This is a genomic window from Psychrobacillus vulpis (assembly GCF_006861825.1).
GTDB lineage: Bacteria > Bacillota > Bacilli > Bacillales_A > Planococcaceae > Psychrobacillus > Psychrobacillus vulpis.
The window spans coordinates 71,989-129,659 of the sequence record NZ_VDGI01000003.1; the positions used below are offsets into that span (position 1 = coordinate 71,989).

At 35.5% G+C, this 57,671-nt stretch carries 52 protein-coding genes, 2 pseudogenes and 2 riboswitches (1 of these 56 running past the window's edge); of the genes and pseudogenes, 41 read left to right on the plus strand and 13 right to left on the minus strand.

Annotated elements, in window-relative coordinates; genetic code table 11:
* Positions 1 to 569: 569 nt before the first annotated feature.
* Complete coding sequence (locus FG384_RS04335) at positions 570 to 998, minus strand: MarR family winged helix-turn-helix transcriptional regulator (protein WP_142641365.1); 429 nt, start codon at positions 996 to 998, stop codon at positions 570 to 572.
* 123 nt (positions 999 to 1,121) lie between these two features.
* Between FG384_RS04335 and FG384_RS04340 the strand changes: the two genes are divergently transcribed.
* A complete protein-coding gene (locus FG384_RS04340; RefSeq protein ID WP_142641366.1) occupies positions 1,122 to 1,709 on the plus strand; it encodes an NAD(P)H-dependent oxidoreductase in 588 nt (195 codons plus the stop codon).
* Positions 1,710 to 2,010: 301 nt separating this feature from the next.
* Here FG384_RS04340 and FG384_RS04345 read toward each other — a convergent pair whose 3' ends face one another.
* The gene (locus FG384_RS04345; RefSeq protein WP_142641367.1) at positions 2,011 to 3,201 is read right to left on the minus strand and encodes a coenzyme F420-0:L-glutamate ligase; all 1,191 of its coding nucleotides are present in this window, start codon (positions 3,199 to 3,201) and stop codon (positions 2,011 to 2,013) included.
* Positions 3,202 to 3,321: 120 nt separating this feature from the next.
* Between FG384_RS04345 and FG384_RS04350 the strand changes: the two genes are divergently transcribed.
* A complete protein-coding gene (locus FG384_RS04350) occupies positions 3,322 to 4,212 on the plus strand; it encodes a LysR family transcriptional regulator (protein WP_142641368.1) in 891 nt (296 codons plus the stop codon).
* A gap of 83 nt (positions 4,213 to 4,295) precedes the next feature.
* On the opposite strand, the gene FG384_RS19715 is transcribed toward FG384_RS04350, so the two are convergent.
* The 3 genes from FG384_RS19715 to FG384_RS04360 all read right to left on the minus strand — a co-directional run bounded on the left by FG384_RS19715 (position 4,296) and on the right by FG384_RS04360 (position 6,560).
* Complete coding sequence (locus FG384_RS19715; protein WP_166462379.1) at positions 4,296 to 4,439, minus strand: polysaccharide deacetylase family protein; 144 nt, start codon at positions 4,437 to 4,439, stop codon at positions 4,296 to 4,298.
* A gap of 102 nt (positions 4,440 to 4,541) precedes the next feature.
* Positions 4,542 to 5,783 carry a polysaccharide deacetylase family protein gene (locus tag FG384_RS04355; RefSeq protein WP_142641369.1) on the minus strand — a complete coding sequence of 414 codons (1,242 nt, stop codon included), beginning with the start codon at positions 5,781 to 5,783 and terminating at the stop codon, positions 4,542 to 4,544.
* A 42-nt stretch (positions 5,784 to 5,825) separates the two neighbouring features.
* A complete protein-coding gene (locus FG384_RS04360) occupies positions 5,826 to 6,560 on the minus strand; it encodes a coiled-coil domain-containing protein (RefSeq protein WP_142641370.1) in 735 nt (244 codons plus the stop codon).
* Between the two features lie 621 nt (positions 6,561 to 7,181).
* On the opposite strand from FG384_RS04360, the gene hprK reads away from it, so the two are divergent.
* The 6 genes from hprK (at position 7,182) to FG384_RS04385 (ending at position 11,206) form a co-directional block, all read left to right on the plus strand.
* Positions 7,182 to 8,111, plus strand: coding sequence for an HPr(Ser) kinase/phosphatase (hprK, locus tag FG384_RS04365; protein WP_142641371.1), 930 nt, complete (start codon positions 7,182 to 7,184; stop codon positions 8,109 to 8,111).
* A gap of 240 nt (positions 8,112 to 8,351) precedes the next feature.
* On the plus strand, positions 8,352 to 8,795 hold the full coding sequence (psiE, locus tag FG384_RS04370; protein ID WP_240793341.1) for a phosphate-starvation-inducible protein PsiE: 444 nt from the start codon (positions 8,352 to 8,354) through the stop codon (positions 8,793 to 8,795).
* 224 nt (positions 8,796 to 9,019) lie between these two features.
* The gene (locus tag FG384_RS19720) at positions 9,020 to 9,184 is read left to right on the plus strand and encodes a hypothetical protein (RefSeq protein ID WP_166462380.1); all 165 of its coding nucleotides are present in this window, start codon (positions 9,020 to 9,022) and stop codon (positions 9,182 to 9,184) included.
* A gap of 123 nt (positions 9,185 to 9,307) precedes the next feature.
* A complete protein-coding gene (locus FG384_RS04375) occupies positions 9,308 to 9,910 on the plus strand; it encodes a nitroreductase family protein (RefSeq protein ID WP_142641372.1) in 603 nt (200 codons plus the stop codon).
* Positions 9,911 to 10,229: 319 nt separating this feature from the next.
* Positions 10,230 to 10,688 carry a helix-turn-helix transcriptional regulator gene (locus tag FG384_RS04380; RefSeq protein WP_142641373.1) on the plus strand — a complete coding sequence of 153 codons (459 nt, stop codon included), beginning with the start codon at positions 10,230 to 10,232 and terminating at the stop codon, positions 10,686 to 10,688.
* Between the two features lie 50 nt (positions 10,689 to 10,738).
* Positions 10,739 to 11,206 carry a hypothetical protein gene (locus FG384_RS04385; protein WP_142641374.1) on the plus strand — a complete coding sequence of 156 codons (468 nt, stop codon included), beginning with the start codon at positions 10,739 to 10,741 and terminating at the stop codon, positions 11,204 to 11,206.
* Positions 11,207 to 11,571: 365 nt separating this feature from the next.
* Here the strand turns inward: FG384_RS04385 and FG384_RS04390 are convergent, their stop codons facing one another.
* Both FG384_RS04390 and FG384_RS04395 read right to left on the minus strand, forming a co-directional pair.
* Positions 11,572 to 12,915, minus strand: coding sequence for a TldD/PmbA family protein (locus tag FG384_RS04390; RefSeq protein WP_142641375.1), 1,344 nt, complete (start codon positions 12,913 to 12,915; stop codon positions 11,572 to 11,574).
* Between the two features lie 3 nt (positions 12,916 to 12,918).
* Positions 12,919 to 14,307, minus strand: coding sequence for a TldD/PmbA family protein (locus FG384_RS04395; protein WP_142641376.1), 1,389 nt, complete (start codon positions 14,305 to 14,307; stop codon positions 12,919 to 12,921).
* A 264-nt stretch (positions 14,308 to 14,571) separates the two neighbouring features.
* Between FG384_RS04395 and FG384_RS04400 the strand changes: the two genes are divergently transcribed.
* The 9 genes from FG384_RS04400 to thiE all read left to right on the plus strand — a co-directional run bounded on the left by FG384_RS04400 (position 14,572) and on the right by thiE (position 21,482).
* Entirely contained in the window at positions 14,572 to 15,525 is a 954-nt protein-coding gene (locus FG384_RS04400) for an MBL fold metallo-hydrolase (RefSeq protein WP_142641377.1), read from the plus strand.
* Between the two features lie 79 nt (positions 15,526 to 15,604).
* A complete protein-coding gene (locus FG384_RS04405) occupies positions 15,605 to 16,399 on the plus strand; it encodes an alpha/beta fold hydrolase (RefSeq protein ID WP_142641378.1) in 795 nt (264 codons plus the stop codon).
* Positions 16,400 to 16,435: 36 nt separating this feature from the next.
* Positions 16,436 to 16,702 (plus strand): zinc ribbon domain-containing protein, encoded by a 267-nt coding sequence (locus tag FG384_RS04410; protein WP_142641379.1) that lies wholly within the window; start codon positions 16,436 to 16,438, stop codon positions 16,700 to 16,702.
* A gap of 56 nt (positions 16,703 to 16,758) precedes the next feature.
* On the plus strand, positions 16,759 to 17,310 hold the full coding sequence (locus tag FG384_RS04415; protein ID WP_142641380.1) for a hypothetical protein: 552 nt from the start codon (positions 16,759 to 16,761) through the stop codon (positions 17,308 to 17,310).
* A gap of 116 nt (positions 17,311 to 17,426) precedes the next feature.
* Positions 17,427 to 17,621: a hypothetical protein gene (locus FG384_RS04420; RefSeq protein ID WP_142641381.1), complete on the plus strand. Its 195-nt coding sequence runs from the start codon at positions 17,427 to 17,429 to the stop codon at positions 17,619 to 17,621.
* Between the two features lie 82 nt (positions 17,622 to 17,703).
* Positions 17,704 to 17,801: riboswitch (TPP riboswitch) on the plus strand.
* 64 nt (positions 17,802 to 17,865) lie between these two features.
* Positions 17,866 to 17,964, plus strand: a riboswitch (TPP riboswitch).
* A gap of 102 nt (positions 17,965 to 18,066) precedes the next feature.
* On the plus strand, positions 18,067 to 19,266 hold the full coding sequence (gene cytX, locus FG384_RS04425) for a putative hydroxymethylpyrimidine transporter CytX (protein ID WP_205961742.1): 1,200 nt from the start codon (positions 18,067 to 18,069) through the stop codon (positions 19,264 to 19,266).
* Positions 19,263 to 20,036 carry a hydroxyethylthiazole kinase gene (thiM, locus tag FG384_RS04430; protein WP_142641382.1) on the plus strand — a complete coding sequence of 258 codons (774 nt, stop codon included), beginning with the start codon at positions 19,263 to 19,265 and terminating at the stop codon, positions 20,034 to 20,036. The genes cytX and thiM overlap by 4 nt, the downstream gene beginning before the upstream one ends.
* Positions 20,024 to 20,860 carry a bifunctional hydroxymethylpyrimidine kinase/phosphomethylpyrimidine kinase gene (gene thiD, locus FG384_RS04435; RefSeq protein ID WP_142641383.1) on the plus strand — a complete coding sequence of 279 codons (837 nt, stop codon included), beginning with the start codon at positions 20,024 to 20,026 and terminating at the stop codon, positions 20,858 to 20,860. The genes thiM and thiD overlap by 13 nt, the downstream gene beginning before the upstream one ends.
* Positions 20,850 to 21,482, plus strand: coding sequence for a thiamine phosphate synthase (gene thiE / locus FG384_RS04440; RefSeq protein ID WP_142641384.1), 633 nt, complete (start codon positions 20,850 to 20,852; stop codon positions 21,480 to 21,482). Before thiD ends, thiE begins: the two co-directional genes overlap by 11 nt.
* Before the next feature lie 156 nt (positions 21,483 to 21,638).
* Here the strand turns inward: thiE and FG384_RS04445 are convergent, their stop codons facing one another.
* Positions 21,639 to 21,911: an alpha/beta-type small acid-soluble spore protein gene (locus FG384_RS04445; protein ID WP_142641385.1), complete on the minus strand. Its 273-nt coding sequence runs from the start codon at positions 21,909 to 21,911 to the stop codon at positions 21,639 to 21,641.
* 253 nt (positions 21,912 to 22,164) lie between these two features.
* Here FG384_RS04445 and FG384_RS04450 point away from each other — a divergent pair, with 253 nt between their 5' ends.
* Together FG384_RS04450 and FG384_RS04455 are read left to right on the plus strand one after the other, a co-directional pair.
* Positions 22,165 to 22,650 (plus strand): NUDIX hydrolase, encoded by a 486-nt coding sequence (locus FG384_RS04450; RefSeq protein ID WP_142641386.1) that lies wholly within the window; start codon positions 22,165 to 22,167, stop codon positions 22,648 to 22,650.
* Between the two features lie 501 nt (positions 22,651 to 23,151).
* A pseudogene (locus FG384_RS04455) lies at positions 23,152 to 23,802 on the plus strand (transposase); the annotation flags it as partial.
* A gap of 40 nt (positions 23,803 to 23,842) precedes the next feature.
* Here FG384_RS04455 and FG384_RS04460 read toward each other — a convergent pair.
* Entirely contained in the window at positions 23,843 to 24,145 is a 303-nt protein-coding gene (locus tag FG384_RS04460; protein WP_142641387.1) for a YciI family protein, read from the minus strand.
* Between the two features lie 284 nt (positions 24,146 to 24,429).
* Between FG384_RS04460 and FG384_RS04465 the strand changes: the two genes are divergently transcribed.
* Complete coding sequence (locus FG384_RS04465; protein ID WP_142641388.1) at positions 24,430 to 25,332, plus strand: LysR family transcriptional regulator; 903 nt, start codon at positions 24,430 to 24,432, stop codon at positions 25,330 to 25,332.
* Positions 25,333 to 25,410: 78 nt separating this feature from the next.
* Positions 25,411 to 26,274: a YitT family protein gene (locus tag FG384_RS04470; protein ID WP_142641389.1), complete on the plus strand. Its 864-nt coding sequence runs from the start codon at positions 25,411 to 25,413 to the stop codon at positions 26,272 to 26,274.
* A gap of 169 nt (positions 26,275 to 26,443) precedes the next feature.
* Here FG384_RS04470 and FG384_RS04475 read toward each other — a convergent pair whose 3' ends face one another.
* Positions 26,444 to 27,388 carry a YgaP-like transmembrane domain gene (locus FG384_RS04475; RefSeq protein ID WP_142641390.1) on the minus strand — a complete coding sequence of 315 codons (945 nt, stop codon included), beginning with the start codon at positions 27,386 to 27,388 and terminating at the stop codon, positions 26,444 to 26,446.
* Positions 27,389 to 27,734: 346 nt separating this feature from the next.
* Between FG384_RS04475 and FG384_RS04480 the strand changes: the two genes are divergently transcribed.
* The 3 genes from FG384_RS04480 (at position 27,735) to FG384_RS04490 (ending at position 31,470) form a co-directional block, all read left to right on the plus strand.
* Complete coding sequence (locus FG384_RS04480; RefSeq protein WP_142641391.1) at positions 27,735 to 28,673, plus strand: Gfo/Idh/MocA family protein; 939 nt, start codon at positions 27,735 to 27,737, stop codon at positions 28,671 to 28,673.
* Between the two features lie 113 nt (positions 28,674 to 28,786).
* Positions 28,787 to 29,173, plus strand: a complete 387-nt coding sequence (locus FG384_RS04485) for a hypothetical protein (protein ID WP_142641392.1) — start codon at positions 28,787 to 28,789, stop codon at positions 29,171 to 29,173.
* Positions 29,174 to 29,394: 221 nt separating this feature from the next.
* Entirely contained in the window at positions 29,395 to 31,470 is a 2,076-nt protein-coding gene (locus tag FG384_RS04490) for an ATP-binding protein (protein WP_142641393.1), read from the plus strand.
* A 569-nt stretch (positions 31,471 to 32,039) separates the two neighbouring features.
* Here FG384_RS04490 and FG384_RS04495 read toward each other — a convergent pair.
* Positions 32,040 to 33,230 (minus strand): annotated as a pseudogene (locus tag FG384_RS04495) (M14 family metallopeptidase).
* Positions 33,231 to 33,523: 293 nt separating this feature from the next.
* On the opposite strand from FG384_RS04495, the gene FG384_RS04500 reads away from it, so the two are divergent.
* The gene (locus FG384_RS04500) at positions 33,524 to 33,937 is read left to right on the plus strand and encodes a hypothetical protein (RefSeq protein WP_142641394.1); all 414 of its coding nucleotides are present in this window, start codon (positions 33,524 to 33,526) and stop codon (positions 33,935 to 33,937) included.
* Between the two features lie 327 nt (positions 33,938 to 34,264).
* Here the strand turns inward: FG384_RS04500 and FG384_RS04505 are convergent, their stop codons facing one another.
* Complete coding sequence (locus FG384_RS04505; protein WP_142641395.1) at positions 34,265 to 36,187, minus strand: M28 family metallopeptidase; 1,923 nt, start codon at positions 36,185 to 36,187, stop codon at positions 34,265 to 34,267.
* 536 nt (positions 36,188 to 36,723) lie between these two features.
* Between FG384_RS04505 and FG384_RS04510 the strand changes: the two genes are divergently transcribed.
* From FG384_RS04510 to ltaS, 7 genes are all read left to right on the plus strand, one after another.
* On the plus strand, positions 36,724 to 37,293 hold the full coding sequence (locus FG384_RS04510; protein ID WP_142641396.1) for a hypothetical protein: 570 nt from the start codon (positions 36,724 to 36,726) through the stop codon (positions 37,291 to 37,293).
* A gap of 103 nt (positions 37,294 to 37,396) precedes the next feature.
* Positions 37,397 to 37,573, plus strand: a complete 177-nt coding sequence (locus FG384_RS04515) for a T7SS effector LXG polymorphic toxin (RefSeq protein WP_240793342.1) — start codon at positions 37,397 to 37,399, stop codon at positions 37,571 to 37,573.
* Positions 37,574 to 37,763: 190 nt separating this feature from the next.
* Positions 37,764 to 39,221 carry a D-alanyl-D-alanine carboxypeptidase/D-alanyl-D-alanine endopeptidase gene (dacB, locus tag FG384_RS04520; protein WP_142641398.1) on the plus strand — a complete coding sequence of 486 codons (1,458 nt, stop codon included), beginning with the start codon at positions 37,764 to 37,766 and terminating at the stop codon, positions 39,219 to 39,221.
* A 485-nt stretch (positions 39,222 to 39,706) separates the two neighbouring features.
* On the plus strand, positions 39,707 to 41,509 hold the full coding sequence (locus FG384_RS04525) for a ribonuclease YeeF family protein (protein ID WP_166462381.1): 1,803 nt from the start codon (positions 39,707 to 39,709) through the stop codon (positions 41,507 to 41,509).
* A 13-nt stretch (positions 41,510 to 41,522) separates the two neighbouring features.
* Positions 41,523 to 41,741, plus strand: coding sequence for a hypothetical protein (locus tag FG384_RS04530; RefSeq protein ID WP_142641400.1), 219 nt, complete (start codon positions 41,523 to 41,525; stop codon positions 41,739 to 41,741).
* Positions 41,742 to 41,843: 102 nt separating this feature from the next.
* On the plus strand, positions 41,844 to 42,620 hold the full coding sequence (locus FG384_RS04535) for an enhanced serine sensitivity protein SseB (RefSeq protein ID WP_166462382.1): 777 nt from the start codon (positions 41,844 to 41,846) through the stop codon (positions 42,618 to 42,620).
* 595 nt (positions 42,621 to 43,215) lie between these two features.
* Entirely contained in the window at positions 43,216 to 45,192 is a 1,977-nt protein-coding gene (ltaS, locus tag FG384_RS04540) for a lipoteichoic acid synthase (protein WP_142641402.1), read from the plus strand.
* Between the two features lie 540 nt (positions 45,193 to 45,732).
* Here the strand turns inward: ltaS and FG384_RS04545 are convergent.
* Positions 45,733 to 47,418: an Rqc2 family fibronectin-binding protein gene (locus tag FG384_RS04545; protein WP_142641403.1), complete on the minus strand. Its 1,686-nt coding sequence runs from the start codon at positions 47,416 to 47,418 to the stop codon at positions 45,733 to 45,735.
* Between the two features lie 551 nt (positions 47,419 to 47,969).
* Here FG384_RS04545 and gmk point away from each other — a divergent pair.
* The 9 genes from gmk to pknB all read left to right on the plus strand — a co-directional run.
* Positions 47,970 to 48,590 carry a guanylate kinase gene (gmk, locus tag FG384_RS04550; RefSeq protein ID WP_142641622.1) on the plus strand — a complete coding sequence of 207 codons (621 nt, stop codon included), beginning with the start codon at positions 47,970 to 47,972 and terminating at the stop codon, positions 48,588 to 48,590.
* Complete coding sequence (gene rpoZ, locus FG384_RS04555; protein WP_142641404.1) at positions 48,591 to 48,815, plus strand: DNA-directed RNA polymerase subunit omega; 225 nt, start codon at positions 48,591 to 48,593, stop codon at positions 48,813 to 48,815.
* Positions 48,816 to 49,022: 207 nt separating this feature from the next.
* Positions 49,023 to 50,231 carry a bifunctional phosphopantothenoylcysteine decarboxylase/phosphopantothenate--cysteine ligase CoaBC gene (gene coaBC, locus FG384_RS04560; protein ID WP_142641405.1) on the plus strand — a complete coding sequence of 403 codons (1,209 nt, stop codon included), beginning with the start codon at positions 49,023 to 49,025 and terminating at the stop codon, positions 50,229 to 50,231.
* Positions 50,228 to 52,639 (plus strand): primosomal protein N', encoded by a 2,412-nt coding sequence (gene priA, locus FG384_RS04565; RefSeq protein WP_142641406.1) that lies wholly within the window; start codon positions 50,228 to 50,230, stop codon positions 52,637 to 52,639. The genes coaBC and priA overlap by 4 nt, the downstream gene beginning before the upstream one ends.
* A gap of 23 nt (positions 52,640 to 52,662) precedes the next feature.
* The gene (def, locus tag FG384_RS04570; RefSeq protein WP_142641407.1) at positions 52,663 to 53,154 is read left to right on the plus strand and encodes a peptide deformylase; all 492 of its coding nucleotides are present in this window, start codon (positions 52,663 to 52,665) and stop codon (positions 53,152 to 53,154) included.
* Complete coding sequence (gene fmt / locus FG384_RS04575) at positions 53,151 to 54,092, plus strand: methionyl-tRNA formyltransferase (protein ID WP_142641408.1); 942 nt, start codon at positions 53,151 to 53,153, stop codon at positions 54,090 to 54,092. Before def ends, fmt begins: the two co-directional genes overlap by 4 nt.
* Positions 54,089 to 55,465: a 16S rRNA (cytosine(967)-C(5))-methyltransferase RsmB gene (gene rsmB, locus FG384_RS04580; RefSeq protein WP_142641409.1), complete on the plus strand. Its 1,377-nt coding sequence runs from the start codon at positions 54,089 to 54,091 to the stop codon at positions 55,463 to 55,465. Before fmt ends, rsmB begins: the two co-directional genes overlap by 4 nt.
* Before the next feature lie 284 nt (positions 55,466 to 55,749).
* Positions 55,750 to 56,487: a Stp1/IreP family PP2C-type Ser/Thr phosphatase gene (locus tag FG384_RS04585; RefSeq protein ID WP_142641410.1), complete on the plus strand. Its 738-nt coding sequence runs from the start codon at positions 55,750 to 55,752 to the stop codon at positions 56,485 to 56,487.
* A 2-nt stretch (positions 56,488 to 56,489) separates the two neighbouring features.
* A protein-coding gene (gene pknB, locus FG384_RS04590; RefSeq protein ID WP_142641411.1) for a Stk1 family PASTA domain-containing Ser/Thr kinase crosses the window boundary here: on the plus strand, positions 56,490 to 57,671 show its 5' portion. Its footprint extends 774 nt past the window's final position; 1,182 of the gene's 1,956 nt are visible here — the first part of the coding sequence; it begins with the start codon at positions 56,490 to 56,492; its stop codon lies beyond the right edge, outside the window.

Here is a 57,671-nt window from a genome sequence, read left to right on the forward strand (position 1 = left end):
CCATAATTATGGAGCGAGAAATTAGAGATAATTACATGCCGAGGTTTATTTTTAAATAGGATGGCTTTGGTTTTCTGAAGCTTACCGCTCGCTTTCCGCGGGCGAGCGCCGAGCCGCTTCGTCGCTATGCTCCTGCAGGGTCTCGTCTGTCTCGCTTTCCCGCAGGAGTCGATCGGACGCTTCTCCAAACCAATAAAATAGTAACTTCTACTTTGAAAGAAAATGATATGAGAAACCATAATTATGGAGCGAGAAATTAGAGATAATTACATGCCGAGGTTTATTTTTAAATAGGATGGCTTTGGTTTTCTGAAGCTTACCGCTCGCTTTCCGCGGGCGAGCGCCGAGCCGCTTCGTCGCTACGCTCCCGCAGGGTCTCGTCTGTCTCGCTTTCCCGCAGGAGTCGATCGGACGCTTCTCCAAACCTATAAAGTAGTAACTTCTAATTTGATAGAAAATGATGATGAGAGACCATAATTATGAGTGAAAATAAAGAAAAATTTTAAAGGAAGTTGAAATGATTACATTTCAACTTCCTTTTGTCTTCAACCTGAGTCCATCGAATTCGATTAATAAAACAATTTTGTTTGTAGAATATCTAGTGCTCGGTCAATTTCTTGTAAATCTTCTTTGGAAGCATTTTGTATTCGATCTTGAAAACGTGATTCAATAGTGGTAAATGCTTCTTTCATCAGTATTTCCCCATCTTTCGAAAGACGAATGTATTGTTTTCGACGATCTTCTGTATCACTTAATTTTTCGATTAATTTTTTTTCACTTAACTTTTTCAATTCACGGCTTGTATTTGGCATGGACATATTTTGGCAATCACTGATTTCACTAGGGGTAACAGGTTGACTAACAGTTATATACTCAAGAATTTTATATTGAACTGGTGTAATAGAATCTGATTTAGCGTTTTGTGTTAATTCGTGTGTTACACGATGAACAGAAGTTAATAATGCTATACATTTGTTAAAAAGGTCTTTATTGTCCATTATTCTCACCTCTTACTTGATAACATAACAAAAGTGTTATCAAAAAACAATTATCAATTGACAACTAAAAATAATGAATGCTATGATTTAGTTATCAAATGATAATTAAAAGAGGGTGCTAGAATGAATACGCTAGTTATTTACACATATCCAAATCATAAAAGTTTAAATTATGCTTTTTTACAAAAAGTAATTGAAGGAAGTAAGGAGAATCCTAATATAAAAGAGTTACAAGTTTTAGATTTATATGAAGAGGGCTTTAATCCTGTTCTCGAATTTAATGAACAAAAACGAAGACGTGATATGTACCGTGATCCAGCCCTTGAAAAATATAGGAAGCAAATTACTTGGGCTGACAAAATCGTTTTTGTATATCCAATCTGGTGGGGAAGACCTCCTGCAATGCTTTTGGGGTACATTGACCAATTGTTTGCTGCAAATTTTGCTTATAAAGATAAGAAGGGACTACTACCGGATGGGTTATTAAAAGGAAAGTCGGTTGTATGTGTATCAACGATGAAGGGGCCAACAAATTATCTACTTTTTTGGTTGAATAATGCACATAAAATTTTAATGAAACGAGCTTTATTCAGTTTTGTTGGAATCAAAAAGGTGAAGTTTTTTGAATTTGGTAACATGGAAAATACAAATGGAAAACAAACTAAAAAACTAGAAAAAATTTATCGATATTTTAAAGAAGTAAACAGCTAGATTAAGAAAAATTCACTATGAAGCTAGTCATCGTTTGCTAGTTTAAACATGGTAAGAATAACAATTTAATCTTTACATGCAGACAAAAGGATGTTGGTATGAATGCGTTACATCAGGATGAGGCCCCTTAGCCTTCCTTACACTAACACGTTCCTGCAGGGGCTGGTCTGTCTCGCCATCCCGCTGGAGTCGAGTGGACGCTCCTCCAAACCAATATAATACTACTTTCATCTTTTTGTGAAGCATAAAAAAATAAGCAATGCTAGTAAAGGCTAGCATTGCATATTTATTAATTTACTTCTTATTTCGTATAGTTATCAAAATATCCTTGAATAAAGATAATTGGTGTACCTTTATCACCGCTACCTGAAGTTAGATCAGATAGAGAACCTATAAGATCCGTAAGTTTTCTAGGTGTCGTTCCTTGGGCTTCCATCGCTCCTACAAGATCTTCATTTTTATCTTTAATAAATTGAGAAATAGCCTGTTTAAGTTCTTCGCCTCTTAGATCTGCAAAGTTATTATCAGCAAGATATTTTAATTTAATTTCATTAGGTGTACCATCAAGACCTGATGTGTAAGCAGGAGAAACAACTGGGTCAGCAAGTTCCCATATCTTACCTACTGGATCTTTAAATGCTCCATCTCCATAAACCATAACTTCTACATTTTTTCCAGTCTTTTCTTTTAGCATAAGCTGGATTTTATCAACAATTGGTTGGCAATTACGAGGGAAAAGTTTAACACTATCTTCCGTTGATTTGTTTGAACCAAGTAGACCGTAAGCTTCATTGCAACCACTGCCATCGATTGACTCTGATAATATATTATCAAGGCTATATATTTTTTCGCCACCATTAGCTTTTAAAATTCTTTTTGTTCTGAATCTAGTATGTATATCACAAGTTAGAACATTTTTTGTGTAATCTAAAATTGTTTTTGGATTATTTGAGAATATAACTTCACATTCAACACCGTATTCTTCTACTAATGATTTATAGTAATCAATGTAGTCTACTCCAGTAAAGGTATGTTTATTGTATCCAAAATGATCACGGAATTGATTTTCAGTTAATACGTCAGTCCAAGGATTAACTCCCTTCTCATCCAACATATCAATATCTACTAAATGGTTCCCAACTTCGTCAGATGGATAACTAAGCATTAGTACAATTTTTTTAGCGCCTTTTGCAATACCACGTAGACAGATTGCAAAACGATTACGGCTTAAAATAGGGAAAATTACTCCAACTGTATCATCTCCGAATTTTGCACGAACATCTTTCGCAATATGATCAATAGTTGCGTAGTTACCTTGAGCACGAGCAACAATTGACTCAGTTACAGTAACAATATCTTTATCATTAATGTTGAAGCCTTCTACTTCTGAAGCCTTTAACACACTATCTACAACGATTTCTTCTATATTGTCTCCTTGATTTATTATTGGGCAACGAAGACCTCTTACAACTGTTCCAACTACTCTTTCCAAAATAATCGCTCCTTATAAGCATCAAAGTTTATTTAAATTCCTTACCTACTTGTACTATACATTGACTTAGTGGTATAAGTAAAATGAATATATCGAATGATAGGTATAAGGAGTGCTTATATGGTAAGTAAATTAGACTTATATAAAGTATTTTGTCAGGTAGGAAAGAGTGAAAGTTTCTCTAAGGCAGCAAAAGATCTCTATATGACTCAATCCGCTGTTAGTCAAGCAATTATGCAATTAGAAAGAGAATTAGCTATACGTCTATTTATTAGAACTCCAAGAGGGGTTTCTTTAACAAATGAGGGGAGTCTTCTATTCGAGTATGTTAAGTCGGCTATAAACTTAATCGATGTTGGAGAAGAAAAGATATTAGAATTCAAGAATTTAACGACAGGGGAATTAAAGATTGGAGTAGGTGATACTATATCAAGATATTTTCTACTTCCTTATTTAGAAGCTTTTCATACTAACTACCCAAATATTAAGTTTAAGATTGTGAATGGTACAACATTAGAGCTTTGTTCTGTTTTGAAGTCGGGGGGAATTGATATTGCAATTTGTAATTTTCCTCTGGATGATCCTACATTAGAATTAATTCCATGTATTGATATTCAAGATATTTTTGTTTGTGGGGAAAAATATAAGAATCTAGTATCTAAACCATTAGCCCTCGATGAAATAATAGAACTGCCATTAATATTGCTTGAACCGAATTCAAATTCCAGAAAATATGTTGAGGATTACATGATTTCTAAAGGTATAAAGATTTCTCCAGAATTTGAATTAGGCTCTCATGATTTATTGTTGGAGTTTGCTAAAATAAATTTAGGAATAGCATGTGTGACAAAAGAATTTTCCCAGGAGTATATAAATAGAGGATTATTATATGAAGTACCTCTAATTGAAGAAATACCAAAGAGAAATATAGGAGTTTGTTTTTTAAAGAGTGTGTCTCTTTCACCAGCTTCGACAAAATTTGTAGAGATAATAGAAAATAAACAGATATAAAGTATCACAGCAATCCATATCTCATTCCAGATGATCATCTAAAACGAGAAACCTCATTTGTTTTATTAACAAATGAGGTTTCTTTAATACAAAGTTACAATTTCTAACTCTTGTTCTTTTAAGAATTCAATTATTTTCGGTAATATATCTACAACTATTTGTGATTCGTGAAGAAGGATAATTGATCCAGATGATTTAGACCCTCTTATATAGTTAAATAATTTCATCTATAAAGTATCACAGCAATCCATATCTCATTCCAGATGATCAGAAACTGCGTTTATCTAAAACGAGAAACCTCATTTGTTTTATTAACAAATGAGGTTTCTTTAATACAAAGTTACAATTTCTAACTCTTGTTCTTTTAAGTATTCAATTATTTCCGGTAATATATCTACAACTATTTGTGATTCGTGAAGAAGGATAATTGATCCAGATGATTTAGACCCTCTTATATAACTAAAAATTTCATCACCATTTTGGCTTTTCCAATCTTCTGTATCGGCATTCCAAAGTACTATCTTATTATTGGTTTCGTTCATTATTTCAATTGTTTCTTCATTCTTAGAACCATAGGGTGGTCTAAATAGAACTACTTCTTCTTGAGTAATTTCCTCAATTAATTGATTGGTATGTATAATTTCATTTTCTTGCGCATGATAGGGTATTTTAGCCAAATCAGGATGTGTCATTGAATGCCCACCAATTGAATAACCATGCGATTTAACATACTTAACAGAGTCAGAATATCTCTTTACATTATTACCGATAAAGAAGAATGTGCCCCCAACCTGATAATTCTTCAAGATGTCTGTAATATCTTTCGTGTACTTGGAAGGGCCATCATCGAAAGTAAGGGCTACTTTGCCTTCAGGAATACTATAGTTTACTATTTCATCTAGTTTTACAAATGGATACATAAGCTCATCGTCTTTCACATCTATAGAAGAAGTGGTTTCATCTACGATATCAGCATTTGTAACTAAATTATCTTTCTTTGCTAGATTCAAAGTTGCTTCTTTTTTTATAGTGCTATCTTTTACTTTTGCATTTCCAGTTGTTTCTTCCTGATTAAGAAAAGCAGTACTAAGTAAAAAAATGAATACAATGCTTAACAACAAGGTACCAGTCTTCCAAGAAAGAAGATTCAAACTATTTCTCTTTGCTGTGGTGTTGTTTTTTTCTAAATATTGAGTAGCTGTTGGACTATCAGGTATGATTGTAAAATTATTCTTCTGTAGTGTTTCTTCGTTGTACTTTAAAGCATGTAATTCATTTACAAAAGCTTCGGAGCATGAAAAATAAACTTTATGACTTTGATCAAGATATGTTTTTGTTAAAAAACTTGTGTATTTGTTTTGTGTGGAATCCCAAGTACTGTGAAAGGATAATCTGTATTTATGAAGTCCATCAAATACTGTAACTGCTTTCAAATTTTCGGCTGTTTCAATGTCGATTTCCCAAAGAAACTCGATTTCTTGCTCAGATAATAATCTTATTCTTAAAAAGGATTGATTAGATGTTATATCAATTGATATTAGTTCTAATAGTTTCCCTAAATAGACTGACATAGTAGTCTCCTTTCTCTATTAGTGAAAAGATAGAGACCTTGTTTATTCTTTGTGAGTTGTAGTTTTGGAAGAAAACGAAAAAGACATTCTCTCTGTAAAATCGTTAATTGTTTGTATTAATTCAGCTTTCTCTTCTAGAACTTTCTCGCATTGTTCCGCATACTTTTGATTTTCTATTTCAAGTTCTCTAATTTTTTCTTCGAGTTCTCTTATGTTTAACATGTTTTGATATTGAATATTGTTAGATTCTTCTTTAAGCATATTGTATTTATTAATCTGTTTTTCTAATTGATTTGAAACTTTTTCAAAATCGTTACTCGAAGTATTTTGATATTCTTTATAATCTTCAAGAAGCTGGTCATATACCATTTGTTTATTTGTAAGATTGCCTTCGAGGATACGGATTTCTTTATTCTTATCCTGAATCATTTGTTCTTTCTTTACCAGATCATGTTTTAAACGACTATTTGTTTCATTTGATTGGTTTAACTGATCTTCAAGACCTTCGTTTTTATAAAGAATAAGTTGTCGGTCATGTAGTAAGTTTTCTAAAGAAACGATTAAATCTAACGATATTTTGTCCTGATTTTCTTTGGATAGTATGTATTTATTACTAGTGTTATCTATCGTACTAGATTCTTCTATTTGAATAAGCTTATTTTCTATAACTGTAATAGCGGGCTCTTCCTCATAGCTGTTCGTGTGATTAAGTTGATTTTGATTAGAACGGACACTTTTAAACCAACTTATAGGCTTACTTTTGTTATCCTTTGTCATAATTCCATCTCCTAAATAATTTTATATGCTACAACTTTTATCGAATGATTACGAGTAAAAAAAATAATACTAAAGTATTTATTTTTTTAGAATAAAAAAGTTTCAATAATACTAGTTCTCTAATTCTATTGTATGATTATGTAGAATAATGTCAACAACATACTGATGAACCTATTTGCTTATTAATAGTCTTAAAATTTATGAAGAATTGTTTACTAGGTTCTTTTGGCATAAACAATTCTAAAAGGAAAGTAGCGAAGCCGAATGAATTTATTATGAACAGGGCTAATGAACAACAAAACCAATTTAACTGCAACGCACCAGGTTTTTACATTCCATATTCTAACAAGTATAATTGATTTACAATATACGGGATATTAATTCGTTAATCTTGTCTCAAGCGATTTCGGTTACACGGTAAAAATAAGCGCTAAGAGATTCTCTGATTTATTGGATAAATCTACTTTTATAACAATCAATATATACTTGCACATGGTGCATTAATAGGGTAGCATTACTAATTATTTAATGTTAGGTAGTCTAAATCTTGATAGAATTATTCGAAATTTAGTAGAAACCAATTCAATTCAATGTGTAATCTAGAAGGCGAGTGGTATAAATATGAAGACAATTACAGTAGAAAATATTGTCCGCAAGTTTTCACTTGAAGTGTTAACGGGACATGACCAATTACATCGTGTATTAAAACAATCTAAAGTTCGTCGTCCAGGTCTGGAGTTCATGGATAAATTTGATTTTATTGCAATTGAGCATGTGCAGATTTTAGGAAAGAATGAAATTAATTATTTGCATACTCTAACAGAGGAAGAATGTAAATTGCGTATTGGAAATATAGTTCAATACGATCCTCCATGCATTGTCATTACATCAAATCAAGAAGAGCCGTTGGGATTAATTCATTATTGTGTGACAGAAAATATCCCAGTATTACGAACAAGTGATTCGACGAGTGAAATTAGTGCAAAACTAGACGCGTATGTTGTAAAAGCGATGGCAGAGGAAATTGCAATTCATGGTGTGTGTGTCAATGTTTCAGGAATTGGTATTTTGTTACGTGGGAAATCAGGTGTTGGAAAGAGTGAAACAGCCCACACGTTAATTGGGCGCGGACATCGTCTTGTGGCGGATGATATAGTTGTGTTGAAAAAGTTAAGTCCTCAAACCCTTCTTGGTTCACATAACGAAAAAAATAAAGAATTTCTCGCATTACGAAGTATTGGATTGCTAAATGTTGTGCGTCTATATGGGAGAGCGGCATTTCAAGAAGAGACACGAATTGCTCTCGACATTGAATTGACGAAATGGGAGCATAATGCACTTAATAACGATTTGGAGCTTGAAACAAAATTTACAGAATATATGGGTGTTCAAATTCCGCATATTCAAATTCAGCTACAACCGGGTCGTGATGTTGCCGGTTTAATTGAAGCGGCAGCAAATAACTGGTATTTGAAGCAACAAGGATATAGTGCGGCGGAAGAATTCGTAAAAAGACTGGAGCAAGAGTTTGATAACTGCAATTCTAATTAATATAAAAATCATCCCTATCTATCCATGTATTTTATGGAGGTGGGGATGATTTTTTCATAGTAAGCTGGATTCTTATTTATCATAATCAACTTAACACTTGGTTTACAAAATGGTTGTATAATAAAAATGACTTCTCATATTTGTTGTTTTTGGAAATAATTAGAGTCACTTGGAGATTTCCATGTATATTATTTTATTAATATTTCGATTGATGTGAGCGAAATTGAATGGGGGAGTTGAATGAAAAAGAAAATGAAAATGAAAATAGTAGAACTATCTATGGTATTAAAAATCATACCTAAAGTACTTCAAATATTTTTGAACTTCTGTCTAGTACTTCTATCGTTAATACTGTCCTTCCTACTCATCAAGGAACTAACTATGTTCTTGAAGATTTTTATGACAGATGGAAGCAGTGACTATAAAATGTTCATCGCTAACATTCTCATTTTCTTTTTGTACTTTGAGTTTATTACAATGATTGTTAAATACTTTAAGGAAGAATACCATTTTCCACTTAGATATTTTATTTATATTGGAATTACTGCTATGATTCGACTTATTATTGTAGAGCACGATCACCCTATAGACACATTAATTTATTCACTAGTTATTCTTATTTTAATTATAGGTTACTTTATTATGAACATTACGCCGCTAGAAAGACCGAATCGACAAAAATAAAGAGTAGACAATTAAAAATAAACTCATTAAACGAGGATTTCTTATTCATTATTTTGAATAACTACTAATTAGAAATCCTGGTTGGTTAATAAAAAAATTATCAAATAGCGGTTGACTTTTAAAATGGTTGTAACTATAATTGTTACATCGAGAGGTGAGGGTAGTTTATTTGGAGTTGTATTTTTTTTATCTATGTTGTAACAGTATGTGTTACAACGGTGGAAATGACAAATGGAAAGGTGTCGGTTCCAACACTAGTGATTGACGATGAAGTTATTCAGGGACTAGCTAGCAAAGAAAAATTAGCAGGAGTCATTGAAAGAGTGTTAGAAAAAAATAAAGAAAGTAATCTTCAAGGTATGCAATGTAATATCGATGGCAATTGTTAATATTAGATTAATGAATAGTGGACTGTTATCAGTTGTTCTTTAACTATATAATTGTCCATTTCTTGGATTGTAACATTATTTATATAGATTATTTCAAATCAAACTTATATTGGAGGAATTATAATGTCAGAAACTACAACAACTTTAAAAGAAGCAATCATCAATCGTCGTTCCATACGAAAAGTGAAAAAAAATGAAAATATTACAAAAGAAAAAATTAGTGAAGTGGTAAAAATAGCTTTACATGCACCGTCATCATTTAATATGCAAAGTGGACGTATCGTTGTTCTTATGGACGCTGAACATGAAAAATTCTGGGATATCGTAAAAGAAACATTGCGTCCACGCGTTCCAGAAGAAAATTTTGGAGCAACAGTTGAAAGGCTGCAAGGATTTAGAGAGGGTACAGGTACGATATTATTTTTAGAAAACCAAGAAACAGTAAAAAAAATGCAAGAAAATGCACCATCCTATAAAGAACATTTTCCAAATTGGTCACATCAAGGAAATGCAATGTTGCAATATGCACTTTGGATGTCATTAACAGCAGAAGGTATTGGAGCATCTTTGCAACATTACAATCCTATTATTGATGAAGATGTGAAGAGAACTTGGGATATTCCAGCAGAATGGGATCTAGTAGCACAAATGCCATTTGGTGAGCCTAATGAGCAACCAGGAGAAAGAACATTTTTATCTTTTGAAGATGTTGTGAAATTTTATTAATACTAACAAATATAACAGGTAGGTTATAGTGCGGCGGAATAATACGAAAAGACTGATAAACCATTCTTATCTTTACACTGATTATGTGGAGATAAGAATGGTTTTTTCATACAGAAAAGTTGAAGAGAAGTAGTTGTACTTTGTTTCAGTCGTTTGAAAATACTATATAAAACATTTTGAATAATTAACCAATAGAAGATGGTGAAGAAATGAGATTAATATTACCACTTAGTGAAACGAATAATAAATTAATACACCATTATTGACGTAAACTCTCTTATAGTGTAATGTTACACTATAAGAGAGTGAGGAAGGTAATATGGATAAAAAAGAATTTATAAAACTGGTAAATGCTAAATTAAAGCTCATCCGTATTGAAAACGATTTGTCACAGGACAAAATGTCTGAAATTATCGGTTTATCAAAGAAAACATTAATAGAAATCGAAAAAGGTAGGAGCACCCTCACATGGGCAGGTGCAGTTTGTATCGCAACACTTTTTGAACACAGCGAGATCATACAGATGACATTTGGGGGAGATGTTAACGAAGTTATCAAGACAATCGCTTTTAAACATTACAATAATAGTTTCCCAAAGACTCTAGGAGGGAAAGTATGGTGGCGACAAATAAAAGAGTTAAACGGTTATTCAATACAACAAAATATACTTTCTCAACATTATAGAATTCTAGATAAAGAGAACAGTAGAATATGTAGTTCATTTGAATTGGATGAAATCGAAAAAAGATTTACAGAAATGATAAAATCGTTACATTAGATTCATAGAAAATTATTTAAATCATATACAACGAAGGGAACAAACATAATATGAAAAAAGCAACCATCGCAACATTAACTATCGTTATAGCAATGGGATTATCAATTAACACATTTGCAAATACAAATACAAAGACAAATACAAAAAATGAAATCTTCCAAAATGAGCTGACATATCTCAAATCAATTAATCCAGGTATTACAAGCATAGAAGTAGTTTCGCTGAAGAAAGATAGAGACCAATTAGATGAATTACATAAACAACTAGAGAAATTAGAACTAGATTATGGAATTCTTGTTGATAATACAAAAAATCCAAATAAAGAACCGAAAAGTCTGGATGACTTAACAGCAGAGCAACGTAAAAATCACTCTCAGTTAATTGATAAAATTTGGAGTGAAGAGCTGAGATTTTTAGATGCTCAATATAAAGCTGGACTTATAAAGGAAGATAATTATAAAGTGGATAAAAGCAATTTCGAATATTTAAGAGAAAAAAATTCATTAAATAATCATTAATTGAAGTAAGGGGCTGTTCGAAAAGTCGGTGAAAAAAGACTTTTAAGGACAGCCCTCTTTCTTTTCTTTTTTCTTGGCTTCTAGAATACAAAAAAATCGTCTTTTCTTGTAAAATGTAAGTGACCAAACCAACAATTTACGAAAGGACGATTTTTATGAGCAATCAAAAGACTACTAAAAAATTATTATGTTTCAAGGAAGCCTTCCACTAAATATCCCTGATGATACTGCATTCCTATAAAGAAAAAATATCCACCTACTCTTATCTCCTATAACAATAACCAAGGTATTTCCATTTTAGATGTACAAGATTTGATTCCACCCCATCACGTAGCATTAGGGACTCTTTAAACAGCCTCTCATGCTCAATCCACCGTAACCGAAAGTTCTTTCACATGTAAAGATGGTGAACCGTAACCACCTGGACGGAAGTGAAGATCAGATCCAATTTCTTCGATGTCCTTCATAAAGTCGAAGAAGTTCCCAGCGATTGTCATTTGTTTAACAGATGATGAAATAGTACCATCTTTAATATGGAAACCCGTTGCAGCAACAGAAAAATCTCCGGAAATTGTATTTGCACCTGAGTGAAGACCAGACAATTCTGTGATGAGGATACCTTCTGACAAGGAAGTGATTAAGTCATCCTTGCTTTTATGACCTGGAACAATGTACATATTCAGTGGTGCAACTGATAAAGTGCTTTTGTAAGAAGCTTTTTGCGCATGACCTGTTGTTTCGCAACCTTCTATTTTTGCCGTTTTTCGGTTATGGAGAAGTGTTTCGAGTGTACCATTTGAAACGATGGCACGTGTTTTAGTTGCAACTCCTTCTCCATCAAAATTCGAACCTGCAACTGCATCAGGATGAAATGGGTCATCAAGTATCGTGAAGAAATCAGATGCAATTTTCTTTCCTACTTTTCCCTTTAATAACGACTGATCCTTTTGTGTATTTTCAGCAGAAAAGATAGGTGCAAAGGTAGAAAGTAAAGATGCTGCTGCATCATATCGCATAATAATTGGGTATTTTCCAGCAGGAATTGATTTCTCACCAAGATTAGACAATGCTTCTTCAGCTGCTTCTTTTGCAATTTCATCAGCATTGAGCGAACCAAAATCACGAGTCATTTTGATAAAGCTACCGGTTTTCATTTCTTCTCCTTCTTTGACAAGAGCAGAAATGAAAATGATTAAACCATTCTTATTCTCATGCAGAGAAAGGCCTTTACTATTTGATAGCAATCGTTCACCAGAAAAATCTTGCAACACGCAATAGTTTAACGTAACTATACGCGGATCGTAAGCAAGTATTTTTTCTTCAATAGTTGTAAGAAGCTCAATTTTTTCAGGAATTTGAACTTTTGCAAGCTCCTCGCTATAAAATTTATAGCCAACATACTCTTTACTTCCTTCAAAAATATCCGTACCATCATCTTCGTCAAGAATGGCTGCATTTGCTTTCGCATTGTCAATTAAAAACGATATGGAATCTTCGTCTAATTTTTCTGTATAGGCGTAACCCATTTTGCCTTTATACAAACCTCTTAATCCTACGCCACTATCTTCTGAAGTTTCGTAACTATCAATATCTCCTTTAAAAATCATACATTGAAAAGAATTGGAGCGTTCGTAATACACTTCCGCTTCCTCGAAACCAGCACCCATTGCTTTGCTTAGCAGTTCTTCTTGGAATTCAGTGATATTCATTGATTATTCCCCCTTCGTCCCACCGACAGTTATTTCACTAACCCGAATCATCGGTTGGCCTACATTCACAGGAAGGCTTCCACTCGACGCTCCACACAATCCTGCACCGTGTGCAAGATTATTGCCAACCCGATCGACAAGTTGTAGTGTTTTTGCACCGTTTCCAATTAGAGTTGCACCACGTACCGGGCTGTCAATCTTTCCATTTTTCACGAGATATGCTTCCATAACTGCGAAATTATAATCTCCTGTTGCTGGATTCACTTGCCCACCACCCATATATTTTGCATAAATACCGTATTCTGTCGATGCAATGATATCATCTGGTGATGAAGTTCCAGGTGCAATATACGTATTAGTCATACGTGATGTAGGATTGAATCTATATGATTCCCGACGGGACGAGCCAGTTGCATCTGCATTCATACGACGAGCGTTGAATTTATCGATAAGATAACCCTTTAAAATTCCATTTTCAATCAACACATTTTTACGAGTTTTTTCTCCCTCATCATCTATATTAAGGGAACCCCATTCGTTCGGAAGTGTACCGTCATCGATATATGTCACGATATCTGGGGCAACCTTCTCACCAATTCGGTTTGCGAAAACAGAATTATCTTTGGCAACAGAAGTCGCTTCTAGTCCGTGTCCACAAGCTTCATGGAAAATAACGCCTCCAAATTCATTGTCAATGATGACGGAAAACTTTCCACTTGGACATTCTTCAGCACCAAGCATAGTAACTGCAATACGTGCTGCTTCTCCTGCGTAATGTTCTAAGTTAAGATTCTCGATAAATTCAAAACCAGCGTGGGCACCTGGTCCGTAAAAGCCAGTCTGCATTTCAATGCCGTCTGAAGCGGTAGCTTGTATGGAAAGCCTACTATGGACACGTGTATCCTCAACGAATTTACCCTCTGAGTTCGCTATTAGTACATTTTGTTCTTCATCGATGTAGCGTAGAGCAACTTGTCGTATACGCTCATCATAATTTCTTGCAATTTCATTTGCCTTTCTCATCACAGAAACTTTTCTAGCATGTTCCACAGTTTGTGGCATTAGGGCGATTTGGTGAATAGGATTGAATGTTTCTTTTCTAAGTGGATGAATGATCCCTTGTGCTCCGCCTTTAATGGCATGTGCTGCACGTTTTGCAGCTATCAGTAAACCTTCTTCCGAGAAATCAGTCGTGTACGTATAGATGCTTTGAAGACCAGAAAAAATACGAATACCTACCCCAAAATCACGACCAGATATACTTTTTTCTATTTTTCCACTTTGCAATTCTATTCTGTTCACGTACTTGTCTTCTATGAACACTTCAGAAAAATCACCACCTGTCGAGAGAGCAGCTTCTAGCACGTTTTCTATAATAGATTGTTTAATCATATTCCTTTCCCCCTTCTTCTATGGAGTATAGCGTATTATTTGTGTGAATACACTTATTAATTTGATAATTTAGTATTTTTAGTAATTAGTATAATATAGAATTATAATTTTATCTTTAATACGAAATACTTTGATTTACTACTATCAAATTGGATGGAAATTCACGACCTTTCAGATTATGAAAATGTACGTCAAGAAATGCATTGAATAAAAATAATATGATGTTTAAATTAAGAAAAGATATTTTAAATAAGGTGGATTCGGATGACTCTTCTAACTGTAGAAACAGAATATTTTTATTTTAAAAAGCTTACTGAGGGTGTGTATTCAGCAATTGCTAAAACTGGGAAAGGATCTTGGAGTAATGCAGGAGTTGTAGATATGGGGGAAGAGTTACTTGTGTTTGACTCGTTTAGTACCCCTTCAGCTGCCCGAGAATTAAGGAAACAAGCTGAAATGATATTAGGGAAGAAGGTAAAATATCTTATTAATAGCCATTATCATGGAGACCATGTGTTTGGAAATCAAGTATTCGAGGATGTCACAATTATTTCTACTAGTTTAACGTTTAAATGGTTTAAAGAACAAAATATGATCCACGATGTTGAGAAAGAAAAAAATGAGATGAAACAATATCTTCTAAATTTGAGAAATCAAATAGAAACAACGGAAGATATCATTATTAAGGCTAGTCTAATACATCAATTTGAAGAAATGTCCAAAGTATTAGAGGAGCTACCACATTTGAAAATAGTATTGCCATCCGTTTTGTTTGACAAAAATCTTGTAATACAAGGTTCACAAAGAAATGTAGAATTACATTGTTTTGGTGGAGGGCATACTCCTAGTGATGCCTTTATGTATTTACCAGATGAGAAAATAGCATTCATGGGAGATATCGTCACAGAAGAACTTCATTTACCTATTTATCATCCAAAGGATTTTTTGAGTATTTTGGAAAATGTAAAGCAGATGGAGATTGAAACAGTTGTGCCAGGACATGGAGAAGTAGGAACGATAGAGTTAATAGATACATTAGTTGACTATTTGTCATTTTTGATGGAAAAGGCAAGCGAAGCACATCAAAATGAATTATCCTTAAATGAATTTATTTCAGAGTTTATCACTCCAACTGAATACACTAACTGGAAGGGTGTAAATGGAATCAACCGTAATCTTACAACGATATATAACTTCTATGTGTTAAAGAAGATTTAAGTGAATGGGGGGAGTGGATATTGCGAAATCTCACAGTAACAATTGATGGAAAACAGTGAATTACTATGAGTGCGGCGATATGAAAACTCCAACTGTTGTTTGTTTCCATGGTCTTGTGGGGAATGGTTTCTATAGTTTCTCAGAAATTGCTGTACTATTAGAAAAACATTTCCATCTACTAATATTTGATGGTCCAGGCCATGGAGAAACAACACCATTTGAAAGTGAGGAAGACTATTTATTCTCCAGCATTGCTATGTGGTACAAACGAGTAATTCAGCAAGTTCTATCGAAACCTTTCTATTTGATGGGACATTCCTGGGGAGCTGATATAGCACTTCATTATACAAAAGGGTATCCAGATGAGGTTTTAGGCATTGTACTTTTGGACGGGGGCTACATCTTTCCGCAAAACCAGTCCGAAATGTCATTTAATTATGCAATTGCCGGCTGGGATGATTATATGAATAGATCAGCTTATTATGAGTGGGCAGTGATCGTTGAGGAGTATAAAACGTATACAAACAGATGGAATCATATCAAAGAGTGCTATGTTGCTTCTCTTTTCAAAAAGAAGGATAATCATTTCGAACTAGTGACTTCCAAATTTACTGTATTGTCCATTATAAAAGCTTTTTTTAAAGAACCATTCTCAGAAACATATGCTTTCATCAAGGTACCAGTGCTTTTAATACATGCAACAAATCCTACTGAGCTTGATGTGGCAAGAGAAATCGGCATTCTACAGCTTAAAGAAAATGTAGATGATGTAATGATAATAGGAGTGGAAGGCGCAGGACATATGCTGCAATGGGATGAGCCTCTTCAAACAGCAACTGAAATTAAGAAGTGGATATATGAAAAGGAGACATAAACGAATAGTTCATTAAAAGTATAGGAGGAATAATTCATGAAACAAAATAAAAATTGTCAAAGTTGTGGTATGCCATTTTCAAAGGATGCTGAAGGTGGTGGAACAGAAAAGAATGGAACGAAGAGCGTCCTTTATTGTAGTCATTGCTACCAAAATGGAGCATTCACTTTCCCTAATATGACAATGATTGAAATGAAGGAAAAAGTAAAAGGAAAATTAATTGAATTTGGAATCCCAAAAGTATTTACAGGGTTATTCACTCGAAATATTCATAAATTGGAGCGTTGGAATACACCAAATTGAAACGTAAGGAATCAATGAAACCGTATAAGATAATTCCAATAATAAGGGTGATATAAATGGATCGTTTAACGCAATCATATTTTGAAAACTTAGAAGCGGAGGACAAAGATCTTCAATTCGAAGCCTTCGGGAATATTAAAGCAGCAACAAATGAAAAAGTGGATTGGGCTTATGAAGTTTGGGATCAATTAAAGGGATGGCTTACAGACCGCGATAATCACCGAAGATCTAGAGCTGCTCAGTTTCTCTCTAGACTAGCGATTAGTGACCCTGAAAAAAGAATGCTCAACGATTTTTCAGCGTTATGGGAAGTGACAAAGGATCCTAAGTTTGTAACAGCAAGACATAGCTTACAATCCATTTGGAGAGTTGGTTTAGCAGGACCGGAACAAAAAGAGATGGTCGTAAACAGCCTCGTTGATCGGTTTATAAACGGAAATGAAGAGAAAAATTATACATTAATTCGTTTTGATATCATTCAATGCCTTAGAAATTTACATGATGAAATAAAAGACGAAGAAATAAAGCAAATTGCATTAGAGTTAATCGAAAAAGAAGAAGATCCAAAATATAAAAAGAAATATGCTACTGTCTGGAAAAAAGCGTAATCTATTTCGGATTAAATGGAGTGGAGAGGAATATTATTCATGCTTAGTATGAATTAGTTACTGATCATTATTTTCTTCATAGAAGTAGAACTTTAGAGAAGAAAGATGACAATCCTTTGAATGAAGTAAGGATGCTATGTGATTCAATAAAAGAAAATAATACGATAATGAGCATTAATAAAACGATTAACTATAATGCAGCTAAATCAGTGTTGAAGTATGAAAATGGTGATGAGATTAAATTAACTGAAGAAGATTTTGTCCAACAATCGACTGCTTTTTTTGCTGAAATCGAAAGTAAATTTCTGTGAAATCTCCGATAATTGCGTATTGAAATTGAATTGACAACAATTGAAATGATTGATAGTATTACGGTGCATCAGAAAATTGAATGTAAGATTGCGGGGGGACTCTTTGGAGTTGAGAAGGTAAAACCTGACCCTTTGAACCTGTTAGTTAAGACTGACGTAGGGAGCAATAGGTAATGCATTTTATATGTTGAATCCTCGCTTCCCGAATTTTTTGGGAAGCTTTTTTTGTAGAGAAAATTGTATATGTATATTGCGGGGGGACTTTTAGGAGTTGAGAAGGTTAAAACCTGACCCTTTGAACCTGTTAGTTAAGACTGACGTAGGGAGCAAATGGAAAAGGGGCTTTATCTGCTCTCTTCTGTTAGCTTCCCGTTGATGGGGAGCTTTTTTTATGTTCGGATAACTGATGATATTAGTTAAGTAGAGAAGAGAGGATGAATTTAGCTTGAAAAAAAGTAATGTCTTTCAAACATCAAGTGTGAGCCAGTTTTTCCTATGGTTTGGAGCAGCTGTTTCGATTGCTGAAATATTAACAGGTGCTTTAATTGCCCCACTTGGTTTCACTAAAGGTGTGCAGGCAATTTTGATAGGGCATGTAGTTGGAGCAATTGTATTGTTGCTTGCGGGAGTAATCAGTGCAAATAGTCGACTTTCATCGATTGAAGCAACGCGAATTTCGTTTGGACGGATTGGTTCTTACAGTTTTTCGCTGCTAAATATTACGCAGCTCATTGGTTGGACAGCAGTTATGATTGTAAGTGGCTCAATCGTGTTTAACGGTATTACATTGAAGCTTTTTAATATAAATAACGAGTTACTTTGGAGCGTCGTTATTGCAGTATTTATTATTCTATGGATTGCTTTAGGTATTAAAAGACTGTCGAAACTGAATTCAGTTGTTGTTGGATTGTTGTTCGTATTTTGTTTAATTTTAACGTATGTCATTTTCAGCGGCGAATCGAAAGTGACGGCATTAGTTGGTGAGATGAGTTTTGGTACAGCGGTGGAGTTGAGTACGGTCATGTCACTGTCCTGGCTACCTTTAATTGGTGATTATACCCGACATGTGAAACAAAAACGTGCAGGTACATTTGCGAGTGTAGCTGGTTACTTTTTAGGGAGCAGTTTGATGTATGTAATCGGGTTAGGAGGAAGTTTATATGTCGGAACTTCTGATATCTGTGTGATTTTACTAGCAAGTGGTTTAGGAGTAATGGCTTTGCTCATCGTGTTCTTTTCGACGGTGACTACTACGTTTTTAGATGCTTATTCAGCCGGTGTGAGTTTTCGAAACCTTTCGGTAAAGTGGGATGAACGTCTTGTAGCGATTGTGTTTACGTTAATCGGGTTAGCAATCGCTATTTTATCACCAGTAAGTGCATATGAATCTTTTTTATATTTAATAGGTTCTGTATTTGCGCCGCTGTATGGCATATTATTTGTCGATTACTTCTTGTTAGGTAAACGTAAGATAAATGAGCAATTGAACATACATGTGGGAAACATTTTACTGTGGGCAGTAGGAGTAGCAAGCTATCATTTATTGCTAAATGTCGAACTACCATTAGGTAATTCGTTAGCAATTTTGATTGGCGTTGGGATTATACATTTTATCATTTGTAAATTAAGGGGGATTCGAAGATGAACACAATAACTCGGATACGTAAAGGAAATCCATTGATTCATTGTATAACGAATATTGTCGTGGCTAACTTTAAAGCGAATGGTTTACTAGCAGTAGGTGCTTCTCCAGTAATGGCTGATGCAATAGAAGAAGTAGAAGAGATGACAGGCATTGCTTCTGGGCTTTTGATCAATATTGGAACTCTACATGCGAGGTCCGTTGAAGCGATGAAACTAGCTGGAAAACGTGCTAATCAAGTAGGTATTCCACTTGTATTAGATCCAGTGGGGGCTGGTGCGACATCTTATCGCCTAAATACTGTACGAGAAATATTAGAAGAGGTAAATATTCAAGTTCTACGCTGTAATGTGGGAGAGCTAGCGGCTATTGCTAATAGTCCATGGGAGGCAAAGGGCGTAGATAGTGGAAAAGGTGAGCTTGACGTAGTTTTTACTGCTCAAGAAGTTGCAAAAAAGTATAACTGTATTGTCGCTGTATCCGGTGAAGTCGACATAGTGACAGATGGAAAACAAGTGGAAGAAATTATAGGGGGAGACGCACGAATGCCTCTTGTTACGGGTTCTGGTTGTTTGCTAAGTGCTTTGTGTTGTAGTGCTGTCGCAACAACGGAAAAAGACGATTTCCAAGCAGTAGTTGATGTGATGCATTTTTATAAGCGGATAGGTGAATACGCAGGGAGAAATTCAATAGGTGCAGGTGATTTTGCGGTTCACATATTAAATGGATTAGATCTTTTAAGCAAAAGGGAGGAAGTGGAATGGTCCAAGTAGTCATGACAGTTGCAGGCTCTGATAGTGGAGGTGGAGCTGGGATTCAAGCTGATTTAAAAACATTTCAGGAGCTTGGTGTATTTGGTACTACAGCTGTAACAGCTATTACTGTACAAAATACAAAAGGGGTACGAGAAGTTTGTCCGATGACACCAGCGGTTGTTGCGGATCAAATGGATGCGATATTAGAAGACTTCGATGTAGCATGTATCAAAACAGGGATGTTATTTTCAGCCGATATCATTCGAGCAGTGGCACAAAAGCTTCATGAATTTAATAGACCATTACTTGTAATTGATCCTGTGATGATTGCAAAGGGTGGCCAATCATTATTATTAGAAGAGGCCATTACAGCACTAAAGACGGAACTGTTACCACTTGCAACGATTGTTACTCCAAATATCCCAGAGGCAGAAGTACTTGCAGAGATGAAAATTGAGACACAAGAGGATGTAGAAGTTGCTGCTAAAAAACTTCTTCAATTAGGAGTAAAAGCGGTAGTTATGAAGGGAGGGCATCGTAAAAACAACGAAAATGCGGAGGATATTGTGTACATGGAAAATGGGGAACAATTCACAGTTAGCGCGAAGTGGGTTGAAACGAAGGACACTCATGGAACGGGTTGTACTTTTTCAGCTGCATTAACGGCGGAGCTAGCGAAAGGAGTCCCATTACAAAAGGCTATCGGAACGGCAAAGCAATTTATCCAAGCTGCAATTTCACATGGTCTAAGTATTGGGCATGGGCACGGTCCAACGAATCATTTTGCTTATCGAACTTTTAATGAAGTAAAGATGAAAGAAGATGTCATAAATGAATCGTAATATTTTAAATCTTTATTTTATTATGGGTAGTCAGAATTGTGGAAATGCAGATCCTTTACATGTACTTGAATCTGCGCTAAAGGGTGGTATCTCTTGCTTTCAATTTCGAGAAAAAGGGGAAGGAGCAAGGCAAGGTGAAGACTATATAAAATATGCACGAAGCTGTCAAAATCTTTGTAAGAAATATGGGGTTCCTTTTATTGTAAATGATGATGTCCGATTGGCTGAAGAGCTTCAAGCAGACGGAGTTCATGTTGGGCAGGACGATGAATTAGCACAACATGTCCGAGTGAGGATGCCAGGGAAAATTTTGGGAGTATCCGTACATACATCGGAGGAAGTGGTGAGTGCGATACAGGCAGGTGCCGACTATATTGGTGTTGGTCCCATTTATGAAACCAAATCGAAAGCCGACGCAAAGCCTGCTGCTGGATTATCATTTTTAACGAAAATTGTAACGGAATATCCTGAGTTACCTATTGTAGGAATAGGAGGGATTACTATCGAAAATGCAAAGAGAGTAATAGAAGCAGGAGCGGATGGAGTCTCTATAATTTCAGCTATTTCGCAAGCCGAAGATGTCCAGGGAACTGTAAAACAATTATTAAATATTGTTAAATGAAAGGATAATTCTGCTTTATCACAGGCTAATATTCGAAATAACAAACTGAAATTACTCCTAGACTCGAAGGAAAAATAAAGAATCGGTGTTTTAACTACAGAAAAAACGGGGAAAAGGTTTGGCCGCTAATCCAATCAATTAGGATTAGCGGCTATTTTATTTTTTTAACATTTGCTCCTGGGCCATTCTAATCATTTCTTTGACCATATTACCGCCAATTGGACCGCCAATCTTACCAGCCTGTTCAGATGTTAGTTTGCCATTATAGCCCTTACTCAGAGGGATATTTAGTTCGTCAGCAATTTCGTATTTGACATTATCGGGATTGTTACTTTCTACATGATATCCTTGTTCTTTCATAATTCGCGCTTTGAGTTTATCTAATTCCTTGCGTGCTGACGGTACTAATATTTTATTTTTATTTGCCAATTTTTATCACTCCTTTGTTTATTAGGGTATCCTAAAATTGACATATTACTCATACCAAAAATAATAGTTGATTACCTTAGAACGTTAAATTAGAGTAGGCTACTTGAATGGTTAAATGACAGAATCACTTCGACCAACGTTACAAAAACTACCGGAACCAGAATGTTTAGAATATAATAATAAATAGTTTACGTTCACTCATATGGTAAAAACCTAAATGAAAGAAGACTCAACATAAAAGGAGGATTAGTAGATGTATGTTAATGCGAGAGCTATATTAGAAAGACAAAGTGAATCAGGAATAGAAGTATTAGTACAAGTTAGAGATAAACCTAATCAACCTCAAACCTTAGAGTTTCCCGGTGGAAGAATTGAAGAGTTTGAGTCTATAATTGATGCCTTATATCGTGAAGTGTTAGAGGAAACAGGATTAAAAATTAATGTAATAAAAGGCGATATAAATCAACAATTATACTCAAATAGTGGAATATCTATTGAAGGATTAACTCCATTTTTTGTCTATCAAACTGTTAAAGGTCCAGTTGATTCAATTGGTTTTATCTTTAGGTGTGAAGTCGAAGAAGGAGAAACAACTATTAATGAGGAGTCTTTTGGGCATCAGTGGATGAATCTAAAAGATCTTGAGGAGTTATTTCAAAATACTCCTCATGTGTTTGATTTCTTAACTCAAGGGTTATTATCATATTATCTGGATTGGGTAAAAGTGAATTTGAAATAGGTAACGATAAATAAATAAATAAATAAATAAATATTCATTGTTAGATTCAGTCTGTAGACAAACCCAATAAAATTGAGAATGCCTACAGATTTCTTCTTATTAAATGAATGTAGACTAATTGGTCCGGAAAAAGCCACTCGCTTTCCGCGGACGAACTGCCAATCCTCCTCGCTCGTACCTCGAGGGCACTGAAAAAGTCCTCCAAGAGATTACATAGAGAGTATGGTGAATGACGAGTTGTTCACATACTCTCTTTTTATTGGGAAATCGTTGATTTCCGTTCCAGGCGGACGCTTTCCGCCGGCATGGCTTCAGCCGCTTCCCTTGCTCCTGCGCAAGCTCGTCGCAAAAATTAATTTCGCTACGCTCAGTCCAGGGTCTTCAGCTCATGCTATTCCGGCTGGAGTCGCCGCCTTCCCCTCCAATCAACAAGCATCCACCTATTCTTCTAAAAACCTTCTTCGTTTATAATAGAGAGACTAACTAATGGTGGTGTGCAAAATGATTTCTAACCAAGAAACCCTTAATTTAAGCCCATTCATGGCGATTTATAATTTGGTTGTTCCTAAAGATAATATACTTCGTCAAATAAACGAATTGGTAGAATTCTCCTTCGTTTTAGAGGAGTTGAAAACAAAATATTGTTTAGATAATGGTCGGAATGCCGTTCCCCCAATTCGGATGTTCAAGTGCTTACTATTAAAGGCAATTTTTGATGTATCCGATGTGGATCTAGTAGAACGGTCCAAATACGACATGTCGTTCAAGTATTTCTTAGATCTGGCACCAGAAGATCCCGTGATCGAACCAAGTTCACTCACTAAATTTCGCAGGCTTCGTCTCCAAGACGTAGGCTTATTAGATTTGCTTATTGGGAAAACAGTTGAAATCGCCATCGACCAAAAAATCATCCAAAGTAAAACAATTATTGTGGATGCCACTCATACAAAGGCACGTTATAATCAAAAATCACCGAAAGAATTTTTACAAGAGAAATCCAAGAATGTACGGAAAGCGGTTTATAAATTGGGTGAATCGATGAAAGGAAAGTTTCCACCAAAGCCCACTTCTGACGAAGTAATGGATGAATTGGTCTACTGCAAAGAAGTAATTGCCATCATTGAAAAGGAACCGAAAATTACCCAAATTCCAGCCTTTCCGCAGGAGTCTCGCGGCTTTTTCTTCTTAAACGTTATTTTTTGTATAAAGCAACTCGGTATGGGAAAAGTTGTGCTTCCATAATCCCTTCTTTAACAGCTGGGTCGTTATTCATCAGTTCAATTGCTTCTTCCTCGGTATCTACTTCTAAAATAACAATTCCCATTGGGTCCGAGTTCAAAGTTCTACCCGCTAAAAAGAGTTTTCCTTCTTGTTGCAAATTTTGTAATACCTCGAAATGATGTTGGACGATTGAATTTTCTTTATTAGTCCAGCTAGCTTCATCTAACAGGGAAGGTACGAGTTTCAGTTGATATAAAAACTGTAATTTTTCCATTATTAGCCTCCTTAGAAGTGTAATGTAGACGTGTATTTAGCCTTAATTGTATCAAAAAAATATAGCGATAGTAAAAAAGGTATTTTGTTGATAATTATAGAGTAATATTTGTATGAAATCTGATCAAATCCACAAACCCTAATATTTCGAATGATTTTAATTAAAATAATTCATTTCATTAATTTCGATTCTGATAATATAATATCGGTTGGAGTGAAAATATCGTCTTTCAGATCGGATTCCTATACAATATGAGGAATATTATTCGTATAGGGGGAGTATGTATGGAACTTCGCAATCTAAAGACTTTTTTAGTTGTTGCGGAATGTGGGGGATTTACGCGCGCTGGTGAACAGTTGGGATATACTCAGTCGACAGTGACTAATCATGTTAGAGCGTTGGAGGAGGCTGTTGGGAATCGTCTCTTTGAACGACTAGGAAAAACAGTTGTTTTGACGGATGCTGGCACACATCTAGCATCTTATGCAAAGGAAATTCTACATCTTTATCAAGAAGCAGTCGATTCTTCCAGGTTAAACAAAGAGCCTTCTGGTACGGTCTTAATTGGGGCAAATGAATCTCTGATGGTATATAGATTACCGACCATACTGTATGAGTTTAAAAGAATGTACCCGAATGTTCATCTTATTTTGCAGCCGTCCGAAAGCCAGGAGCTTAACAATGAGTTGAAATCTGGAAAGTTTGATTTGGCGTTATTTACAAATCCTGAAAAACTTGGATCAGATATAATTACGAGAGATTTAGTGAAAGAGACATTGGTTATGATTGCACCGCCTGGTCATCGATTATGTGAAAAAGCGGTGATAACTCCGAACGATTTGGAGAGTGAAGTATTGCTTCTGACAGAATCAGGAAGCTATAGAGATTTATTAGAAAGATGGATCAAAGAAGAAGGAGTAAGTTGTTCACGTATCACTTTTTGGAACATCGAGGCCATCAAGCAATCGGTGAAGTGCGGCTTAGGTCTTTCCTATTTACCCTTGATGACGGTAAAGGATGAGCTGGAGCGTGGTAGTTTAATAGAACTGCCGTGGGTGCACAGCGAGGAATTCGTGACTACTCAACTAGCGTATCACAAAGATAAGTGGCTGACGCCTGCAATGAATAAATTAATTGAGATAATTGATAAACACGCAAAAAAATGGGTGTCGGAAGATCGGCAGTAAATTACATAAAGTGGCGTTTGGTCCAATTTCGGCTAAACGCCCAATTTTTTGACGGGTTCAATTGGTAGGAGGATTTACATGACATCACAACGCATTAAAGAAGTATTATTAATTATTGTAGGGTCTCTATTATTCGCAATCGGTATTAACTATTTTGCAATTCCATACATGTTATCAGAGGGAGGCGTCATTGGGGTCACTGTTATTACGTATTATTTATTCGAATGGTCACCCGGTGTTGTAAATCTTATTATCAATGCTGTTCTTTTGGCGATAGGTTATAAGTTTTTTGATAAAAAGACGATGATTTATACTGTACTTGGAATTATTTTTTCATCATTTTTTCTGTACATAACGGAAGATGCGGGCCATCAGTTGAATGGTGATACCTTACTTGCTGCTTTATTCTCGGGCGTGTTTGTTGGTCTTGGTCTAGGACTCATGTTCAGGGCAGGTGGGACTTCTGGAGGTTCTGCTATTTTAGCACGGTTAGCCAATCAATATTTAGGCTGGAGTCTAGGGAAGGGTGTCCTCGTCATTGATATCGTCGTCATTGGCGCGTCGGTATTCATCATCGGGCAAGAAAAAGCAATGTACACGCTCGTTGCTGTGTTCTTAGGTGCTAAAGTAATAGATTATGTGATTGAAGGACTGAATAACAGGACTGCTGTGACAATCATTTCAGAACACTCGGAAGAAATCCGCCAATTCATTATTGAAAACATGACTCGTGGAGTCACGATTCTGGAAGGTCGCGGTGGTTACAGCCAGGACCAAAAGGAAGTTCTTTATATTGTCATTAACCAACAGGAACTAGTCCAATTGAAACAGACCGTCAGCAGTGTAGACGAACAGGCATTTGTAGTCGTTCACGAAGTACGCGATGTTTTGGGCAGCGGTTTTAGTGTAAGTAAATCTATAAAGACTCGAGAAACTAGTTAATAATACTTAGGTTTTTTTAACAAAAGATTATAGCCTTCAGTGTTGCGAAACACTTGAGGGCTATTTTAATATAGTATCCTCCTTCTATTGCAGAATTTTTTACATATGTCATTCATGTTATTACGAACTAAAAACATGCCACCGCAATTTGCGATGACATGTTTTATCGTTATTGAAGAATATTAGATGTCGGTGCATTTTTTCCAGTTGTTTTGGAAGATGCGTTTATAACCGATGGATCAATGTTAGGTAAATTAGATTTACCGTCTACTAGTGGTTTTGTTGCATCTGCTTTTGCCGTGTTGTTATTGTTTGCAGAAGTAGATTGTTTGTTCCCATTATTATTAGAAGCTGAAGCTGATTTTGTGTTCCCACTTTTAGTCGCAGCATTTTTCGTATTAGAATTGCTATTCGCCTTCGTAATCATATTTGATGATCCACCTGTTGCAGATGCTTGTTTTCCACCATTATTCGTCCCAGTAGCATTTTGAGATCCGGTCATGCTCGCTACTTCGTTCATGATTTGGCCAACTTGTGGTGCTACGGTTTGAGCGATGTTTCCAATTGTTTGAGCTGCATTTCCACTCATCAGTTGTTGTCCCATATTTCCGCTCGTGTTGCCGCCAGTAGCATTTTGTCCGGCACTAGCGTTCATGTTTTGGGTACCTCCCATACTTTGAGAGCCATTCTTATTTTGAGAAGCATTTCCGCCAGTTAATTTTTGTGCAATATTCCCGACCATTTGCATAATGTTTCCACCCATTTGTCCTTTGCTGCTACCTGAAGCACTTTGTCCGGATTGAGTTGTACTATTCATGGCTGCTCCCGTACCAGCTAAGGTACTTTGAGTAGCGTTTCCGTTCATCATATTTTGTACCATATTACTACTCATCATTGATGAACCCATCGCTTTTGTTGGGCAAAACTTCGTTGCACCTTCTGCTGCTTTCATGGAACCTAACAAGACGAGCATTTGAGCACTTCTGCTTTTCGGATTACGCATAAGACGGGCAGTACCGTATGCGGTCATGACGGAGCCTAACATGAAACGCGTGTATGCACTTTTCGAACTAATGTTTTGTTGTTGTTGTTGTTGTTGTTGTTGTTGTGTCATCTGTTTAGTACCTCCAATATGAGTTATCGAAAAAGATGTGACTATGCTACTATTGAGTTACAAGTACTTCGGAAGGAGAATGGATGACATAATAGGGGGAATTAAAGGAAACATTTGGATTTCTGACGTCTGCATCATTTAAATAAGAATGGACATGCCTAATGAAAGGGACAAGTAGAAATCATTGAAGTGGACAGGTTTTTAAAAGTGATACTGAACTTATATGTTCATCCATTTCAACTTTATAATCCCCAATCATTCGATGATTATTCCTTTAACTTTCGAATGACTATGTTTCTATTAATAAGCTTATTTAAATTTTTTATAGTAGGGAATGGAATACTTTATGAAAAAAACTACATTTGCAATAATTGGAACAGGCGTTGTTGGGGAGCGTATCATTACTCAAATTTTAGCTCATCCTAATTCCGAAATTGTTTCCGTATTTGATGAAAACAAAACAAGACTAAAGGAAATTTCCTTAAAATATAAAATTCAGGCTGCTGAAACGTTAGAAGAACTTTTTCAATCTCAACCTAATTGGGTTTATATCGGTACACCTCCTGTTAGTCATGCTTATCTGGCAGAACAAATAGCAGAACGTGGTTTGAATATTTTATCTGAAAAGCCACTTGCACACGATACGCAGGATGGCGTACGTATGGTAAAAGCAGCAGTGAAAGCAAATATTAAGACAGCGATGCATTTCCCATTAATGTATAGTCCAGTTATACATGCCTTTAAAAAAGCGATAACGACAGCTTCACTTGGAGATATTGTTCGTATTGAATTACATACATACTTTCCACACTGGCCAAGAAAATGGCAACAAAATCTATGGGTCGCCTCTAGAGAACAAGGAGGTTTTATAAGAGAAATATTTCCACATTTTTTTCAAATTATGTATCATATTTTCGGTAATTTTACGATTTCTACTCACGAAACGACCTATCCAGAAGACGAGGATTTATGCGAAACAGGTGTGACAGCTTTGGGTAATACAGAAAGTGGAATACCAATCGTTTTAAATAGCTTGTCAGGGATTGGACAGGAAGAACGTCTTGAATTTAAGGTTTTTGGAACAAAAAAAGTGATGACAATCCGAAATTGGTCAGAGCTTTGGATAAGCGAAACGGATCAAGAAGCTGTTCGAATAATTCCGGATAATCAGCCTGAAAGTCTTTTGGACGCTTGTCATGATTTAGTAAACGGTAAGGAGTCACAAATCGTATCGTTTGAAGAAGGCTTGAAGGTACAAAAATGGATTGATCAGTTGTTGGAGTAGTTAGCACATTTCAAAATGCAGTAATAGTTTTATATATATGTAAGACCACTATTATTAATCTATCCCATGAATTCATTAAGTAACGTAATAATTGAAAGCCTACTGGTGATAAAATGAAAAAATATATTATGTTTATACTATTTTTAGTAGGTTTCATAATTTCGTTAATTATTGTATATAGGAATATTGATAATCCATTCTCCAATAAATTTGTTATTGGGTTTGTAATTTATCTTCTATTATATGGTTTGTATTTAACTACTGTATGTATAGTGAATATAAGGAAAATGAATAAGGGAGAAATAAGAAAAAGAACATGGAGGTTTATTACTCTATTTATTTTATTTAGCCTTATGAATTATATGTTCCATTATCTTTTTCAACCATCTAAAAATGATAATTATGGTTTTTTGTTTATAGCCCTAGGGTATTCTTTAGGCTTATCATTTTTAGATTTAACGTTCTATAAAAAGAAACATCTTGGAAAGCTAGGTTCTTAAGCTGAAACTCTATACAGGAATCGATTTTAAATACTGATTAATATTTTATATTCAAATTTAGCTATCACTTGTTTTTATTCTACTATTAGAATTAATACATCCCATGTAAAATAAGAGTTAAAAGAATATAAGAATCAAATTGAAAATAGCATGTAGGCCTTGATCTTTAACTGGAATTTATTATGTTAATTATATTGCGCCTATGATTGGAGATCATTTGAATGTTAAGGGAACAGACAAGATATTCTAGGCTTGCGAATATAACAAAAATAATAAATACAAAGTTAGAACTACCTGAAGTATTACAGCATGTAACAAGGGCAATATCTGAAGAGATTGTTCATTGTAATTCTGTTGGTATTTTTTTGCCCAATGAAGATGGAACATATAGAGGATTTGCAGGAAAACCAGAGAGTATGAATGGTATGGCACTCCATACCCAAGTAATTGATCCTAAAATAGACATATTAGCTAGAGAAGTTATTGAAACTAAAGAAACTATCTACATTCCTGATACTTCCAAAGATAATCGACCTGATCCTAGATCAATCGAAGCATTCAAAATTAAATCCTTATTAGCTCTGCCTATATCATTTGAGCAAGAGTTATTTGGTCTTGTTTTTTTATTTGATTATGGGACTCCAATGAACTTAACAGAGACAGAAATTCAAAGTGTTGAGGCATATGTCAACATGGCTGCGGTAGCAATTCGAAATGCGAATAATTTAACACAAAAGGAAAACCTTATTGCCGAAAAACAATTGTTGCTTAACGTTACAAATGATTTATCGAAGTGTTCCTCCATACAGGAATGTCTAGAGAAATGTTTTTTCTACTTAGGAAAGATTTTAGAGGGGAAAAATATTGCCGCACATCTCCTAACTCCATTTGAAAAAACAACAATGAGATTAACAAAGTTAAATAAAGACTGTGATTGGACAGAAGCAGACTGGATTGAAATTCTTCATACCATAAGAATGGAACAGAGCTATGAAAATCTAATTCAAAAGGCTATTAAAACAAAAAATGTAATTCATATCCCGAGTGTAGATATTTATGGCCTACTTATGATTCCATTAGTTTCAATGGGTGAAGTATTAGGAGTAATAACAGTTATTAATGTAAAGAAAACTCACCGATACAATCAATCTCAAATTCAACTAGCACAATCTATAGTAGATGCTACTGCACCTACGTTTTCAAACTTGTTATATATGGACCAACTTGAAAATATGGTAGAAGAGCGAACAAGTGAACTAGCTACTGCAAATGAAAAAGTTACTAGTGTTATTGAAAGTATTACTGATGGATTCTTTGCATTGAATAAAGAATGGGAATTTATTTACATAAATAAACATCAATATCTACCAGGTAAGAAAACGGCAAATGATGTATTAGGCAAAAATATATGGGACATCTTCTCGGAAAATGTAGATTCTGTTATCTATAAAGAGTTTCATCGTGCGATGTCAGAACGCATTCCAGTACATTTCGAAATTCATTCAAACTATGATGACTATTGGCACGAAGTAGTTGCTTACCCATATGACGATGGTATTTGTTGTCTTTTTAAAAACATAACGGAAAAAAAGAAATATGAGAATGAGTTGAAAAGGTTATCAAACTTAGACTTAATCGGGCAAATGGCAGCAGGTATTAGCCATGAGATAAGAAATCCTATGACAACAGTAAGAGGATTTCTGCAGATATTAAAAAAAGAGGACGGTCTGGAGAAGCATAATGATCATTTTAATCTAATGATAGAAGAACTTGACCGTGCCAATTCCATTATTACTGAATTTCTCTCAATGGGTAATACAAGGACTTCTGATTTACAAATGTTGGATTTAAATTCAATTATTCGTGATATTACGCCTTTAATAAAGATCGATACATTTAATCAAAATAAACTAATTCAATTCGATACGAAAGACATCCCAGAGTTGCTCTTAAATCGTAATGAGATACGGCAATTATTAATAAACATTTACCGCAACGGATTAGAAGCGATGAGTCCAGGGAAAATATTAACTATCAGCACCTACAAGGAAGGTGAAAAATGTGTAGTTCTCGAAGTACGAGATCAGGGGGAAGGTATAAAACCTGAAGTACTAGAGAAACTAGGGACTCCATTCTACACTACCAAAGATAGTGGCACTGGCTTGGGATTAGGCATATGTTATGCTATCGCTGCGCGACATAATGCCAAAATTGAAATCCAAACCGGATCAGAAGGTACTACTTTTTTTATTAAGTTTTATTATACTAACAATGAGAAAGGACACGTTGTGAAATAACGTGTCCTCAGACTGTAGACAAATTAGTTTTACAGTGAGTAGAGATATATAAGAGAATCAGCAGGGCCCGCCACTTCGCTTTCCGTGGGCTTGGCTTCAGCCTCCTCGTCACTGCCGTTCCTTCGGGGTCTTCAGCTCAAGCTATTCCCACAGGAGTCTCCGTGGCGGGCCCTGCCTAATTTTCAATAGTTGAAAGTGGAAATCTAAAGATGCTGTGATCAATCAATGTTTCTCGGAATATCTGATAAAAATGGATTGACTATCCCATCTCATCAAGTGAAAAGGCTTTAATTGTCCACTTTTCTGTTTATTGAAGTTAAAAATAAGCGAAAGGAGGCGACTCCTGCGGGACAGCGAGACAGTCCAAGACCCCGCAGGCAAAGCCGAGGAGGCTTGGCGCGAGCCCGCGGAAAGCGCCCGCCTGGAGCGATTGTTACAGGAAAAGCACAATAATCACTATGTTCTTAATACATTTTGATTTATAAAAATGCATTTGTCGACAAGCTGAGGACACGTTGTGAAATAACGTGTCCTTTCAAGTTTTTTCTTCAACAAATTTTGATAGTTTCTTATAAATATAAACCTGCTAGAAAAATTCCCAATGCCTCTTCGTAAATTTCAGCAAACTGGGTGAGTGGTAGCGGATTTGTCCCTTTACCAAGCTCGATAGTAAAACCAGGTCTCCGCCAGTCTTGAATAAACCAATCTTTATAACCGGCATAGCTTCCGATCGTTTGAACGGGCTCGTAATCGCTGACTCTACTAAACTCATTAGCAAGAACTTCAGTCTCAGGTGGTTCTAAGTTTTCAAATCCCCAATAAATAACTTCTCCTTGGGTATGAAAAGCAAGTACTCTTGCAAAATCTCTTCTCCTTGTTAGGTCTGCCATCGCAATAGCCTCTGGTTCAGACAATGGGCTTTCTCCTCCGTAATCTCTTGGTCCTGGAACTTTTGGATTGCGTGCTCGTTCGAGATCCCATTCGGCAGGAAATTGATCATTCAAATCCACACCTCGAATATTCGCTTTCCATCCTGAAAAGTCCAAACTCCCATTGTTTCATTCGATAACTCTACTTCTCCAAGGCTCCTCATCAGGAGGGCCATTTAATACTAAACTAACCCCATCCGGATTAACCATTGGAACAATAGATAATGTCGTTTGCTCATACAAAGGAGATGTTACAAGACCTCGAATAGTGTTCTGGTTAGTTAGAGATAGCAAATAATCATTTAAGAAGGTCAAGATGATAGGAGTCGTAATCCATTCATTCGCATGAAACGAACCATTATAATGAACTCTTTTATTTCCATTCCCAATTAAAATTTCAGGTATTTCCCGACCTAAAACGGAATTTCCAATTGAAGAAATTTGTAAAAAAGGATAGACAGTCTGTAATCGGTTAATATCATTCATCATTGTATCGTAATCATAATTTTGTCTCCCATTAACAATTCTCCAAGTAATCCTGAGAGGGACATTAATTGTCTGCCCAATCTGCAAGCGATTCGGATCAAGACTTGGGTTAACTAGAAGAATTGCATCTAGAGGGAGGCTTCGGCTTTGAGCAATTGACCAAAGGGAGTCTCCTTGTACAATTTGATAATTGACAGAAACAAAGCCAGGTATTTGAATGCGCATACCTACAGTAAGTGATAGAGGGTTAGTGCTTCGGTTTGATTGGATAATAAGCTGTATAGGCATTTTAAATAATTGACTGAAATACCAAAGGGAATCCCCAGGTCTAACAAATACATCCATGTCATTCCTCCACTTCATTGAAAACATCATAAAAGTATATGAAAAAGCAAAGAGTATTGTGAATGCAAGACTAATTGGGAGATTTAAATATTGCATGTACTAAATTTTTCTTGCTTTGGGTAAACTTATGTCATCTTTGGTGTAGATGGTTTAAGTTTCGACCATATAATGATAGCAATTTTGATCTCGTCACAGCTTAAATTTCTGAATAATGAAGTGTTTATTTCAATATTTAACGAATATAGTAATGTAATGTCTCCAGTTTAATTTTTAAAAATGAAAGAGGTGATTAAATGAGCTTTAAGATTGCCATCCTTGTTTGTTTAGTTTTAATGGGTTTTATAGCGTGTATAACCTACTATTTAGGTAAAAAGGTATCTTTAAGTCTAATGAAATATATTCCTGTGTTTTCTTTTGGTATTGGTGCGCTCTTTTTTTATATCAAACTCAACTTTATCTCTTATAAACCGAATTCCTTCGATGGCATTTACGATATGATTGCATTTATTATCCTTATAGTTGTAAGTAGTATTGCTTTTTTAGAAGCCATCATAATTGCTATTGTAGAAAATAGAAAATTATTTAGGAGAAGCTATATCGCTGTACGAAAGGCGATAAAAGTAGGAAGTGTAAATAAAATATTTAAGTTAAAAATGCCGAGTGGGATTGTCAAGAAAATTAGGGGTTATATAGGGCTTACCAGGTAAAATAGTGAAGGGTTATCAATTGTTTCATTCGTATATTGGACAATAAATACATCGAGGGTGTTCTCTTTAGGAATATCCTATACGTATTTATCTCTATCTAGAGGCATGATAAAAGATTGTAACAACATAAATGGTCGAAAAGGCTGTTTTTGAACTTTCAAAGAGAGAACTATTATTATTCCTGAATCATTTAGAATAATAGGTGAACACACGAACTACTATATGGAAGTAGGGGAAGACTAATCAACGCTGCTCACCGTCAATAAAATATAACCACCTGTTTTCTTAAGCCCAATTTAAGTAAACAGGTGGTTATTTTGTCTGTATTTAATTGGTCATTTTAATAATCTGTTGAATAGCAAGCTCTTGGTTGAAGCCATCTATTAGTTGCACAAGTTCTTCTTTAGTATAAGTATCGAATGATTTTCCGGCATTTTCGTCATAGTTTTGGATTAATACACTGTACACTTCATTATCTACATTAATGGTAGATATAGCAGTGGTAAATGCTTTTTCATTGGTCGATGGGTCATTGTGGGAAAGTAATTTCCAACCATCGATTGTTTCAATGTCAATAGAACCTTCTTCTATTCCTACTTCTCCTTTGAAGGTGCTAATAAAATAATTTTTATTCTCTTTTTGGACAGTTAGATGAGTATTGGCATATTCATAATCACTCTCTTTTAGCTCGTATACCTCGCCATCAGTTACCGTATTCCTTGATAAAGTGTTGTAGTATTCTAGATTTCTTAACTCATACTTAAACTGAGATTCAATCAGTTCATAGGAGGTATCTGTAAACGCAGACTGAATGTCTTCTACTTCACTGGGAGTTAAATCACGATCCAAGTTAATAACCAATCTATTAACGCCAGAAGTAGAAACCATTTTATATTCTCCAAGCCTCATTCCATTTTTGTACGTTGCTTCGTCGAAATTGTCTAAGGTTGTAACAGAATTCTCCACTTTTTCAAATTTGGTATTGTGATAGTTATTTACAAACGCTTGTACAATTTCAATGGCTGATTTTAGTGGTTTACTGTCGGTATAAGCAGGGGTGTCTTCTGTAGTATGAATCTTATCATACCTCTCTTGAGAAATATTGATAGCTTGAAAGTTGTTCCTTAGAAAAGATACATGATCACTTCTCATGGTTGAAAATTCCTCAAGATCACTTGTACTTTCTACTTCTTGATTGACAGCTATCTTATTCAGCAATTCATTTAAATTACTGCTACCCATTGTTTCTCCGACAAAACTGATTTTCCCACCATCCTTAATACCGATGCAGTCTAAATTAATATTGATAATAGAATCATATTCGGAAGCGATTTCTTCAACAAATGCTGTACTTCCAGTCAATCCGTTCTCTTCAGCGTTGAAGGCAACAAATAGAATATCGGAAGAGAAGGATTTTTCCTTTGAGTCTTTTTTAAGGATCGAGGCGAGATTCATCACTCCTGTTAGTCCTGTTGCATTATCTACACTTCCCAAGAAGGTCGACTCACCAGCGGTACCAACATGGTCAAAGTGAGCGGAGATGACAATTGCCTGTTTTCCAACATTATCTTCATTACCTGGAATTTTCCCGACTACATTATGGGTAGTTATTTGTTTAAAAGGAGCATCGTAATAGTTCATGTGAATCTTGTCGATATCTTTCTCATTTGTTTTTAAATAGGTATAAAAGGACTCAGAAATTTGAAAAATGGAAGAATCGCCTCCATAATCGCTAAGTGTTTTTCTGAAAGAATCTGTTTTTACAAATTGCACTCTTACTTCATCCATGATTTGTTTTTCAGTTACGACAATATGTTGGTTACTTTCTTCAGGACTTATTTCTCTTTCATTGTCTGCCAAAAGTATTGGAAGCTCCACATCTATCCCACTGGATATTCTTTTCAACCAGTCCTCACCGTATGTAAAATCCTTTGTCTCTCCATTTTTTAGATGAACTACTAGATTTGTCTGTATTGCCTTAGGATCATTAAAAACCATTGTAAAAGGCATGAAGTAGTCCTTTGTTTGTAGTGGTTCTAATCCGATTTGTTTAAACTGATTAGCAATTTCATCTCTTGCATCAAAGTTTCCCTTTGTCCCAGCTTCTCTTCCTTGGTATTTTTCTGACGACCAATGAGCAATGTCTGCATCCAGCTTTTCTATTGAAAATACCTCTACTGGTTTGCCCTGACAGCCATTTAAAATGATCGTGACAATAAAAATTAGCAAACAGCATTTTACTTTCTTCAATTAATTTACCCCCTTATATACTATACTTTCATATTACAATAATATGGTAAATCAATATACAAATTTTAGAATTTTTTATAATTTTTGAAATTAAGTAATAGCAAGTTGTGAAAAAGGAATAGAGCAGTAACAGGAGGGAATAAAGGTTTTGGTTAAAAGAAAAGAAGTGGGAAAGATCTATTTTATATAAACGAGATCTTTCAATAACTGCTATTCAAGGTTTTTTTAGAGGCGGAGTGACAAATATGCCACGACGTAATTAGATGCTATTTATTCTCCATTCGAAGAGCCTGTTAAAAAGATGGTAGAGACAAGTCTCTAATTTACGATCGCGACTTTATCGGAATGAAGGTATAAGATATAAAATGACTAAAATTGTATATTATGGTATTCTTTGATTGTGAAGAGTAGTATTCAAATGTTATATTTTGCTATGAATCATTTCACTTTATTTGAGATTATTTCTACCTTTGAAATTCCTAACTCAAAGACTTATTAACTTTCAAAATACACAATTGAAAAGGTGTGATGAATACTTGGGTAAAAAAAATTTAACAAACGGTATATTAAGTTTAAGTGTTTTTTTGTATATATTACTTTTTTTTGGTCTTACCCTCTTCATATTTATTTTCTATGCCTCTTACAGCGTATTAAGTCTTTCCGCAGTTCTTTTACCACTCTTGTTTTTTTTGATATTACTATTGATTTTATGGAAATACAGCTATCTTAAAAATGAGCGAAAAGGAAAAATCATGTTATTTGCTATTGCTGTTCTTTGTTTTATTCCCCCTCTGTTTTTAGTAGGGTTGTTAGGAACAAATGAAAAAAAATTAAATTTCACAACGGAAAAATGGATGAATAATCCTGATGATAGAGGGTATATTGTCTATGACTTTTTGGATGAAAATGAAATAATCGGTAAGACAAAAGAAGAAATTCAAAAGCTTTTAGGAGTTCCAGAAGGAAATTCATTATACAATGAAGAGAATACTATTGTATATCTTCTTGGACTTGAGATAGGGCTCATAAGGATGGATAGCGATTACCTAATCATCAGGTTAAACGACGAAGAGAAGGTTATAGATTATGAGATAGTATCAGGCTAATAAAAGTATGTTTATAACTTGAGGCTTTGCCAATGAAAGTATTGGACGTAGATTTATTTCAAGATGGGCTCGGGCAGTTGAAGGGCTCGTTCAGATGGAGGATATGTTAAAAGGTGAAGATGGGAATGCCATTCGCTCCTTTTATGGAGAATGTCATTTGCCATTTCTCCAATTTTTCCAGTTGTTTTCCGAGCATTTCAAGTGCTTCACCAGATGGAGGCAGCTCTTCACTCACTCGAACCTGATTACTTCTATTAGTTATGTAGAAAATAATTTTTAGATAAGAATAAAACCATGTTAAAACCTTCCTAAGACAATTGATTCAATTTTCTGAAAAAATATAGGATATTCGATTGAGTTTGATTTTTTTAATCTCAATCGAAAATCCTGTTTTTTATAGATGTAAAGGAAAAATTTTCTTTATGATGAATATATCCCTTATCACTTAAATTCAAGTAAGGGGGAAAGTTATGAAGAAAAAATGGACTACCATTGTGATGACCTGGATGTTGGTTGTGAGCATGTTTGGTATTAACAATGTTGCTCAAGCAGAAGAACTAGTGAAGGAAACGTTAAGCGATTCTATTACTAGAATTGTAGAAGAAAAATTAGCTGTAGCAGATGTGAGTATTACTGTAAGGGAAAGAACCACTGGAGAAATGATATTTGACTACAATGGTCAAACAACTATAAAACCAGCATCCAATATGAAACTGTTAACCACTGCAGCAGCTTTAGATGTACTAGGAAAGGATTACCGTTTTAATACAAGCCTTTATACTACTGGGAAGATGTCCGATGGGGTTTTAAAAGGGGACGTCTATTTAAAAGGTGAAGGTGATCCAACACTATCCATTGAAGACCTACAACAGTTCGCAGCAGAGTTAAAAGCACATGGTATTCATAAAATCGATGGTCGGATTGTCGGTGATGATAAATGGTTTGATGACGATTTATTAACACCTGGGATTTGGGTTGAGGACGAGTCTTATTATTACGCTGCACCTATTTCAGCTTTAACTACTTCTCCAAACACAGACTACGATTCCGGAACGATTATCGTAGAAGCAATTGGGACTGTAGTTGGAGAATTACCTTCCATTAAAGTAACGCCGAAAATTGGTGATTTACAAATAGTAAATGAAGCGCAAACAGTAGAATCTGGAAAAAGTAATACAGTAACAATTGAAAGATTATATCAAACAAACCAGATTGTCGTTAGTGGGAACATTCCTGTCGATAAAACTAAAAAAGAATGGGTAACTGTCAAACATCCAACGACACATACATTGTCAATGTTCCAGGCAGTTTTAGCAGAAGAAGGAATCGAGTATTCAAAAGAAAAAGTATTTCTAGCGGCAACACCAGAAAGTGCTCAGCTCATTACAATGAAGCAATCGATGACACTGGAGGAATTGTTAATCCCATATATGAAACTAAGCAATAATGGAATCGCGGATATTTTAGTAAAAACAATGGGTAAAGTGAAAAACCATCACGGCAGCACAAAGGCTGGCTTACAAGTAGTAAGAGAATATGGAAACTCAATTAACTTAAATGTGGCAGATTTGCTATTTGAAGATGGCTCTGGAATGTCTCATGAAAATAGGGTTTCGAGTTTATCTGTGAGTGAATTGTTATATAAAGTGCAAGGAGAAGATTGGTTTAATACCTATTTTAATAGCTTGCCAGTAGCTGCAAATACGGATCGAATGGTAGGAGGCACTTTAAGAAACCGATTAAAAGATCCACTAACTGCAGGAAAAGTCTTTGCAAAAACAGGCTCATTAACTGGTGTTAGTACACTGAGTGGTTATTTAGAAGCAACTAGCGGACAATCATACATCTTTAGTATTTTAGTTCAAAATAAATCAGGGACAACTACAGCTATTGATGAAATTGTTAAAGTACTAGCAGAAGAATTGTAGGGGATTGGGTTAGCACTTCTATTGTTCTTCATCCAAGGGAAGAGGAACAAATAAGAAATAAGCCTGTAAACTTAATTATTTCGACTAAACTATGAGGCTAATATAGACACCTTTACGTTGAAAACGGTTTTGCAACTGTATATACAACGTGAAGGTGTCTTTTCTGTTTACATCTAGTATCAAGGGTTCCGCAATTTAAGAGAGGGTGATTGACCTAATTTCAATTCCATCTAAATAACCATCATTTTACTTATTCGGTAGTTTAAGAGTCATGAACTAATTGTTAAATATTATTTCTTAAGCATCATTTTTGCGAATATTATAATTTCTCTCTTTACCTTCACATACAAAAATGGAATATTATAACTATAGATAGGTTAATAGAGGAGGAGAAGAATGTTCACCTGTGGGATATTATCGTATAATCAAGAATATTGGTGTTATTCAAAAGTGGTTGATTCTATACTCTTGATGAGGCAATGTCTATGAAAGTGTTGGACGTAGATTTATTTCAAGATGGGCTACAGCGCAACATTGCTATGCTAGACCGATTACGCAGCGAAATAGAAACAATCCATCGTTCAGTAGAAGGTCTCGTTCAAATGGAGGATCAATTGAAAGGAGAAGGAGGAAATGCCATTCGCTCCTTTTATGGAGAGTGTCATTTGCCATTTCTTCAATTTTTTCAGTTGTTTTCCGAACATTTCAAACAAGTGCTTCACCATATGGAGACAGCTCTTTTCTCACTCGAACCTGATTCGGCAGGCTATATACTAGAACAGTTCCTAGAGGGAGAATTGGAACAGGGACTTACGCTGATTGGCCAGCTGACAGCTAGTTTGACGGATGAGACAAACAGTATTATGGATCAGGTGAGCGACATTGTTGGGCTACCTCACCTAGATGATAGCGGAGTGCAGGAGGGGGTCATTTATTCTAAGAGGAAGCGTGATGATACTGTCACGCAGCTTCACGAATTTGATGCTACTCAGACAACCGCACTAACGCCCATTGAACAAGATATGCTGACGATGGAAACTTGGCTTGCAGATTTGGAAGGATTGTTTAAAGACGGACTTACCGATATCCATTTTCAAACAAATCAATGGGCAGCCTTGGCTTCGTGCAACCCGCTCTTGACCGATTTGGCAACTTCCACAATCTCCGGAATCGATTCCGCGGAAGTGGAGGGTGAGAATGATACTATAGTGGATACTGGGATAGAGGTAGTTAAAGGGGTCGGAATGGGTCTTTTTGATGCGGGAAAAGATTTCGTGGTTGGCCTATGGGATACAATCACAAATCCTAAGGCAACTGTCGATGGACTTGTGAATGCAGTCTCCCACCCTGTAGAGACTTATAACACCATTAAAACGGCCATCTCTGAATCCTATGAACGAGATATGGTCAATGGTGACGCCAATACCCGTGGACATTGGGTTGCTTACGCTATTGGGACAGTAGCAACATCTATCGTAGGAACAAAGGGCGCAAATGCCCTCATAAAGACAGGTACCACTGCAGCTAAAGTAGCCGTCCCAAAAGTCGTTTCCGCCACAAACAATGCAAGTACATCACTAGCTAATCTGTTACCATATACTCCACGTCCTCATCTGGCTATGCCAGGAGAAATACCTTATAACGTGGTGAATGGTGCGGAGTTGAAGGATCAACTGCTTACTATGGCGAAAGTTGAAAGTGGAGTTAATGGAGCAGGAAAAGATCTATCGACAAACGTGAGTAAAAATTTAGTGACTGATAAACAATCTACACCGAATAAAGTAAAAGAACCTGAAGTTGAAGAGAAAATTGTTACTGAAGGTACTGGAAGAATATTAGACCCTAAAGTTGTTGATGAAATCTTAGCAATGGATAAAGGTTTAAGACCAAATCCTTTAACTTATTTATCAAAAGAGTACATTGACAATCATTTAGCAAAATTTGAGGGTGAAGTAACAAAAATTCAGTGGGGCGCACCTACAAGACCTTTAGGACCGCCATCGGGTACATTTGTAATGCCAAAATCTGTTGCAGATGACTTAATTGCTAGATCTAATGGAGATGTGTCAAACTTGGAACATTTACTTAGTCTTGAACCAGGTACTCTTGGAAGTTCACCCGTACGGGTAAATATACCAAACCCTACAGGTTTAAGGATTCCCGATGGTAATGAAATCGGGGCAAATTCTCAATGGATTCCGGGTGGTTATACTGGTGGTGGAATACCAGAAGCAACAATTGATCAAGTACCATTAGACAAACTAATTGTTACTGAATTATTTAAATAAGGGAGCGTATAAAATGGGTGTAATTTTTACTGATTATGGGATAGAAATAAGTATAGAGAATGGTCGATATTTTTTAAATTATGATGAAGGGGAGTTAGTACCTCAATTCCGTACGATTGAAATTACTTTTGAAGAGGCTGAAAAAGCAAAATTAAGCCCAAAAGATGCTTATGAGGTAATAATTGCATTTCAAAATAAGGAACTTAGAGAAAAAATGAAAAATAATGAGTAACTTAGTAAATATAGCTCTTAATTAAGAGCGTGTTTCTCGAGTTTTTCTTTTCTCCTATTTAATCTTATACCCTTATCAATGCTATATTCAAGGAGGAAAACAATGCAACCCGCTAATGGCTTTAGTATTGTAAAAAGTCAAGATTTAGTTCAATCCATGAAAAGATTTCAAATAGAAAAAACAAAGGAGTCAGAAAAAGAATTTATTAACAATTTAATAAGTTTAACATTTTTATCTCCTGTTTTATATGAATCGACCAAAGACATTAATCATAATGAGAATGAATCACAAAATGATAAAAAAATAAACTTATTAAGCTTACCTAATGACAATGGTGAGTTCTTCTTTCCGGCCTTTACGGAAAAAGATGAATTATTAAAATGGAATGCCTATCCAGATAAACAAGTAATTTTTTTAAAACTAAAAGACTATATTGATGTTTTATCAACTGATAATTCTAAATGGAGTGGTGTAGTTATAAATCCCTTTAGAGATAATTTTGTTTTAACTACTGAACAAATAAAAACAATCTGTAATCCTTCTTATACTATTCCTAAAAATGAATCTGTAATTATAGGAGAGCCACAAGAATATCCTCAAAAGTTAGTTGATGCATTAATAGATTATCTTCCAAGTGTTCAGAGTGTTAATAGAGCTTATCTACTATTAATGATAAGGAATAAGACTGAAAAAAGTTACTTGTTAGTTATTGATTCAAATGAAGATTTGAAACATATCTTTGATAAAGTTTCTTCTATTGCTTCGGAATATTTAGTTGAAAAAGAAAATATAGATTTTGTATCATACAGCACTAAATTTGGAAAAGATGCAGTTAAAGATTATAAACCGTTTTATGAAAAATTATCATCTAAAAAATAAGATAAACTCAAGAATCATAATAAACTTTTTCTAGAAGACACAACTAACCTTGATTGGCTAAATGCCTCTCAAGGTTATTTTATGGTGAGAATGTGAATTAAATTGCTTGTTAAGCAAACTTTGATTGTTGAAAAACTGTACTACTATATTCAAGTATAGAATAGTGAAAACCTTGATGGCTCAAAAACTCTCAAGGTTTCTTTTTTATACAAAGTATTCCGAACATTTTGGATTAGCTTTGGTGGTGGAACTTAATCTGTCGCGAAGAAAGAAATGGCAACCATTAGGTTTTATTAGGCTGCATCTTAAGAATATCTAACTTAATTATTTGATCAAACATAGAAAGCAGACGGTTTAGAAGTGCTATAATGCACCTCTAATAGGCCATCTGCTTTTGCTGTTGTTTTATGAATGAAGCGAGCTAAGATTGTGATTGGAATAATTCAATATTGTAAGCTCAGTAGATTTATTTACTTGACAGAAGTCCGAAGAAGATGTAGCTTATATAAGCTTTAAAAAATATGAAAAAATATATTTTACCAAATTAATGATTTAATGTAAATATTAATTTTTAGAATAATAGGAAGGTGAAAAAATGGATAGTTTAAATATTAAAAAGGGTGCCTTTTTAAACAAGTTTTTTGGTTTTTATTTATTTGCCGTTTTCATGCTATGGATTAAAACATATATCACACAAGTAACACAATTTAACTTAGGGGTAGAGGGAATCCTTCAACAATTCCTTTTAATTTTGAATCCATTGGGTTCAACTATGTTATTTCTTGGATTTTCATTGATTTTCAAAGGACGGGGGAAATATGCGAAATATGCATTACTTGTTGTAATTTATTCTCTTATGTCCATTCTTTTATATGCAAATGTAGTTTATTATAGATTTTTTAGTGACTTTATTACATTACCAACGATTACTCAAACGCAAAACTTTGGAGACTTAGGCGGCAGTGTTATTTCTTTATTAAAACCCTACGATATATTGTTCTTTATTGATGTATTTTTGTTGATTTACCTATGGTTATCTAAAAAAATACAAAAAGATAATAGTAGAATTAGATACAAAAAAGCAATTGCAGTGATTTCTTTTGTAATAGGAATATCTGCTTTAAATTTAGGACTAGCTAACTTTGATCGTCCACAGTTATTAACTCGTGGGTTTGATAGAAACTATATTGTTAAGTATTTAGGAATGTATAACTATACTATATATGACGCTACTGAAACTCTAAAGGCGTCTTCAAAAAGGGTTTTAGCTGATAGCGATGATATGACAGAAGTTATTAACTATACAAAATCTAACTATGCGGAACCTAACCCAGGATATTTTGGCGCAGCAAAAGAAATGAACGTCATATATATCCATTTGGAGTCATTCCAAAACTTTTTGATTGACTATAAATTAAACGGTGAAGAAGTAACACCATTCTTAAATTCATTAACTAAAGATCCAAATACACTATACTTTGATAACTTCTTTCATCAAACAGCTCAAGGTAAAACTTCGGATGCTGAATTTATGCTTGAAAACTCTTTATTTGGTTTACCACAAGGATCTGCATTTATTACAAAAGGTCGGAATACGTATCAAGCAGCTCCTGCAATATTAAAAGAGGATGGCTATACATCTGCTGTATTCCATGGTAATAGCGGCAGTTTCTGGAATCGTAATGAGATTTATAAATCATTCGGCTATGACCATTTCTTTGATGCCAATTATTATGACACTAGTTCTGAAGAAGATATGGCTGAATATGGTTTATTGGATAAGCCATTCTTTGAACAATCATTAGATTTAATAAAAACTTTACCTCAACCTTTCTATTCGAAATTTATTACGGTTGGGAACCATTATCCATATAAAATGAATCAAGACTTAACAACAATTGGTAAAGCTGATACTGGTGATGCAAGTGTAGATGATTATTTCCAAACTGCTCGTTATGCGGATGAAGCAATTGAACAGTTCATTGGTGAATTACAAAAGTCAGGCTTATATGATAACAGTATGCTTGTTTTTTATGGTGACCATTACGGTATTTCAGAAAATCATAATAAAGCCATGGAACAAATCATTGGAAAAGAAATTACACCTTATGAAAGTGCTAATTTACAACGTGTTCCATTAATTATTCACGTTCCAGGAATGCAAGGTGGAGTCAATCATACTTACGGAGGGCAAATTGACCTACTTCCAACCTTATTACACTTACTTGGAATTGATTCACAAAATTATGTTCAATTTGGTACCGACTTATTATCAAAAGAGCATAATGAAGTAGTAACATTTAGAAATGATGATTATGTCAGTCCTACTATCTATTCAATTGATGGCAAATTCTATGATGCTACAACTGGTTTACCAGTAGATGATGCAAATCAATTAGAAAAAGCGAATAAGTACAAAAAAGAAGTAAATAATAAATTACAAATATCTGATAAAGTTGTGAATGGTGACTTATTGAGATTCTATACACCGGCAGGATTTACTAAAATCGATCCTTCTCAGTACAATTATAATAAGGATTTAACAGAAAAAACTAATAACGAAGAAAAATAGATTCATTTCGAGGAGGAGTAAGCTATCAAAAGAATGCTTTTTGATAGCTACTCCTTATTGATTTTCACTTTTTTTTTACTTACTAAATAAATTATATAAACCCACCAACACTCTTTTGTTGCCACTTACACTCTGTCCATGTTGAGTGTGTGGCTCGGTTGGAGCTGGAAATTTAGCCTTACAATATAGTCTTTTGAATAACTTAAGTTGCTCAACTTCTAGGTTTAAAGGAAAACACTTTGCCCCGCAACGTAAAATTACTATGTGCCCTGTGGTTGTAGGAATACGACGGATGTACATTCACCACAGGATTACCGAAAAGAAAAAATCGGCTGGAAGTGACGTAGGCAACTTCCAACCGATTTTATTATTCTCTCGTTAAAGTTGTAGTAGATGTTTTTTTGCGACGAGTAACCGCAGGAGCATATGTTTTTTTGCGACGAGTAACCGCAGGAGCATATGTTTTTTTGCGACGAGTAACCGCAGGAGCAGATGTGCGATCCAAAGCAATCCGGAAAGCACCTTGTCACTAAGATGTTTTTATTTCTTCATCTGTCTAATCTTCTCTTCATCCGGCGTAACAAACAAAGTAGTCTGCTCAAAATAAATAACAAACCCCGGTTTAGCCCCACTCGGCTTCTTCACTTGTTTAATCACCGTATAATCCACAGGTACCGAAGCGCTCTCTCGTGCTTTACTAAAATAAGCTGCCAGATTCGCTGCTTCTAGTAAAGCAGTTTCAGATGGATTGTCAGAATGTATAACAACATGGGATCCTGGGATATCCTTAGTATGAAGCCATGTATCAGATTTTTTGGCTAACTTAAATGTAACGAAATCATTTTGTTTATTGTTTTTACCAACGGAAATTTCAGTACCATCTGAAGCAATGAATTTTTCAGGTGTTGGTTTCAATGGTTTTTTCTTCTTTTTAGAAGCTCTTGATTTTAACAAGCCTTGCTCCATCAATTCTTCTCGAATTTCTTCGATGTCGGTTGGAGATGCTTGCATTACTTGTTGTAATAGTAATTCGAAGTATGCGATATCATCTTTTGTTATTTCAAATTGCTGTTCGATTTTCAATAAGGCAGTTTTTGCTTTTGTGTAACGATTGTAATAGCTTTGAGCATTTTGCGTTGCTGTTTTTCGAATATCCAACGGAATGGTAACTGTTTTACCATCTTCATCGTAGTAGTTGACTAGCTCCACTTCTTTTAAGCCCCTTTCAATTGCATAGGAATTTGCCATTAACAACTCTCCATACAATTGGAATGTATCTAGTTTTTCGGCTTGTTCAAAGTCTTTTTGGAGTTTTTTCATTTTCAGCTTCAATTTGTTTAATTCGTTTTGAAGCCATCTTTCTAAATCACCTGCTTGTTGTTTTACACGGTCACGTTCTGCTTTTGCGAAATACACTCTGTCAAGTAAATTTCCTAGCGTTTTTTCACTAAATTTGTCGCCATCTAAGTGAGTTAATTCATTCGGCGAATAATACGTTTTTCCGCCAAATTCGACAATTTGTATTGCGGCTCCACCTTGTTCAAATTCCTTCATATATTCCTTATAAATTTCGACACGATTCGAACCGTTTTGGAAACGATGAAGTAATTCTTTTGCATGTAAAGGAGAGAAACCGGAAATTTGCTCTACGATTTCTTTCGATTCATTAGCTGATTGAATCACATTTAGTAGTTCCTCTGAATATTCTAAAGGATGGTGTTTATTTTGAGCAGGTGGTGCAATATAAGGCTGACCAGGTAATATCGTTCGATAACTATTCATGGAAGGTGATAAATGCTTAATACTTTCCAAAATAAGATTTCGAGTCGGGTCAACTAATAGTAAGTTACTATGACGTCCCATGATTTCCATATGGATTTCACGTGTAATGTCATCTCCAATTTCGTTTTTACTTTGAATTTGGAAGATAATAATACGATCCGTTTCATGCTGTCGGACAGAATGAATAATTCCACCTTCTAAATGTTTACGCAAAACCATGCAAAAAAGTGGAGGTGTTGCAGGGTTGTCAATTGTTTCATTCGTAATTTGGACACGCGAATAAGAAGGGTGTACAGAAAATAATAATTTATAATTTTGTCCTTGTGCACGAATTTGCATTAAAATTTCTTGTGCATTCGGCTGATGTATTTTAGAAATACGTCCAGTTACTAATTGTTGTAGTTCAGTTGTCATTGATATTGTAAATAAACCATCAAAAGCCATAATAGTATCCTCTTTCAAAACTTTTTTTGATCTGGCTCCAGACGCCAGCTTCTCTATTTTAGTATTTTTTTCAAGTAATTATCCAGCTTCAGCGACTGCTTGTGCACTGAAAAACTCTAAATTACTATTTTTTTATAGTAACTATTTGCTGAATCCTTACTTCACATAAACGGATCTAGCGCGGAGGTATGAGACTCCTGTGGGAAAAGCGAGACAGACGAGACCCCGCACGAAGCGATATAGAGGAAGGAAGGCTAAGGGCGCCTCTTCCTGAGGCAACGCCTTCATGACCAACATCGTGTTGGCCCGAGGAGGCTCGTTGCTCGCCCCACGGAAAGCGAATGCCAGAGTGATAAATCCGAGTTGCAATTTTTTTCTGCGACGAGCTTACGCAGGAGCAACAAGAGTCGCGAACTTAGACTGCGTTCCTTTTACACAGGCACCAATGCTTTTCTTATTATCTTATCATTTTAAAGGAAACTTGTGTTATAATCAGTTAAGTATGTAATGAAACAAGCAGACGGAGTATGCATGTATTTGAAGGAGACGTTATGCGAAGAGAAAAAGGTATATTGATCGTTTTATCAGGTCCATCTGGAGTTGGTAAAGGGACTGTAAGAAAAGAACTGTTTTCAGAGCCTGGAACAAATTATGAGTATTCAATCTCTATGACTACAAGACTTCCTCGTGAAGGCGAAATTGATGGAGTAGATTATTTTTTTAAACAAAAAGCAGAGTTTGAACAATTAATTGAGCAAGGGAAATTATTAGAATATGCCTCTTATGTAGGTAATTATTATGGTACCCCGATTGATTATGTAAACGAGACGCTTGATTCTGGACGTGATGTGTTTTTAGAAATTGAAGTCCAAGGAGCAGCACTTGTACGTGAAAAAGCACCAGAAGCACTTTTCATTTTCCTTGCGCCTCCTAGTCTCTCTGAGTTAGAGCAAAGATTAATTGGCAGAGGAACGGAAACGGAAGATGTCATCAATTCTAGAATTCAAGCAGCAAGGCAAGAACTTGAAATGATGCATTTATATGATTATGTAGTGGAAAATGATGAAGTAGCAAATGCATGTGCTAAAATAAATGCCATCGTTGCTGCGGAGCATTGTCGACGTGAACGTGTAGAAAAAAGATATTTAGCTATGTTGGAAGGGGAATTTTAAATGTTATATCCATCAGTAGATTCATTAAAAAATAAAATCGATTCAAAATATTCTTTAGTAAGTGTTGCTTCTAAGAGAGCGCGACAGTTACAAGAAGAAGGCGGCGAGCGTTTAACTTCATATGTATCGGATAAACAAGTTGGGAAAGCATTAGAAGAAGTAGCAGCTGGAGAACTTACGATTGAATCATCAAATGAAAACACGGTTTACGAAGACGAAGTATAATATTTAACTTCATTTAAATTTGTGTCTAGACACATTTTAAAAGAAGTCATAGCCTCTGGCGAGTATCACAGATTTTGTAAAGGATTTTATCCGGCAAGCCGAATGAAATCTATACTCAAATACGCCGTGGCGAATTTGATTTAGAAGCAGCCTCCCAAAGAATGAACCGTTCTTTGGGAGGTTGTTATTTAGAGGGGAGAATTTATGATGTTAACTTCTAAAAAAATTGTTGTTTGTGTGACTGGTGGTATAGCGGTTTATAAAGCAGTTGCGCTTGTAAGTAAACTTACACAAGCTGGAGCAGATGTGAAAGTAATTATGACGAAATCAGCGATGGAATTTGTACAACCATTAAGTTTTCAAGTGATGTCTAGAAATGATGTGTATTTTGACACATTTGATGAAAAAGATTCTAGCGTCATCGCACATATTAACTTAGCGGACTGGGCGGATTTAGTAATAGTTGCACCAGCAACAGCGAATGTAATTGGTAAGCTTGCAAATGGAATAGCGGATGACATGGTGACGACAACGTTACTGGCAACTACTGCAAACGTTTGGATTGCTCCTGCCATGAATGTACATATGTACGATAATGCTGCAGTAATACGTAATATCAATCAACTTTCAAAAGACGGCTATTCATTTATCGAACCTTCTGAAGGTTTTTTAGCATGTGGATATGTAGGGAAAGGTCGTTTGGAAGAGCCAGAAAAAATAGTAAAGTTAGTGGAAGAATATTTCTCACCAAAAGATTTACCTCTAAAAGGTAAGAAAGTAGTTGTAACGGCAGGTCCTACGAGAGAAAGAATTGATCCAGTAAGATTTCTAACAAACTTTTCTAGTGGGAAAATGGGTTATGCAATGGCGGAAGCGGCTGCTGTTTTAGGTGCAGAAACGGTTCTTATTTCTGGGCCAGTTTGTATCGATGCTCCACCAAATGTGAGCTTAATTTCTGTAGAGAGCGCTAAAGACATGTATGAAGCTGTTCTGGAGGAGTTTGACACAGCATCTATTGTTATTAAAACAGCAGCAGTGGCAGACTACAAGCCAAAAGATGTACATGCCCAAAAAATGAAAAAGCAACCGGGAGAAGCTTCAATTGTAATAGAACGTACTACTGATATTCTTGCAGAGCTTGGTCAAAGAAAAAAAAGCCAACTTTTAATCGGTTTTGCTGCAGAAACGAATGATGTAATTCATTACGCAAAAGGGAAATTAGAAAAGAAAAACGCCGATTATATTATAGCAAACGACGTGACAGAGGCGGGGTCTGGATTTGGTACAGAGACAAATTCTGTAACGTTAGTTGGGAAAAATGATGTAGAAATGCAGTTTCCACATCTACATAAAAAGGAGCTTGCACTTCAATTACTTCAAACGATCATGAAACTAGAAAAAGATGAAACTAAATGATAGTAGAAGTAATCGTAGATGTATCAGCATATCCAATTGATCGTCCTTTTGACTATATTGTACCTGAAGAACTAGAGACCCTCGTTGAACGCGGGAGCCGTGTGCATGTTCCTTTTGGAAATCGTAAAGTGCAAGGATTTATAACAGATGTGAAAGAGCAGACGGACTTAGATATTTCAAAATTAAAAGAAATTCACTCCATTATCGATGTGGAGCCTGTTGTAACGGAAGAGCTTTTACAACTTTCCAAATGGCTAACAAATAAAACGCTATGTTATGAAATTGATGCTCTTCAAGTAATGCTCCCAGCAGCTTTGCGTGCTTCGTATAAAAAAAACATTAAGTTAATAGATCCATCTGCACTGGATGAAGCGTTTTTAGCTTTATTCTACAAAAAAGAAGTCATTTCTTATGATGTTATCGAAAAGTCGGGTTTATTGCGTCAAATGAAGAAGTACTTAATTGACGGTAGTGTACATTTAGAAACGGTCATAAAACAACAGGCGAAAGCAAAAACAATTTTAAAGTATCACGTTACAGCCGATAAAGAATTCATTCTCGAGCAATTAAAAAGTTTAACGAAACAAGCGGTTAAGCAAAAAGAGCTAATAGAATGGCTATTAGATCAAGAGCAGACTTCTTTTACAATGAATGAATTAATGGATTTAGCAAAAGCAAATAATAGTTCAGTGAAAGCTTTAGTCGACAAAAATATTTTAGAAAAGCGTAACGCTGAAATTTATCGCGAAATTACAACATTAGACCATCAAGAGAAAGATCAACGATTTCAACTTACAGACGAACAAATCTCTGCACTTACAAACATAAATCATTCACAAAATCATGCAGAAAACACAACATTTCTCCTACACGGGATTACAGGCAGTGGAAAAACTGAAATTTACTTAAATGCGATTGAAAATTCAATATTAAAAGGAAAGCAAGCAATAATGCTAGTGCCTGAAATCTCATTAACGCCTCAAATGACACGTCGCTTTAAGTTACGTTTTGGCGATCAAGTGGCAGTCATGCATAGTGGATTATCAATCGGAGAAAAATACGATGAATGGCGTAAAATATGGCGTGGAGAAGTAAAGGTTGTCGTTGGTGCAAGATCTGCTATATTTGCTCCTTTTAAAGACTTAGGTGTCATTATTTTAGATGAAGAACATGAGTCTACCTATAAACAAGAAGATAATCCAAGATACCATGCAAGAGATGTTGCAATTTGGAGAAGTGAGTTCCATAAATGTCCGGTTATTTTAGGTAGTGCTACTCCTTCATTAGAATCTTATGCGCGGGCATCTAAAGGTGTTTATTCTTTATTAAAACTGAAAATGCGTGCGAAAGAGCAAGCCCTACCAACTGTGAATGTGGTCGATATGCGAGCGGAGTTGAAAAATGGGAATCGTTCTATGTTTAGTGTGGATCTAGCAGATGCAGTAAGAGAAAAGCTCGAGAAAAAAGAGCAGATTGTATTGTTTTTAAATAAACGAGGGTTTTCTTCTTTCGTATTGTGTCGAGACTGTGGAACAGTAGTAGAGTGTAAGCAATGTGATATTTCCCTTACATATCACCGTGCCGGAGAACAGCTAAAATGTCATTATTGTGGCCATGAAGAACCGGTTCCGTCGAAGTGCCCGGAATGCGAGAGTGAACATATCCGTTTTTTTGGAACTGGAACTCAAAAAGTCGAAGAAGAAATCGCAAAATTGTTTCCATTTGCTAGAGTGTTACGAATGGATGTTGATACAACCAAAACAAAAGGGTCGCATGAGCGTATATTGAAGCAGTTCGGAGACGGAGATGCAGATATTTTACTTGGTACACAAATGATCGCAAAAGGCCTAGACTTTCCGAACATAACGTTAGTAGGAGTGTTAAACGCAGACACAACTTTACATTTAGCCGATTTTCGAGCAGCTGAAAAAACGTTTCAATTAATGACACAAGTAAGTGGCCGAGCAGGTAGACATGATAAAGAAGGACAAGTATATATTCAAACATATACGCCAGAGCATTACGCGATTGAGCTTTCCAAAAGCCAATTATATGAACCTTTTTATCAAAAGGAAATGCTCGTTCGGAAACAATATGGTTATCCACCTTTTTATTATTTAACACTTGTTCAAGTAACACATGAAAACGTTATGGTTGCATCTGAATATGCTAAACTTGCGACAAATTGGTTAAGAGTCAATTTATCATCTGAGACGCTAGTTATTGGTCCAACTGCTTGTGCTATCAGTAAAATACAAAATAGATATCGTTACCAATGTTTGATAAAATACAAAAAAGAACCACTATTAATCGAAAAATTACAGCAATTAATTAAAATTTATCGTACGGAATGGATGAAAAAAGGCATTATCTTAACTATTGATTTAGACCCTTCCACAATTTTATAGGCTGTTTGAAATGAGGAAATGAAATGGCAATAAGACCAATTATTACACACCCAAATGAAATACTGACAACAAAATGTAAAGAAGTAGAAGTTTTTGATGAAAAATTAGCAACACTTCTGGATGATATGTACGACACAATGATCGCATCAGATGGAATTGGACTTGCAGCTCCTCAAATTGGGGAAACAATTCAAGTAGCAATTGTTGACTTAGGAGAAGGGCAAGAAGTAATTGAAATGATTAATCCGGAAGTAGTTGAAATTGGCGGATCTGAAATTGAAGTAGAGGGTTGTTTAAGTTTTCCTAACTTATACGGTGAAGTAGAGCGACCATTTTACGTGAAAGTGGAAGCACAAGATCGTGATGGTGCTTTGTACGAACTCGAAGCAGAGGATTATGAAGCAAGAGCCATTTTGCATGAAATTGACCATTTGCATGGCATTTTATTTACTTCTAAAATCATCCGTTATGTCGATATAGAAGAACTTGAGAATGAAGAGGAGGAAGAAGCATGACATCTATTATTTTCATGGGGACACCTGCATTCTCGGCTCCAATATTAAGAATGCTAGTTGAAGAAGGGTATAATGTTCTGGCAGTTGTTACACAACCAGATCGTCCAGTTGGGAGAAAAAAAGTATTAACTGCTCCACCTGTAAAAGAAGAAGCGGTTAATCTTGGTCTTCATGTGATTCAACCAACAAAATTAAAAGGATCAGAAGAACTACAAGAAATAATTGATTTGAATCCAGATTTGATAGTAACTGCTGCATTTGGACAACTTTTACCGAAAGAATTACTCGATGCACCGGAACTTGGTTGCATTAATGTTCATGCATCGCTGTTACCTGCATATCGTGGAGGTGCACCAATTCATCAAGCGGTTATAGATGGACAAGACAGAACAGGTGTAACGATTATGTATATGGAAGAGAAGCTTGATGCGGGTGATATTATTGCGCAAAGTGAAATTCCTATTACACATTTAGATGATACGGGTTTGCTTTTCGATAAATTAAGTGTAGTTGGTACTGAATTATTAAAGGAAACGCTCCCATCGATAATTTCAAAAACAAATAATTGTGTTAAACAGGATGAATCACTTGTAACATATGCAAGAAATATTTCTCGTGAACAAGAGAGAATCGATTGGAACAAATCTGCAATTGACATACACAATCAAATTCGTGGTCTTCATCCTTGGCCAGTTGCGTATACATCGTTAGAAGATCAATCGGTGAAAGTTTGGAAAGCAGATACAATTCAAGTAAATACAAAAGAACTACCAGGAACAGTTGTGAAAATAGAATCGGATTATTTTGTCGTTCAAACAGGTTTGGAAGAAGCAATTCGAATAGATGAATTACAGCCAGCTGGAAAAAAGAAAATGTCCGCAGAAGATTATTTGCGTGGCGTAGGTTCGAAATTGCGAATAGGGGATAAATTTGAATGACAAAAAAAACAGAAAAAATTTGGACAGGTAATGTTCGTGATGCAGCACTATCGATATTAATGGCTGTTGAAAAACAACAAGCGTATAGCAATTTATTATTACATCAAACAATCGAAAAGTATAATATCGATCCAAAAGACCGTGCTTTGCTTACCGAGTTAACGTATGGGACGCTACAATATAAAATGACATTGGATTATTATTTACAACCATTTATAAAAGGGAAGTTAGACGATTGGGTAAAACAATTGCTGCGTCTTTCTCTGTATCAAATTCATTACTTGTCTCGTATACCTGATCATGCAGCTGTAAATGAAGCGGTAGAAATAGCTAAAAGAAGAGGGCACAAAGGTATTTCGGGTGCAGTAAATGGAATTCTTCGTTCCATCTTACGAGAAGGAGTTCGTTCGACAGAAGAAATTACAGATGAAATGGAAAGGCTTTCGATTGAAACGAGTCATCCTTTATGGATGGTCAAACGTTTTGTAGCTGAGTATGGCATTGAAACAACAACGAAAATGTTAAAAGAAAATAATGAACCTCCTGTAACAACGCTTCGTGTAAACTTATTTAAACGAACTGTTGAGCAAGTGCTACATTTAATGACACAGGAAGGTTTCGTAGTTGCACAAAGCGATACTATTCCAGAATGCATTTATTTGTTTAATGGACAAGCAGCAAAAACAACTGCTTTTCAAAAAGGTTTTGTGACGATTCAGGATGAAAGCTCGATGATTCCAGCATATGCACTTCAAGTAGAACCTGGCATGACTGTTTTGGATATGTGTTCAGCTCCTGGAGGTAAAACGACGCATATTGCAGAAAAAATGAAAAACACAGGAAAGCTAGTGGCAATGGATATTCATCAGCATAAATTAAAGCTAGTGAAAGAAAATGCAGAACGACTAGGCTTCAGCTTCATTGAAACTGTCGAAATGGATGGTCGAAAAGCATCGGAAATTTATCCAGAGCAATCATTCGATCGAATTTTAGTTGACGCACCATGCAGTGGGTTAGGCGTGATGAAGCGTAAGCCAGATATTAAATATACGAAAAATGAGAAAGACTTTGCATCTTTGAAGCCAATTCAACTGAAATTATTGGAAGAAGCATACAAGCTGTTAAAACAAGATGGTATTTTAGTATATAGTACGTGTACAGTTGATCGTGAAGAAAATGAAGGGACGGCCAAACTATTTTTAGAAGCTCATCCTGATATGAAACTTCAAGATTTTCCCAACGTTATTACTAATATAAAAGAACAGGAAGAAGATGGAATGCTTCAACTATTCCCACAAGATTTAAGAAGCGATGGTTTCTTTGTTTCTGTATTCAAGAAAAGCGGAAGCGCCTTGGTCAGCCCCGACAAGTAAATGACGGTTGGGGAAGGTCTGCAAAGAACGCCACGTCCTGTGGCAATGCAGACATGACTCGCTTCGTGCGAGCCTAGGAGGCAGTTCTTCAGCCACCGGAAGAAATCGACATTTAACCTCGAGGGGCTAGGCGCTGCAGCTAGACAACAAGAAAAGCGGAAGCGGGGATCAATAATTATAGTTTCGATTTAACGCTTTCTTGCGACGAGCTTTTTACAAAATATAGATAGATATTGTGTTGGAGAGTTGTGCTTTCTTTTCATTCTAAAAGAGGTGAAGGAAAAATGGAGTTCGTTGTTAAAACAGATGTGGGTATGCGAAGAACGGTAAATGAGGATCGTGCAGATGTTTTTGTTCGTTCAGATGGACGTATTTTAGCTATTGTTGCAGATGGAATGGGCGGTCATAATGCTGGAGATGTAGCAAGTGAAATTGCTATAACAGAGTTTAAAAGATATTTCGCTGCCTATAATCCATCCATTGTAAAACCTAAGGATTGGTTAACCTATACATTTCAGTCTATTAATCAATCCATTGCAAAACATTCCTCTACGAATGTTGGATGTGAGGGTATGGGTACTACGTTAATCGCTGGTTTGTTTGATAGCAATAAAGGGATAATCGCCCATATTGGCGATAGTAGAGTTTATCAATTAACTCCTACTAAATTGGATCAAATAACACGTGATCATTCATACGTAAATGTATTATTAGATTCAGGCGAAATAAATGAAGAGCAAGCGAAAATTCATCCTAAGAAAAATGTACTCATGAAAGCTGTTGGAACAGAAACTACGATTCATCCTGATTTTTACGAAGTAGAATTTCAACCAAATTCATATTTTCTTTTTTGTACAGACGGATTAAGCAATAAACTGAGTGAACCATTTATTCACACCATTCTTTATTCTGAAAAGCCATTACAAGAAAAAGGTACAGCACTAGTGGACGAAGCAAATAGAGCAGGTGGAGAAGATAATATTTCATTAATCTTACTATCTAATAACGATGAGGAGGTGTAAGGATGATGATTGGCAAACGAATTAGTGGCAGATATAAATTGCTTGATATGATAGGCGGAGGAGGAATGTCTAACGTTTATTTAGCGCATGACATGATTTTAGATCGTGATGTAGCTATTAAAGTGTTGCGTTATGATTTTTCCAATGAGGAAGAATTACACCGCCGTTTTCAGCGTGAAGCATTGTCTGCGACAAGCCTTACACACCCTAATATTGTGAGTATATATGACGTTGGCGAGGATGGAGATATTCATTATATCGTGATGGAGTATGTTAAAGGAGAAACATTAAAACAATACATACAAAAAAATGCTCCAATTTCTCCAGTTAAATCCATAACGATTATGAAGCAATTAACTTCAGCTATTGCAAATGCGCATAACAATCATATTATTCATCGCGACATAAAGCCGCAAAATATATTATTGGATGAAGAAGGAAAAGTAAAAGTAACCGATTTTGGAATTGCGATGGCGCTTAGTGCTACGTCTTATACACAAACAAACTCCGTTCTCGGAACTGTTCATTATTTATCTCCAGAACAAGCACGTGGTGGAACAGCGACGAAAAGATCGGACATCTATGCTTTAGGAATTGTGTTATTTGAGCTCTTGACAGGACAACTACCTTTTTCAGGAGAGTCCGCAGTTTCAATTGCCTTAAAGCATTTACAAACGGAAACCCCTTCTATTCGGGCTATAATTCCTTCCATACCGCAAAGTTTGGAGAATGTTGTATTAAAAGCAACGGCAAAAAATCCGAATGACCGATATGGAACTGCAGAAGAAATGGAATTAGATTTAGCAACAGCTTTATCTCTTGAGAGAGCTGATGAAAAGAAATTTGTTGTTGCTGTGGATGATGATGCGACAAAAGTTCTTCCGATAATTAGAGAACCTGTTTCGTTTGAACAAGTGTCAGATACAAAAAAAATGCCAGTAGCATCTGTTTCGACGGATAAGGAAACTCCGAAAAAGAAAAGTAAGAAATGGAAAATAATAAGCGGTATTGTTGCGGGTGTAATAATGCTTATGCTCATGATAATTATTCTAATTCCTGGGTTATTTAGGCCAGATAAGATGGAAGTTCCAGATGTTTCAAATTTAGAGCTGGAGCTTGCAATTGAACAATTGAAAGCAGATGGTTTTAAAATCGGAGAACAAACGGAAGAGTTCTCAGAAGAG

Excerpts from the sequence above, each read along its gene's own strand:
- hprK (WP_142641371.1), top strand. The coding sequence starts at position 7,182 with ATGAAGACAATTACAGTAGAAAATATTGTCCGCAAGTTTTCACTTGAA.
- FG384_RS04475 (WP_142641390.1), bottom strand. The coding sequence starts at position 27,388 with ATGACACAACAACAACAACAACAACAACAACAACAAAACATTAGTTCG.
- FG384_RS04410 (WP_142641379.1), top strand. The coding sequence starts at position 16,436 with ATGAAACAAAATAAAAATTGTCAAAGTTGTGGTATGCCATTTTCAAAG.
- FG384_RS04480 (WP_142641391.1), top strand. The coding sequence starts at position 27,735 with ATGAAAAAAACTACATTTGCAATAATTGGAACAGGCGTTGTTGGGGAG.
- FG384_RS04375 (WP_142641372.1), top strand. The coding sequence starts at position 9,308 with ATGTCAGAAACTACAACAACTTTAAAAGAAGCAATCATCAATCGTCGT.
- FG384_RS04340 (WP_142641366.1), top strand. The coding sequence starts at position 1,122 with ATGAATACGCTAGTTATTTACACATATCCAAATCATAAAAGTTTAAAT.
- dacB (WP_142641398.1), top strand. The coding sequence starts at position 37,764 with ATGAAGAAAAAATGGACTACCATTGTGATGACCTGGATGTTGGTTGTG.
- FG384_RS04395 (WP_142641376.1), bottom strand. The coding sequence starts at position 14,307 with ATGATTAAACAATCTATTATAGAAAACGTGCTAGAAGCTGCTCTCTCG.
- FG384_RS04470 (WP_142641389.1), top strand. The coding sequence starts at position 25,411 with ATGACATCACAACGCATTAAAGAAGTATTATTAATTATTGTAGGGTCT.
- FG384_RS04545 (WP_142641403.1), bottom strand. The coding sequence starts at position 47,418 with ATGGCTTTTGATGGTTTATTTACAATATCAATGACAACTGAACTACAA.
- FG384_RS04380 (WP_142641373.1), top strand. The coding sequence starts at position 10,230 with ATGGATAAAAAAGAATTTATAAAACTGGTAAATGCTAAATTAAAGCTC.
- FG384_RS04490 (WP_142641393.1), top strand. The coding sequence starts at position 29,395 with ATGTTAAGGGAACAGACAAGATATTCTAGGCTTGCGAATATAACAAAA.
- FG384_RS04500 (WP_142641394.1), top strand. The coding sequence starts at position 33,524 with ATGAGCTTTAAGATTGCCATCCTTGTTTGTTTAGTTTTAATGGGTTTT.
- FG384_RS04535 (WP_166462382.1), top strand. The coding sequence starts at position 41,844 with ATGCAACCCGCTAATGGCTTTAGTATTGTAAAAAGTCAAGATTTAGTT.
- coaBC (WP_142641405.1), top strand. The coding sequence starts at position 49,023 with ATGTTAACTTCTAAAAAAATTGTTGTTTGTGTGACTGGTGGTATAGCG.
- FG384_RS04400 (WP_142641377.1), top strand. The coding sequence starts at position 14,572 with ATGACTCTTCTAACTGTAGAAACAGAATATTTTTATTTTAAAAAGCTT.
- FG384_RS04385 (WP_142641374.1), top strand. The coding sequence starts at position 10,739 with ATGAAAAAAGCAACCATCGCAACATTAACTATCGTTATAGCAATGGGA.
- FG384_RS04350 (WP_142641368.1), top strand. The coding sequence starts at position 3,322 with ATGGTAAGTAAATTAGACTTATATAAAGTATTTTGTCAGGTAGGAAAG.
- FG384_RS04355 (WP_142641369.1), bottom strand. The coding sequence starts at position 5,783 with ATGTCAGTCTATTTAGGGAAACTATTAGAACTAATATCAATTGATATA.
- psiE (WP_240793341.1), top strand. The coding sequence starts at position 8,352 with ATGAAAAAGAAAATGAAAATGAAAATAGTAGAACTATCTATGGTATTA.
- FG384_RS19720 (WP_166462380.1), top strand. The coding sequence starts at position 9,020 with ATGACAAATGGAAAGGTGTCGGTTCCAACACTAGTGATTGACGATGAA.
- FG384_RS04415 (WP_142641380.1), top strand. The coding sequence starts at position 16,759 with ATGGATCGTTTAACGCAATCATATTTTGAAAACTTAGAAGCGGAGGAC.
- FG384_RS04360 (WP_142641370.1), bottom strand. The coding sequence starts at position 6,560 with ATGACAAAGGATAACAAAAGTAAGCCTATAAGTTGGTTTAAAAGTGTC.
- priA (WP_142641406.1), top strand. The coding sequence starts at position 50,228 with ATGATAGTAGAAGTAATCGTAGATGTATCAGCATATCCAATTGATCGT.
- FG384_RS04585 (WP_142641410.1), top strand. The coding sequence starts at position 55,750 with ATGGAGTTCGTTGTTAAAACAGATGTGGGTATGCGAAGAACGGTAAAT.
- rsmB (WP_142641409.1), top strand. The coding sequence starts at position 54,089 with ATGACAAAAAAAACAGAAAAAATTTGGACAGGTAATGTTCGTGATGCA.
- def (WP_142641407.1), top strand. The coding sequence starts at position 52,663 with ATGGCAATAAGACCAATTATTACACACCCAAATGAAATACTGACAACA.
- FG384_RS04335 (WP_142641365.1), bottom strand. The coding sequence starts at position 998 with ATGGACAATAAAGACCTTTTTAACAAATGTATAGCATTATTAACTTCT.
- ltaS (WP_142641402.1), top strand. The coding sequence starts at position 43,216 with ATGGATAGTTTAAATATTAAAAAGGGTGCCTTTTTAAACAAGTTTTTT.
- rpoZ (WP_142641404.1), top strand. The coding sequence starts at position 48,591 with ATGTTATATCCATCAGTAGATTCATTAAAAAATAAAATCGATTCAAAA.
- thiD (WP_142641383.1), top strand. The coding sequence starts at position 20,024 with ATGGTCCAAGTAGTCATGACAGTTGCAGGCTCTGATAGTGGAGGTGGA.
- fmt (WP_142641408.1), top strand. The coding sequence starts at position 53,151 with ATGACATCTATTATTTTCATGGGGACACCTGCATTCTCGGCTCCAATA.
- FG384_RS04465 (WP_142641388.1), top strand. The coding sequence starts at position 24,430 with ATGGAACTTCGCAATCTAAAGACTTTTTTAGTTGTTGCGGAATGTGGG.
- FG384_RS04515 (WP_240793342.1), top strand. The coding sequence starts at position 37,397 with ATGTTAAAAGGTGAAGATGGGAATGCCATTCGCTCCTTTTATGGAGAA.
- thiM (WP_142641382.1), top strand. The coding sequence starts at position 19,263 with ATGAACACAATAACTCGGATACGTAAAGGAAATCCATTGATTCATTGT.
- FG384_RS19715 (WP_166462379.1), bottom strand. The coding sequence starts at position 4,439 with ATGAAATTATTTAACTATATAAGAGGGTCTAAATCATCTGGATCAATT.
- FG384_RS04390 (WP_142641375.1), bottom strand. The coding sequence starts at position 12,915 with ATGAATATCACTGAATTCCAAGAAGAACTGCTAAGCAAAGCAATGGGT.
- FG384_RS04450 (WP_142641386.1), top strand. The coding sequence starts at position 22,165 with ATGTATGTTAATGCGAGAGCTATATTAGAAAGACAAAGTGAATCAGGA.
- FG384_RS04405 (WP_142641378.1), top strand. The coding sequence starts at position 15,605 with ATGAAAACTCCAACTGTTGTTTGTTTCCATGGTCTTGTGGGGAATGGT.
- thiE (WP_142641384.1), top strand. The coding sequence starts at position 20,850 with ATGAATCGTAATATTTTAAATCTTTATTTTATTATGGGTAGTCAGAAT.
- gmk (WP_142641622.1), top strand. The coding sequence starts at position 47,970 with ATGCGAAGAGAAAAAGGTATATTGATCGTTTTATCAGGTCCATCTGGA.
- FG384_RS04460 (WP_142641387.1), bottom strand. The coding sequence starts at position 24,145 with ATGGAAAAATTACAGTTTTTATATCAACTGAAACTCGTACCTTCCCTG.
- FG384_RS04485 (WP_142641392.1), top strand. The coding sequence starts at position 28,787 with ATGAAAAAATATATTATGTTTATACTATTTTTAGTAGGTTTCATAATT.
- FG384_RS04525 (WP_166462381.1), top strand. The coding sequence starts at position 39,707 with ATGAAAGTGTTGGACGTAGATTTATTTCAAGATGGGCTACAGCGCAAC.
- FG384_RS04530 (WP_142641400.1), top strand. The coding sequence starts at position 41,523 with ATGGGTGTAATTTTTACTGATTATGGGATAGAAATAAGTATAGAGAAT.